This window comes from Endoryza foliicola, assembly GCF_050589245.1.
GTDB lineage: Bacteria > Bacteroidota > Bacteroidia > Chitinophagales > Chitinophagaceae > Endoryza > Endoryza foliicola.
Genome location: NZ_JBOBEW010000006.1, coordinates 57,672 through 115,342, shown reverse-complemented (window position 1 = coordinate 115,342; position 57,671 = coordinate 57,672). Strand labels below are relative to the sequence as shown.

Here is a 57,671-nt window from a genome sequence, read left to right as displayed (position 1 = left end):
TGAAGGTTACAAAGTAACGGCGGTTAATACCTACGCAGATAAATATGTTGGATTGCTAAGAATAGTTCATGGCACTTCCGACGACAACGTACACATGCAGAACAGCATTCAATTCATCAACAAATTGGAGGAATTGAGAAAGCATTTTGAATTCATGTTGTATCCGGGAGAACGCCACGGTATTGGTGGAAACAGCCAAAACAAAGCACAGCATATTAGAATGGAAACCTATTCTTTTATCTATCAGAACTTACTCGGCAAAACAATGCCGGCTCAGTTCACACAACGATAATGGAACTAAAGCAGAAAAAAACCGCCTGAAATTCAGGCGGTTTTTTTTCTTGAACTGTGTCTTGAAGTAGAATCAATTGAGAGCCCTGACCGGTAACGGCACCGCTGGTGCCAACTGCAATCAATGTATAGAATTTTCCAGCCGTAAGCGTAGCAGCAGAAAGCGTTGCTTCAGAGTTCAATACTCCGGAATTCTTCAAATCGAAATTTACTGTTCCTGCATTCACTTCTATAAAGCCTCCTCCAATGGTTTTGTAATCATTGAAAGTTCTGCCGGAGAACAGTGGATTACTTCCTAAATACAAGTCGTAGGCACCTCCGTTACTGATCAAATGAAAAAAGCGAAGTTTTGCCTTTCCGGCTGCGGGGGCTACATATTCATCGCTCACCAATCCGGCTTTGATCTTACTGGTAGAATCATCCATGATCAATGTATAATAAGCATTCTCGGAAGTAACAATGGAGCCCTTTACCAAATAGGCCGTTGTGCCTGTTGCATTCAATCTAAAATTGAAACCGCCTGCATCCACAGCGGTGTAGTTGCTATAGGCGCCGAATTGAGTGTTGGAATTCAGTTTTGTGCCCGTTTCAGTATACAAATCAACGGGAGGCGCATCCACTGATGCATTCAAAATTTTTACATAGCCCTTTGGTCCATCGCTGATGCCCGTATTAGAGTTCTTCAAGCAAGAAGAAATAAGCACCCCTGCAGAAACTATCAGTAGCAATCCAATGTTCTTTTTCATAGTAATTGATTGTATCGTTTGGTTTAAACCTAAAAATCCATTTTACACGCTTCAAAATTCAACCGGATCTTGTCCACTCAAAGTTATCATATCAACAATGCGAGTCAAGACCTCTGCATGTACGAAGATTCCCAGTTGAAAGTAAGGGTGTTACATAAAAAAGCCGGGGCACAGTGTTTGTGCTCCGGCTGGTTATTTGACTTCTGGAACTATTTGTTCATCATTTGCTTTGCTTCAATGCTCAAAGTAGCATGAGGCACAGCTCTTAAACGTGCTTTGTCGATCAACTTTCCGGTAACGCGGCAGATACCGTAGGTTTTATTCTCGATGCGCATCAATGCTTTTTCGAGGTGATCGATGTAAGTGATTTGGCGACTGGCCATTTGAGCCAATTGTTCGCGCTCCATGCTCATACTTCCGTCTTCCATGGTCATGTAACGATTTTCAGTTTCGTCACCACCCATTTCATCTTTACGGGTAATCAAGCCTTGGAGGTAAGCCAATTCTTTCTTTGCTTGATCCAATTTCTTTTGGATCAATTCACGGAATTCTTGTAAATCACTATCACTGTATCTCATGGTGGGTCCGGTTTGCACGTTTTCAGGTTGATCTAATACGGATTTGGTAAAATTAGGCTCGTATTTTCTAGCACTTTTGGTGCTTAGTTCAGGAATCACCACATTCACCGGTTTAGAAGGCTCGGGCTTCTTTTTGCTAGGCGGTGGTGGTGGAACGGACACTAATTTTTGTTCCGGAGTTTTTTCCGGTGCTTTAGGTTCAGGTTTAACTTCTGCAGCCTTGGCAACGGGCTTTTTGGGCTCTGGCTTTTTCGGCTCAGGCTTCTTCACCTCTACTTTCTTAGGAGCGGGGGCTGCTTTTGCAATCGGTTTAGCAGGAGCTGCAGGCTTTGCTTTGGCTGGAGCTGCTTTCGCAGGTGCTGCCTTAACAGGTGCCGGTTTTGCTTTCGCCGCAGGCGCCGCTTTTTTCGGAGCTGCCTTCTTAGGGGCTGCTTTTTTTGCAGGTGCCGCACTCTTCGCCGGTTTAGCTGCTGCTTTTTTCTTGGTGGCCATATATTAGGCTTTTTTAGTAACGAATACTTTTAATGGAATCTCATTTACTTCAATTTCAGTGCCATCGGGTAATTCGGATACTATTTCCAGCGAATCTGCCAGAATTTCGGCGCAAATATAGGCATTAAATTGAGCTACGGATGATCGTAAATTTTCGTTGTCAGTAACTTTTACTAAGATCCTGTCTGTCAATTCAAAACCCGAATCTTTACGGATTTTCTGTATACGGTTCACCAATTCTCTGGCATTACCCTCTTGCTCTAATTCCGGGGTTACTGTAACGTCCAAAGCAACTGTCAGTCTGTCTTTGGTGGCTACCATCCAGCCCGGAATATCTTCGCTACTGATCTCTACCTCATGGATTTGTAATATTAAGGGTTCGTTATCAATTAACAATGAAACAGACCCCTCTTTTTCCAACCCCGAAATCTGCTCTTGTGTAAAACCTGTGAGTAATGAAGCAACTGCTTTCATCTTGGCCCCCAGTTTCTTACCCAAGGCAATATAATTAGGCTTGATCTTCTTTTTAATAAATCCTGTATCCTCCACCAAGTACTGAATCTCCTTCACATTTACTTCTGCTTTTACCAAATCTTCAATTTTCTCCAATTGCGACTTCATGGCAGGATCGAGCACCGGAATCAGCACTTTTTGAAGCGGTTGACGCACTTTAATGTTGACCTTCTTACGCAAACTCAATACCAAAGAAGAAGCATCTTGCGCCAATTGCATTCTTTCTTCCAAACTCTGATCAATTACCGCCTCATTTACTTTCGGATAATCGGCATGATGCACCGATTCTACCGTAAAGCGACCGGTAACGGCATTCAATTGACGGAATACCATATCACTGAAGAATGGAGCAATGGGTGCCATCAAACGAGTGATGGTTTCTACACATTCGTACAAAGTTTGATAAGCACAGATCTTATCGTGCTCATATTCTCCTTTCCAAAAACGACGACGGCACAAACGCACATACCAGTTACTCAAATGCTCGTCGAGGAAATCTTCGATAACACGTCCGGCCTGAGTAGGCTCGTAGTCATCCATAAAAGCTGTTGCCTTCTTGATCACCGTATTTAAAGAAGATAAGATCCAACGGTCAATTTCAGGGCGCTGTTCTAATGGAACATAGGCTTCTTTGAAAGCAAACTTGTCTACGTTCGCATAGAGTGAAAAGAACTGATACGTATTATAGAGCGTACCAAAGAACTTACGTTGTACTTCTTTGATTCCTTCGATGTCGAATTTCAAGTTATCCCAAGGAGAAGCATTGGTGATCAAATACCAACGAGTAGCATCTGCACCATAAGTTTCAATGGTTTTGAATGGATCCACCACATTGCCCAAACGCTTACTCATTTTATTGCCGTTCTTATCGAGTACCAATCCATTCGATACTACCGTTTTATAGGCTACATCCTCATATACCAAAGAGGCTATGGCATGTAAAGTATAGAACCAACCGCGTGTTTGGTCTACCCCTTCCGCAATGAAATCGGCAGGGAAATTCACACCAAAAGGAGCTTTGAATGGACGAGGATCGCCGGCTTTTACCTTCTCATAATCCAATCCCCACTGCGCATATGGCATGGCCCCACTGTCGAACCAAACGTCGATCAAATCGGGAACACGACGCATTGGTCTGCCTTTCTCATCTACCAAGATGATTTCGTCTACATATGGTTTGTGCAAATCCAAAATTCCTTCATGGAGGTAGTGTTTGTTTACATCACCACCCAAAACTTGATTGGCCTTTCTGATTTGCTCATTCAATTCTTCTATGGTTCCGATACAGAGTATAGACCCACCCTCTTTCTCATCTACGTATTTGTTGTTGGCATCTACCGTTTTCCAAATTGGAAGCGGCGTACCCCAGAAACGGCTTCTGCTCAAGTTCCAATCCACCATGTTCTCCAGCCAGTTTCCGAATCTTCCTTCTCCGGTAGACTTAGGTTTCCAGTTGATGGTTTTATTAAGCGTTACCATTTTATCTCTCAAGGCGGTGGTTCTAATAAACCACGCGTCGAGTGGATAATACAGAATGGGTTTATCGGTTCTCCAACAATGCGGATAATTGTGTTCGTATTTCTCTACTTTGAAAGCTCTGTTTTCTTTTTTGAGTTTTACAGAAATATCTACGTTCACATCTACATAAGCCTGTTCGTCTTTGTAGTTCTTCACGTATCTGCCGCTGAATTCACCCAAACCATTTACAAACTTTCCTTCACGGTCAACCAATGTAAGAATACCAATATTGAATTTCTTACCTACTTTGTAGTCATCGGCACCAAATGCAGGAGCTGTATGAACAATACCGGTACCGTCTTCTGTGGTAACGAAGTCGCCACCAATTACCTTAAATGGATCTGCACCGGGAGTGATGTTTTGAATCGCCTCTAAGCTATTGGCTTCAAAAGGAAGCAATTGCTCATAATAAGCGCCTTCGATCATTGATCCTTTGAACGCCGTTTTCACGGTCCAAGGAATAATTTTATCTCCACCCTTGTACTCTTCAAAAGAAGCATCTCTTCCTTCTTGTTTGAAATACTTACCTAATAAGGCTTCTGCCAATACCACGTGAACAGGTAAGTAAGTATAAGGATTGAAGGTTTTCACCAATACATAATCGATGTTTGGACCAACCGTTAAACCGAGGTTGGAGGGAAGGGTCCAAGGAGTAGTGGTCCAAGCCATAAAAAACAACTCCTCATCGCCTGCTGCCTCAAAAAGGAAATTGGTTTTTTCTCCTTTTACGGCTTTGAACATGGCCACTGCACTGGTATCCTTTACATCTTTGTAGGTTCCGGGCTGATTCAATTCGTGAGAACTTAATCCGGTACCTGCTGCAGGTGAATAGGGCTGAATGCTAACACTTTCGTACAACAAGCCTTTTTTATAGAGTTGTTGCAACAACCACCATAGGGTTTCAATGTAAGAATTTTCGAAAGTGATGTAGGGATCATCGAGGTCTACCCAATAACCCATTTTACGAGTGAGGTCATCCCACTTGTCTTTATAGCGAAGTACTGCCTCTCTACATTTTTGGTTGTATTCTTCTACAGTGATCTTTACTCCAATATCTTCTTTAGTGATCCCCAATTCTTTTTCTACACCCAGTTCAATTGGTAAACCGTGTGTATCCCAACCGCCTTTTCTGTTCACTTGAAAACCTTGCATGGTTTTATAGCGACAAACCATGTCCTTCAACGTACGGGAAATAACGTGGTGAATACCGGGCATACCGTTGGCACTTGGAGGTCCTTCGAAAAACACGAAGTGGGGGGCTCCTTCTCGTAAACTCACACTTTTTTCAAAAGCTTGGTGTTCCTGCCATTTAGCAAGAATTTCCTGCTCCATGGCAGGCAAATTGAGCTGCGAAAACTCACGATAACTTGAAGTCATATTGATGATCCTTTCCGGATTTTAATAAGGACCGCGAAGGTACTGAAAAAGCCTCGTAAAAGCCGCCACGGATGGGCATTTATTAGGAGGTGCGGGGCCAAAAATGTATCTTTAAGGCGCTGTTATGAGAATTTTCCGCCTTTTATCCATGATTTTGGCTTTATCAGGCGCCCCCTTCTTGGGTTTTGGAGCGGTCTTCACGGTCACCAACACCAATAATGCGGGCCCCGGATCACTTCGGGATGCGATCGAACAAGCAAATGCCAATGGCACTTTAACCACCGATTTTATCAATTTTAACCTCCCTTCCAATAGAGGTCCAGCCCAAATTACGGTTCCTTTTGCCCAACCCTTGCCCATTGTGAGTTCCAATATAGTAATCGACGGAACTTCAAACCCCGGAGCAGCCCTCGGCGTAACAGGCGCAAAAGTGATCATTGCATTCGAAGGACTTTATGGTGGAGGCGGCACCCTTACACTACTCGATCTTTCCGGAGCTTCCAATGTGAGCATTTTCGGAATCTATTTTAAAGCAGCAGTGCTCGACCGCGTCACCAATCTCCCCTACTCCCCCATTCAAGGACTGTACATTTCACAGTCTTCAAACATCGTTATAGGTGAAGCCTTTAAAGGAAATGTTTTCACCGGATTTACCCGCGCCGTTTTTAGCGAAATCAATGCACGATTTAGTTATTCTCAAAACGTGAAAGTGCAGGCCAACTTTTTTGGAATTGATACCGATGGAAAGAGCATTCAATCTACCGGACGCGTGGCAGTTCCAACTGCAAATGGATTGGGTGTGATCCTTGATCAAACCCAAGGTGTAGTAGTGGGGGGACCAAACCGCGAAGACAAAAACTATTTCAACTCCAACATTACCGATATTCAAGTAAGCGGTGAATTCGTATCGGGTATAGATGGAGGCGTTACTATCGACAATAACTACTTCGGTGTCGACTATTTTGATCAATACCTCGACATTGCAACCGGCACCGCAATAAACATCAGCAAAGTGAATTCATGGAGAAGAGGATTCCCGCCGGTGAAAATCACGAATAATTATATCGGAGGTCGGCAACGTGCATTTGGAATTGTCCTCAATTCCCTTCTCACCAAGTTCTTCATACAAAACAATCAAATAGGATTCGATGATAATGGAGTGGCTCCAAGAAACAGCAATTATGGAACGGCCATTCTCTTGTACGATTGTAAAACGGGATTGATTGGTGATCCTACCGATTTGAAACTGGGCAATTCAATCCGTCATTGGAATGAAGGAGCCATAACAAGCAATTCCTGCGGCGATATTGCGATTCAACACAACAGCACTTTTTGTAATTCGAAGCGCGCCATCAAAATCCTCAATTGGAATGTTCTCAACAATGGCTTGAAACAACCTTTTGTTACCATCAACCAATTGAATGTATTGTTTGGAATTGTATCAGGCACTTCACTACCCAATGCAACCATAGAATTGTTTTACGATGATGAGTGCCCCGGCTGCGAAGGCAAAACTTATTTTGCAACGGTTCAAGCAAACGCGCTGGGACAATGGCGTTACAATGGACCCCTTGCCAGAGAAAATGTAATTGCAACAGCTACTTCAACAGGCATCAGCACATCAGAATATTCTATGCCGGAAGTGAACGGAGCCGGAGTGGTGATAAACCCTATTCGTTGTTTGGGTGATCTAGGAAGCATCTGTGGGTTGAACATCATCAGCGGCACCCGTTGGCGCTGGGAAGATCAATCAGGTGCAATTGTGGGAACAGATACTTGCTTGAAAAATGTTGGTCCGGGCGATTATTATTTGAAGCTCTCGATAGGAAATGAAACTTGCGAAGAGTCTTTCAAATTCACCATTGCCGACCAAACACTTTCCATTGACTCAACCACCAATGGCGTTCGATTAACGCATACCCGTTGTGCGAAACCTACGGGTCGCATTACCGGTATGGTTCCCAAAAATGCTACACAAATTATCTGGGAAAATACGGCAGGCCAGGTAGTGGGTTCCGGTTCAGATTTAAACAATGTTGCAGCAGGTTCTTATAGAATGAGAATCAGCAATGGATTTTGTGAAGTTCGCTCCGATTACTACACTTTGTACGATGTGAGTCCGAAATTGGATACCTCCAAAATTGTGATCAATCCGGCGAGTTGTGATTTGAACAACGGAAGTATTCGAAACATTACAGCAACCGGAATGGACTTCTCTCAGATCAATTGGTTGGATGCAAACCGGGTTATAGTGGCCAATAGTTTCAATTTAAACAACCGTGCACCCGGCAGCTACAAACTAATTGTGTACGACCCTCAGTTGGGTTGCGCCGATTCTACTTTCACTTACACCATTACAAGCATTCCGAGCCCATTACTGATCACCACCAACGCAACCATTAAGAACAGTACATGCTCCAACTCCAATGGTTCTATTACAGGTGTGACCACTCAAAATACAATTGCGCCGGTCTATTACAGATGGGTAGATGCGAACAACCAAACGGTGGGCAATACCCTCGACCTTGTGAATGTAAAAGCAGGACGCTATTTCTTGAAAATGAAAGACGCGGGAAATTGCGATACGGTAGTTTCATTGGCATTCAATATTGCAGACCAAGGAAGTATTCAGTTAGACACGAGTGCTGTAAAGGTAAATCCAACCGGTTGTACTGTTATAAATGGAAGCATAACAGGCATTCAAATAACGGGGGCAGATAGCTATGTTTGGAAAGATCAAGCAGGCGTCGTGGTAGGCAATGCACTAGAGCTTGCAAACAAAGCAATTGGAACCTATACACTAACAGCCAGCAACAGTTTTGGATGCAGCATTCAAACAAACGCTTACAGCATCAAACAAAGCCTTCCCATTCCGGTTGCTGTTGCACAGCATGATTTCAAAAATGCAAGCTGCGGAAACAACAATGGAAGTATTGATGTAACACAACTTAGCGCTTCAAACAATCTCTTTAAGTTTAGTTGGTTAAGAGACAGTCTTACGAATATTGGTTCAACCCTATCGATTGCTAATCTCAGTCCTGCCAATTACTTTTTGATTGCGACGGATACAAACGGCTGTGTGCAATCCATTTTCAAGAAAACAATTGTTAATGCGCCGATGGCAATTGTAGATGAATCAAAAATCAAGATTGTAGACGACACTTGTAGCTTGGGAAAAGGGGCTATTACCGGTTTGGCTGCTTCCATTGATCAAGGAAGTCTTAGTTTCAATTGGTTCCAAGGAACAAACGCTGTGGGAAGTACTACCAATATTTCCAATCTATCACCCGGTGTTTATTTTGCAGTTATAACAGACAATAATGGCTGCAAATATCAAACCTCTAATTATACTGTGCTGGCTGCAACAAGAACCATTGCGGCTCCTGTGTATACTACCATAACCGTAGCTAGAAACAGCAAAGCAACCATCAGTGTGGTAAACTTTCAACAGAATGCCGTTTACGAATTACTGGATGCGAATAACAATGTATTGCAAAAAAACAATACGGGGATCTTCACTATCAACAGTGTGCCGGAGAACATCACTTATAAAGTAAGAGTAACTGTAGGAACCTGCGATCCCGGCAATGGTTCTGCTACAATTAAAGTGGAAGACATTACGGCGCTAACAATACCTAATGCATTCAGTCCGAATGGTGATGGCATCAACGATAAGTTTGTGATTACTCTTGTTGGTTATTTTCGTCACCAAGGATTGAAAATCTTCAATCGCTATGGTCAATTGGTATTTGAATCTAGAGATATTACTTTGTCATGGGACGGTAATATTGGAGGAAAACCTGCTCCAATTGGAACCTACTATTGGGTGATTGAAGGCTATGATGTTCGTAATCAATTCTTAAGAAAATCGGGGGCCGTTACCCTCATTCGTTAACATTTTTTTAAAGGGTGTTAAGCTATTCCCATCTCCCCCATAGTTTTCCACATTACACTGCTTTGGCATAGTTTCTGAAACTATATCTGCCGTAAAACAATGAGAGATGAAGTGTTGATTAGGTAGGTTTTACGATAGGAAAACACGTATTATTTTTCGCAACAAATCCTTCGTGTTTTTACTTCTGAAATGAAGAAGCCGGGAATTAATTTAGTTAGGACTTAAAATAAGATTCAATCCAAATATCAACGAATTCCATGAAAACGATCCTATATATCATTCATGAAAAGCCTTTTCTACGGTTTAGGGTTTAGGGGTTAATAGGGGAGTAATCTTGCTCCCCTTCCTTTAAAACGTAGAGTAAAGTTTGCTCCCGTTTTTAGTCAATAGGCCTATTGAAAAACCAAACAGTTATAAAATCCAGTACCATGTGAAACCACAGTTGAAGGTTAAGTTTGCGAAAAACAATCGTAGGCCGATTCTTAAAAAGAATCGGCCTAACTTTTTGTAACTATCAACCAATCTATAACCTAAAGTTTTGCTGTGATGCTTAAGAAAACATTTCGTCCATCGGAAGGAAGTAAACCCGGACCCGGATACCCACCGGCTCTTCTGGTAAAATAACGAGCATCGGTAGCATTGTTCACTCCTGCTTTCAGATTCAAACTATTATTCCATTTGATTACTGCGGTGATATCAACCACTGTATAGGAAGGAATGTATCCGGCTTGTCCATTTGCTGTTGGCGTAACGGTATTGTTCGCATCGGCAAAAGATCCTGAAACATGGCTCCATTGAGTAGTAAGCGAAAACTTGGTGTATTGAAGTGTAACACCTGCTCTTACGATATGCTGAGGAGCATTTTCTACAAATTTGTCTTTCAAGTTGGTTTCCACCAATTGGTTCGCGCTGTTTTTGGTAACTACTTTGAAATTACCGTAACGCGCTTCTGTGAATCCATAAGATACAAATAAACTCGCGTCAAACTTTCTTGCTTTAGCAGAAAAGGTTTTGAATGGATTCCATTCTACCAAGCTCTCAATACCTTTACTCACACTGTTTCCAACATTGGTTCTGTAGTTGTAGAACGTTCCATCTGTTCTTTGTTGTGTGATCGAACCAACTCTATTGTTGTATTGCAAGTAATAAGCACTTACATCAAAGAAGATAGCATCATGCCACTTACCACGGTATCCTAAATCAATATTGTAGCCACTGGCATCTTTCATATTCGGATCCACTACATCGGTAGTTGGTGCTGCAGTTAAATCTGCAAACTGAATGGGTCGATAGCTTTGAGTGATGTTTCCATAGATTTCGCTAAAACTGTTCACATGATACTCTGCTCCAATTCCGGCCAAGAAAAAGCTTCTTCCTTTTTCTAAATTCTGCAAGTAAACAGGATCTCCCGCACTTGTGTAGGAAGTAATACCTGAAGCTTTGGCCCAAAGATATTCGTATCGAATACCGGGGATGATCAATAGATTTTTTACTGGTGAAAAAGACTGCTCAACAAACAGGGCCGCGTTCTTGCTCAGAAAATCCAAATCTCTGGGCCATTTGCCATCAACGCGTGTGAGGTCATAGTTTGTACCTGTTGTTCCAACCCCGTCTCTAAAACGATCTGTTTTTCCTTCGTATGCGCGCAAACCGGCACTAAAGGCAGCTTGGCGACCAAACAAAGTATACAAATTCAAATACCTCGCTTCTAATCCTAGGTTTCTATATTGATCAATGTCTACGGTTCTGCTGTTGTACTGTTTTGTTGATGCAACTATGGTATCCATGATGGTGATCGCACGAACAAAGCCTACACTGTTGCGATCTCCGGCCACACCAAATAGTTTCACATTCAGCTTCTGCTTATCAGTAATTTGATAGTTGGCAATCAATGCAGCTGTATTCCATTTAATATCTATCCAGTTTCTTGAACGAAAACTTTGACGCGCATTTGCAGTGAATTGCGCATCAGTTAATCCACCGGGCTGCTGACTGCGAATATGACTCTGCATGAACTCTGCTGTCAATGAAAACTTAGAGGTGAATTTATAAGTAACTGTTCCAAATCCGGCATTGGTATAATAAGCACTGTTCTCTCTCCAACCATTAGCATTGCGATGATCGAAGAAAGCGTAGTAATGTACTTTCCCTTGCTGACCGCCAATGGCATTGTATGAATTGATCAGCCCGAAAGAACCCACAGTTTGCTGTGTTTCAAATTCAAATGGTTTTTTGATCTCACTTCCATTTCTTAGAATATAGTTCACCATGCCACCGAATTGGGGACCGTATTGGAGCGCTCCCTGTCCGCGAATGATTTCTACGCGTTGCACAGCCTGTAATTGCGGATTGTAGTATGCTTCCGGATACCCAAAAGGATCGGCTGCAATATCATAACCGTTCTGACGCACATTGAACTCCCAACTTCTATTCGGACTTAAACCACGGGCACTGATTCCAATTTGAATACCGCTACCATCACTCTCCCATACATGTATACCCGGAACTTTTGCAATGATTTGACGCATGGTATTGGTAGCTACATTACCTTTTACATTATCCATCACCACCAAGCTCGATTTCTTACCTGCATAAATTGAAGTACCTACAATTTCGGGCATTTGGTGAATATCACTGGTACTGTTTCTGCCCACTACAGTTACCTCGGGCATCACTGTATTAAATCGATCTACTGTATCTTTTTTAATAGGATCTTTTTGTTGAGCCGTTACATACAATGCAGTGGACATCACACTCAACAACACTAAAACTCGTTTCATGAAATTAATTTTGATTAAGCTACGCAAAGGTGAATCAGAACGATTTCACTTCGCTTACGCAATCGGAAACGAGGTTTACGCTATCAGGAAAATGAATCTGACAGTAGCATGACAAAACTGTTTTTCCACTGATTAATGTAACAGTAACTCACAGGGCTTCAAGCCTGTATGCTTTTTAAAAGCAGTAGAGAAGTGAGAAATAGAAGAATAGCCCAACATCATAGACACTTCTGTTACGCTTAATCCTTTTTCATAAAGGAGGTAACGAGCATGCTCCATGCGCTGACTTTGATAGAAGTCGAAAATTGTAGTACCAAACAATTCTTTGAAACCTTTCTTCAAGTAACATTCATTGATGGCTACTTTTCTGCTCAATTCTTTGATAGTGAGAGGCTCACCAATATGTTGCAAAAGGATTTCTCTCGCTTTAATGATCTTTTCGCGATCAGCTTCATTCGCTAAAAACTTACACTGAAACTGTTCTACATCTTTATCGCCCAGCATACATTCCATGCTGTACAATAATAACATTTGCGTTTGCGCATTGATGAAGATGTTTTCCAAAGTATCGGTATAGGTATGATTCAGTAAAGACTCTAATACCATTCTTGTTCTACCGCAAATAGACAAAACCTTTGTAAACTCAGACGCATAATTGAAGCTAAGCAAGTCGTCAACCAACTGACTCTTCAATTTACCCGGCTTTACAAATTGCGATAAATGAACAGGATAGAAACGGAAGCTAACAATATCCAAACTATCTACTCGCTCTGCACAAGATCTGGAAGCATTGAATTTACACATATCGCACTCCACTTCTTTTTGGCGACAGTATACATTCCCCGATACACAGAAACGGAGTTCGAGGTATTGTTGTTTGGGTTCGTCTTTTTTGTAGTGGTACACAATCATGCCGGTATCATCAACATTCCATTGCGGTTGTTTGCGGTATCTTTTTATTTGATACTGCACCGATCCGGGGATATGTTGTTCTTTCTCTTGCAACAACTGCAGATCTTCCTGCATTACAGGCTGTTGATTCGAAAGCGACCATATTTCGTGAAACTGTTGCATAATTGAACTGTAAAATTACAGTTCCAAGGCTAAACTTCCTACAAGTAACGTTTTGGTTAGCTTTTGAAATAGGGAATTTTAACAGAAGTGTGACAGAAGGAAGGGAGGAGAGAAGTAGCGAGGATGCGAGGAAGCGAGGAAACGAGGATAAGTGGAAGCGAGGAAATACAGAGAAAGAACAGGTGCAGGGGGAGGGAGAAAAGACGAGGGGAAGAAGACTTTGCGAATTCTTTGTGGTCGTTGCGTCCATTGCGGTAAAACTAAGATAAACACGCACCACAATCATCATTCAATTCCGGCAAAACCCAATACCGGAGGGCCTTTCATTATTAATTATTAATTCTTCATTATTAATTAATCAAAGCTTTGGTTCGCGGAAGCGGCCATTTTCAGCAAGCGGTTGAATTGCTCGGGAGATAGATCGTTGTAGAAGAAGTAAACGGGATCGAGGGGGCGGCCGTTTTTATGAACCTCATAATGGCAGTGCGGACCGGTTGATTTTCCGGTACTCCCAACCCAACCAATGATTTCGCCTCGTCGCACCACTTGGCCTCCTTTCACTTTTAGGCGATACATATGTCCGTAAAGGGTTTCATAGCCATATCCGTGGTTGAGTACTACGTGGTTGCCGTATCCATTTCCAATATTACCCGCTACTTTAACAACACCATTCGCAGTAGCGTAAATGGGAGTTCCTTGAGGAGCGGTAAAATCAAGCCCGGCATGGAATTTCACTGTTTTATACACCGGGTCAATGCGATATCCATAACCGGAAGCTACCCTTTTCAAATCGGCATTGCTTACAGGTTGAATAGCAGGGGTAGCGGCCAATAATTTTTCCTTATTCTTTAAAAATCCGGAGATTTCATTGAAGCTTTTGTCTTGGTAAGCCATTCGAAGTGCCAATCGATTGATAGTACCTGTCACAGAATTCTCTAACTGATTGGAAGTCAAACTCATAACTAAGTCGATTTCCTTTTGCTGCTCCATTTCCTTTAATCGCACACTATCGGGAATAGGGGTGGCTTCGAAAATGGTACGATACACTTCATTATCGCGCTTTTCCAATTCCATCATTTTCTGATTCAATTGGCGCGTTTTTTCGTCCAAAACCAAGAACTGCTGCTTCAGTTTATCGTTCTCGGTTCTGAGAATTTCTTCGTTGGCAGAAGGGAAATTGCGGAACAATAACCAGGCAATGATCAAACTGGTTACCAAAGAGGCTGAAATAAAACCTATAACACGCAAAAGGGTTACCCGAAGTGGGGTTTCCAGCTTTTCATACCGTAGCGTATTGGTGTTATAGAAATATTTGACTTTTTTCATACTTCAGTCTCGCTCTTCGGGGCATTTCCGACTTAACTAGTTGAACTTTATTTACCTTTGCACACCGCTTCAGGTTCTACAAAGATAGCCACTTGAGGCGGCAATAGAGCACAAAGATTGTTCCGAAAACACAGATACTCTGTAATTTATAAAAACTTGGTCAGATGACGCATATGACTGCTGCTGAGATAAGACAGGCATTTTTAGATTTTTTTCGTTCGAAAGGGCATGAAATTGTTCCTTCTGCACCCATCGTGCTCAAGAACGACCCTACCCTCCTTTTCACCAATGCAGGGATGAATCAATTCAAAGATTATTTCCTCGGTAACAAAACAGCCCCTTGGAAAAGAGTGGCCGATACTCAAAAATGCTTGCGCGTTAGCGGAAAGCACAACGACTTAGAAGAAGTGGGGGTAGATACCTATCACCATACGATGTTTGAAATGTTGGGTAACTGGAGCTTCGGCGACTACTTCAAAAAAGAAGCCATTGAATGGAGCTGGGAATTACTCACTGAAGTTTATAAAATTCCAAAAGATCGATTATATGCTACCGTTTTCGAAGGCGATGCCAGTGAAAACATTCCGGCCTCTACCATCGCTTTGGCAAAATGGAAAGAGTTGATTGCAGAAGACCACATTGTATTCGGTAATAAAAAAGATAATTTCTGGGAAATGGGGGAAACAGGACCTTGTGGGCCTTGTACTGAAATTCACGTGGATTGTCGTCCGGATAGTGAAAGAGCATTGATACCCGGTCGTGATTTAGTAAACAAAGACCATCCCCAAGTAATTGAAATTTGGAACAACGTATTCATTCAATTCAATCGTAAGAAAGACAGATCATTGGAACCCTTGCCTGCTACTCACGTAGATACTGGTATGGGATTGGAGCGTTTGGTGCGTGTTTTACAAGGCAAGAGTTCGAACTACGATACTGATATATTTAGTGGAACCATTTCAAAAGTGGCGGATATTACCGGAAAAAAATACGACGGCTCCGACACTAAAGAAGCAGTTGCTTTCAGAGTTTTGGCAGACCATATTCGTGCCATCGCTTTCACAATTGCCGACGGTCAACTCCCTTCGAATACTGGTGCAGGTTATGTGATCCGCAGAATTCTGAGAAGAGCCGTACGTTATTATTATACTTACCTCGATTATCAACAACCTTTGTTGCATCAACTCATGCCGGGTTTGGCGAAGCAATTCGAATATGTGTTTCCCGAATTGCAACAACAAATCGACTTTGTAACGAAAGTAGTTCATAAAGAAGAAGAAGATTTCTTAAGAACGATTGACAAAGGATTGAAGCGTATTGATACATTGATCAAAGACAATCAAGGTTCTGTAATTCCCGGTAAAGAAGTGTTTGAATTGTATGATACCTATGGATTCCCGGTTGACTTAACCACCCTAATTGCGAGTGAGCAAGGGTTGAAAGTTGATGAAGAAGCTTTCAAAGCGGAGATGCAAAAGCAAAAAGACAGAGCGAAAGCGGCTTCCAAAGTAGATGCAGAAGATTGGGTTGTTTTAAGCGAGAATGGACCGGTAAAGTTCGTTGGCTATACTGAATTAGAATCAACCACTGAAGTACTTCGCTACCGCAAAGTGAAAGCGAAAGGGAAAGAAGGATATCAAGTTGTTTTGAAAGAAACACCGTTCTATGCAGAAAGCGGTGGTCAAGTTGGCGATAGAGGTTGGATCGATTTTGATGGCAATACAGTAGAGGTAATTGACACCAAGAAAGAAAATGATTTGATCATTCAATTCACCGAACAATTACCCGATGAGATTCCTACAACCGTAAAAGCAACTGTTAACTCAGATCTGAGAGCAAAAACTACTGTGCACCACTCAGTAACCCATTTGCTCCACGCAGCACTACGAAATATACTAGGCACCCATGTGGCACAAAAAGGTTCATTGGTGAATGAGCATTATTTAAGATTCGACTTCTCTCATATTGCAAAAGTTACCGATGAAGAGATTGCGCAAATAGAAGCCATTGTAAACAATAAGATTCGTGAAAATGTTCCGGTGGTAATCAAAGAGCTTCCCAAAGAAGAAGCGCTGAAATTAGGCGCTATGGCCTTGTTTGGAGAGAAGTACGGCGATGTGGTTCGAGTAGTGATCATGGATCCGAATTATTCTGTTGAACTCTGCGGTGGAACCCATGTAGGGCGCACCGGTGAATTAGGATTCTTTAAAATCACTTCAGAAGCGGCCGTTGCAGCCGGTGTTCGTCGTGTAGAAGCGGTAAGCGGAAAAGCAGCTGCCGATTTCGTTCAAGACGAACTCAAGCAACTTAAAACAATCAAGGAACAATTCAAGAATCCAAAAGACTTGGTAAAAGCTATTGAGGCAGTTCAGCAAGAAAGTGCAGATCTAAAGAAAAAACTGGAACATCTTGAAAACCGCATGTTGGTGGGAATCAGAAATGAGTTGTTGAAAAAAGACGAGATCATCAATGGCATCACCTTTATTGGAGATATTGTAGAAGTAAGCAGTGCCGATGCATTGAAGAAACTTTGCTTCGATATGAAAAACAACTTGAATGACTATGTGATTGTATTGGCTGCAAACATTGGAGGCAAACCCGCTGTAGCTATCGGAATTGCCGACACCGTTGTAGCAGCGAAACAATTCGATGCAGGCAAATGGATCAAAGAATTGGTAGCACCCATTGTAAAAGGTGGTGGCGGTGGCCAGAAGAATTTGGCAACTGCAGGCGGACAAGACGCCAGCAATCTGCCAAAACTGATTGAGCTTATAAAACAACAGTTATAAAGAAAAAGGCCGCAACTAAAAATTGCGGCCTTTTTTTATTTCAATACCTCTTGAAGTTTTTTCGTTAGCTCCTCTCCTCTTAACCCTTCTCCAATAACAGTTCCATCAGGAGCAATCAACACGTTGAACGGTATCCCTTCGAATTTAAAAGCTGCAACAGCAGCACTGTTCCAGTAAGCAAGATCACTGATCTGAGTCCAATTCAAATGATCTTTTTGAATGGCTCCAATCCAATCTTCTTTTGTTTTATCGAGCGATACTCCGAGGATCGTAAAGTTCTTGTCTTTAAACTGTTGGTAGGCAGCCACAACATTCGGGTTCTCTTCTCTGCAAGGACCACACCAACTCGCCCAAAAATCAACCAACACAAATTTGCCTTTGAAGCTGGAAACAGAGATATTCTTTCCATTCACATCGGGTAAACTTAGCTCAGGCGCTTTCTTACCAACCCAACTATTAGCCTTTCTTCGAGCCTCCATTTCAGCATTCGCCTTTTTGAACTTATCGTATTCTTGCTTGATACTTGCCAGAGAAACATCCGTAGGATATTTCGCGAGCGATTTATTCAACAATTCATCGTATTCTGTTGAACTCAACGATTGTGCGGCTCTGGCCAAAGCGAATGAAACAACCGGTCCTGCAACGGCTTGATCTATAAATTTCTTATAATAATTATTTAAGCCATCAATCAATTTGTTTTTTTCAGTAGTGGCAACAATTACGAGACTATCAGTAGCACTCAACTTTTTTAAACTGTCAATATAATAGTAGGCTTTATTGATCTTGGTGCTTCTATTGCTGTATTCAAAAACAAAATCATGTAATTGTTGACTGGCGGGAGAGCCTTTCACTGAGTAGAATTGGTTCCGATCGGTGAAGTCTGTTTCTACTTGCAAACTGTTCACATCATTTACTAATGGAATAACGGGTCCGCCACCTGCTACCATAATATCATAGATTCCCTGATATTTCGTAATTGCTGATAATTTAAAATCGGGTTTGCTCAGGCTTACCACTACTGAGTCGAGTTGTACAGGAGCAGCATCGGCCCCAATTGGGAGCTCCATGAGCAAAAGAGTGATCTGATCATTTTTTACCAAAGCAGGGTACTCAGCTTTGAACTTCGCAAGATTTTTCACAGTACCCGTCACTTCAAAACTTTGTTTCTCAGATCTGTTGCAACTCATCAACAATAGAAACATACCTACAAATAAAAGAATACGCATTATTGTAATTTTTTCAATAAAATATCATTGGTAACTTTTGGATCTGCTTTGCCTTTCGAAAGTTTCTTCACTTCGCCAACAAACAAGCCAATGAGGCCTTTCTTCCCTTTTTTAAATTCCGCAACTTTATCAGGCATGGCATTCAAAACAGATTCCACCCATTGTTCAATACTGTCTTCATTCGAGTCTTGAATCAATTGCAATTGTTTTGCCAATTCCAAAGGCTCTGTGTGTGGCGCTTCCAATAGTCCCTGAAACAGTTTGGAAGAAGCAGATGAAAAATTAAGCAAACCTTGTTCAATCAATACAATAACACCGGCAATTGCCTTTGGTGAAATGCTCACTTGCGATGCTTCGATACCCGCGTCGTTCAAATAGCTTTTGATGGGACCCATCATCCAGTTAGATGCTTGCTTATATCTTAATTGTAATTGATCGGAGGATCCGCCTTCCAATTCGCGAATGATGGATTCAAAATATTCGCTAAATGCCTTATCGTCGGCCAATACGCGTGCATCGTATTCGGGCAATCCCATTTCACTCACATAACGCATCACTTTCGCTTCCGGTAATTCGGGCATTTGTGATTTTATTTCTTCCAGAAGCGTATCGGTTACTACAAATGGTGTGAGATCGGGATCAGGAAAATATCGGTAGTCATTCGCTTCTTCTTTGGTTCGAAGGGCGAAGGTTGTTCCGTTATTGGCATCGAAACTTCTGGTTTGTTGAATAATGGGTTCGCCGGCTTCAACCAAGTTCACCAGTCGCTTGAATTCATATTCAATAGCACGCTTTACGTTTCGAATAGAGTTGAGGTTCTTTACTTCCACTTTTGTTCCAAGCTTACTGTCTCCTTTTTTACGAATAGAAATATTTGCGTCGCATCGCATGCTTCCTTCCTCCATGTTTCCATCGCAAACACCTAAATAGCGAACAATTTTTCGCACTTCCGTAAGATAAGCATAGGCATCATCGGCACTGTGAATACAAGGCTCGGTTACCATTTCAATAAGAGCTACACCTGCTCGGTTTAAGTCTACACAGGTATAATCAGGATCAATATCATGAGAGCTTTTACCGGCATCTTCTTCAATATGAATTCGGTTGAGTTCAACATTGATGTTTCCCTCACCCGATTTGATGGCAACATATCCACCCACACAAATGGGAGTGGTATGTTGAGAAATCTGATATCCTTTGGGTAGATCCGGATAGAAATAATTCTTCCGAGCGAAATAGTTCAGCTCAGTAATAGCACAATGACAGGCAAGCCCCATTTTGATGGCCGCACGTACCGCTTCCTTGTTCAACATAGGCAAGGTTCCCGGATGAGCCATTGTAATTGGAGAAATATGCGTATTGGGCGCTGCACCAAAACTGGAGCTATCGCCACAAAAAAGTTTAGAAGCCGTAAGTAATTGGGCATGGACTTCGAGTCCAACCACTAGTTCATAAGAATCGAATGCGTTCATTGTTGCAAAAATACCTCTAAAAAACATACGGAACTAACCCTTGCTCCGATCCCTAAAAAGTGAAACCCCCACCAAACTAACAAAGGTGAGGGTTTTCATGGCTATACTTGCTAGCGTACAGTTACAAGTTCGCTGTTTTCAAGCGTTTAGGTGTTTTAATCTCTATAGTTTGAGCCTTACCATCTCTCTTCAATTGTACTTTTACAGAGGGTTTTTCGGCACTTTTTCTAGCCGCTTCAGCTAATTCATCGGCGTTTTTAATGGCTGTGCCATCAAAATCGGTAATGATATCACCTTGTTTGATTCCGGCTTTGGCTGCAGGAGACTCGGGATTCACTTCCAGCACTTTCACGCCATCACCTTCTTCTAAATCTTGAGCTTTGATTCCCAGTTTTGGTCGGCGAAGGTCTAACAGTAAGTTTTGACCACGCATACCATTTCTACTATCAAATTCAAATTCGCGCATTCCATCTTCAAATTCTCTCATATCAGGCATTGCGGGCATTTGAGGTGTTCTATAAACTTGGCCACGGGGACCGGTAAAATTATAAGAGCGAGCAATGGCAATTGACTTGTTCTTACCCAATTTTGCTTTTGCTTCAGCAGCCTTCCCGTCTCTTTTGTAAGAAATGGTCACTTCATCTTCCGGCTTAAACTTACCGATAGCAGCCGCAAGGTCTTCCTGATTTTCAATAGGAATGTCGTTTACTTTACTGATGATATCGCCTGTTTTCAAACCTGCTTTTTCAGCAGCGCTGTTTTCTGATACAGTGATGATTTTTGCGCCTCCTTCCGTAGGCTCACTTGAAACACCTAAAAAGGCTTTGTTTCCAGTTGCCTGTAGATTTGCGAGTCCTTCTTCATCGGCCAAATCGAACTCGAAAAACTCTCCCGGACCATCTTCAGAACGAAAACGTGGGCTGGCAGGTCCTCCCATTACAATTCTCGGAGCAGTGTGCTTTCGAATGATTACATCCACGTCTTTTAATTCATCAAGTGGTTTTCCATTAACCGTAACTTTCTCCCCCTCTACAATAATGGTGTATTTCTGATCGTCTTTTCCTTTCTTGCGAATAATGATCTCTTGTTCTTCTTTTTTCTTTTCGCCCTCTTCTTTCGCTTTCTTCTTTTCAATCACCTTTTTTTCAACTTCTTCCTTGGTTTGAGCAAGGGTTGGAGTAGCTGCTGCTAGAAGAAATGCAGCGCATCCAATGGCTATAACTTGTTTCTTCATATATCTACGTTTTTTTTCGTAGATCAAATATAGCACTCTTGCTGAAATACGAAAATATTCGGAGATCTTTTTTTGTTAAAATTCTCCCAACAAAAAATCCCGCCTCAAAGAGGCGGGATTATGATAAATCAAGGACTGCTCCTTATTAGTTCTGAGCGATTTGGATACCCAAACGCTTGTAGTTTTCACTTGGAAGAACGGTACCGTTACCTTCCAATTCAATTACAAAAGCTCTCGGAGTAGTGCTAGAAACACCCGGATTGATCACGGTAATTTCAACTTCACCGAAGCTTTTGTTAGCAGGAATTGTTACGTTTCCTGTAATTGAATAATGCGTACCGGCATCAGCTTGAGCCGCAGTAGTTGGAATGGTTGCACCACTTACTGCTTTAAACTTGATCACTTGATCAGTGCTTTGCTGAGCTCCTACCAAGTTTACACGAAACTTAATAGTACCAGACGTACGAGTAATTGATGGATTTGCAGTAGTAACCGCGGCACCATATGTTGGGACACGTGTTAACATGGGATATGCTTGACCAGTTAACGGTGTGTTGAGTACTGTAGCGTCGAACTCAACGTACAGTTTATCTTTGAAAACCACCCCTTCATTCTTAATACAAGAAGTGAAAAAGAACGATAGAGCGATTACAAACAGATATAAATGATTTCTTTTCATACTAATCTTGTTTTAAGAATTAATAACCGGGATTCTGTTTCATGTTAGGGTTACCATCGATATCACGTTGTGGAATACCGGGAAGGATACGAGTATCAGTGAAAGGAATGGTTGCAGGAGATTTTACTACATCCAAACCGTTACGCTTCAAGTCGAACCATCTGTGACCTTCGAAAGCGAACTCCAACATACGTTGACGCATGATTTCGTTGAACAAAGCAGCACCCGTTAAAGTAACAGCAGTTAAACCACGGTTTGTGATAACTGAGTTAAGATCTGCTAATGCAAGTGCTTCGTCGCCGGCGCCAGCACGCTTATAATAAGCTTCCGCACGGTTCAACAACAGTTCTGGGAAACGAATCACAGGAACGTTATCGAGGTTAGGGAAACCACTTTTTCCGAAGAACTTAGTACACTCGATGAAACGTGTACCGCGACCTGCAGTACCCCACTCATACAAGTTTGCACGAACGTCGGCTCCACGGCTGATATTAGGGAAACCAGTAGTACCCACACCAACTTGTCCTAAGAAGAAGTTGTTTGGAACCAAGTCACCGAAACCACCCGTTGAACTGGTATTTCCAAGTGTGTTCAAAGTAGTGTAGCTAGTTTGCAATGATACGTTCACACCCAAGTTTTCGTTTTGGATATTGAATCGTACTTCGTAAATGCTTTCAGGATTGCGCAAAGCTCTCCATCCGGCAAGATAGTTTGCACTGCTCGACAATGCTGCACCAACCCCTGCTGCTTGAGCAATGGCTGTAGTTGCTTCTGTTACGGCTCTAGAATAATCGCCATAATACAATGCAACACGGCTAAATAAAGCATGAGCGGAAGCTTTTGTCGCATAATAAACACCTCTTGTGTTGCCCAACTTAGTAGTAGCAACAGTTAAGTCGGCATAAATTGACTCATATACTTCTTTCGTGCTGTTACGAGCCGGTCTGTAATCTAAGGCAGTAGTACCATCTCTGAAAGCTTTCAAAGCCAGTACAATGTTTCCTCTATAGTTAGCACCGATCACAGCAGTAGTGTCGTAAGCATAGCTACGAGCAAGGTCATGATGCAACAAAGCTCTCACGAACTTCATTTCACCTTCCCACTGATCTTTCTGGGCAGTAGTTGCGTCTGCGATATTTGGCAATGCTTCCAAAATCAAGTTGATTTCATTCAACAAGGCATAAGCGGTACCCCAAGATGCGATGTGAGAACCTTGTGTGTTTCTGTTTTCAGGTTGTAAACGACCTGATTTACCGGTAGCAGTAGTAAGATCCGCCAAAGCGTCTGTTACCGCCAGGTAATCACGTCCATATAATAATTGGTTACGCAAACCACCGTAAACAGAGTTTACAGCCGCATTCACGTTACCTGCACTTGTTAATGCAGATTCAAAGCTGATGGATTGTCTGGGATCTACAGTCAATTTTTTGTTACAAGCTGTAACTAAAACTGCTCCAAGTACCAGTACAATCGATAATTTTCTCGTTATCTTTTTCATTTGTTCTGTTTTATTAGTTGAAAGAAGCTAACTCACTTTTCTTTTCACGCATCTTTCAAATTAAAAATTAAAGACCTAACTGAATACCAAAGGTGAAGTTTTTAGATTGAGGAACGATACCTGTAGCAGTACCACCGAATTCCACATCATATCCGGGGAAATCGCTGTATGTCCACAAGTTTACTCCTTGAATGTAGAACTTACCATTTGTGATTTTCAAACGCTTCGTAATTGATGAAGGCAAATTGTATCCGAGTGTCAATTGTTTCAAACGGATGTAGTCGGCTTTCAAAATTGTACGGCTACCGGTGAAGTTACCTGAAGCACGTGTTTCAGCGTTACCATTGATTGGTCTTGGAACACTTGTTAAATCACCAGGCTTAGTCCAACGAGCATCGTATACACTTTGCAAAGCGTTGAATGCACGTCCGCCAATTTCACTTAAGAAATTGTACTGACCATCGGTGATCTGACGACCGTATTCGTAGTTGAAGAACACTTCCAATTCAAAGTTTTTATACTCGAAATTGTTGCTGAAACCACCGAAATAATCGTTCAAAGTATTACCTAAGAACTGACGATCAGCAGCCAAAGCAGTGTAAGTTAAGTTACCTGCCAAGTCGTACCACATTGGGCGACCGGTTGCAGGGTTAACACCCGCATATTTGTTGGTAAAGAATGAACCCAAGCTCTTACCAATTTTGATTGAAGGATCAGAAGGTAAAGAAGTTAAGGTATCATACAAACCGGTTACACGGTTGTCATTATAAGAAATGTTGAAGCTGGTAGTCCATTTGAAGGCACCATCCAAAACTTTATAACGGAAGGCGAATTCAACCCCTTGGTTTTGAACAGAACCTGTGTTACGAGTAATTGAAGAGAAACCGGTTGTAGTGTAAATAGGTACACTCAACAACAAGTCTTTGTTTTCTCTTCTGTAGAAATCCAAGCTACCGGTTAAGCGGTTATTGAAGAATCCGAAATCGATACCGAAGTTCGTTTCAGTACGACGCTCCCATTTCAAATCAGGGTTTGCCAACTGCGTTGGTCCAATACCTGCACTACCATTATATGTACGAGTAGCACCGTATAAACCTCTGCTTAAGAAGTTACCGATTTGGTCGTTACCTGTTTGACCGTAAGACACACGCACTTTCAAATCAGAAATTGCTTTCGCTTTTTCCATGAATCGCTCAGAAGCAAGATTCCAACCGGCACTGATCGCTGGGAAAATAGCGTATAAATTGTTAGCACCGAAACGTGAAGAACCATCACGACGTACAGTCAATGACAACAAGTATTTCTTGTCGTAATCGTAGTTCACTTTAGCGAACTGAGAGAAAGTTGCAGAACCAGTCCAGAAACCAGTTACGCTTTCAGGAGTTGCTGACGCATCCAATGTACGGAACTGACTGGTTGGGAAACCGATACCTGTTGCAGCAATCTGTTCGTTGATATCTTTTCTATATTCGATACCGGCAATAGCATTGAAGTTGTGAACATCGTTGAATGTTTTTACATAGTTCAATGTATGAGTGGTAAGGAAGTTGGTGTTCCAGTTGCTCACTTCAGTTAAACGACCTACCACTGCGAAACCATCATTGGTACGAGGGTCGGTGTAACGTGTAGCTTGAACCAAACGGTAATCTAAGCCATAAGTACCCTTATAACGAAGACCTTTTGCAATTTCATAAGTAGTAGACAAGCTACCTACCATTTGATTGGTACGCTGACGTGAAGTGTTGTATTTTACTACACCAATTACGTTCTGGTTCAACAAACCATTTACAGCATTTGGCGGTAAGCCATAGAAGGTACCGTCTGCATTGTAAATTGGGTTATGAGGAAGGATCAAAGAAGCAGAGAAGGCAGGGTTACCCAAGAATGAACCATCTTGAGCAAATGGACCTGTTTGCAAAATCGTACTCAAACTGATTTGCGCTTCAATTGATAATTTCTTATTGATTTTATGACCGATGTTGGTTAATAAGGTTCCTCTTTCAAAGTCGGCAGGCAATACAATCGCATCTTGCTTAGTATAACCACCACTCAAGTAGAAGCTTGTTTTCTCTGAACCAGCAGAAATACTTACTTCAGCGTTCTTGATCTGACCTTGACGGAAAGCTTGTCTTTGCCAATCATAAGTAGGCAAAGTATCAATTTGACCTTTTGTTAATAAAGGATTCAATCCCATATCACTCAATGTACGTTGAACAGAAGTGATAGGGTTACCGCTAATGGTACCTAAACTAGCACTTGGTGTGTTTACATCAGCCAAGTTCAAAGCATTGGTGTATGCTTCTGCGCGAGCTTGAATGTATTCCTGTGTGTTTAAGATATCCAAATATTTCAATGGACTTGTAGTACCAAAGTATCCATTAACAGTGATGTTTGTTTTACCACCTTTACCTTTTTTGGTAGTGATAATTACAACCCCGTTACCGGCACGCGCACCATAGATAGAAGCCGCGGCAGCGTCTTTCAAAATCTCGATGCTCTCAATGTCGTTAGGATTCAAATAAGCCAATGGGTTGGTTTGTGTGAAGGTTTGACCCAAGCTCACAGTACCGGAGTTTACTTGTACTCCATCTACGATGTACAAAGGATCGTTACCCGCAGCAATTGAACCTACCCCACGAATACGAACGTTTACCGCACCACCGGGCAAACCGTTGTTGGAACGAATGTCTACACCGGCTGCACGACCTTGGATCGCACGGTCAAAGCTCTGCATCGGAAGGTTGCGGATTTCTTCACCACCTACACGTGCAATGGCTGCAGTTACCTCACGCTTTTTCAAGGTTTGATAACCCACTACCACTACTTCAGTCAGGTTTTTGTCTTCTGACTGCAAAGTAACGTCTACACTTGTGCGGTTAGAAACGTTAATCTCTTGCTCAACCAAACCTACGGCTGAGATCACTAACGCTTTAGTACTTGCAGGAACTGTGATGGTGAATGTACCATCTGTTTTTGTTGTTGTACCAACACTGGTACCTTTTACAACGATCGACGCATTCGGTACTGGCGCACCACTAGCATCTTTCACCTTACCGGAGATCGTCTTACTTTGTGCCACTACTTGTGCAGCAAAGAAGAGAACCCCTGCAAGGAGCAGGAGGAATTTTCTCATGTGAAACAGTTTTTGTTTGATAAAACAATGGATTCCGTCTAAATGTTCAGACGGACATTAAAAGACAGCGAATTTATTCCAACGGCTGCTTTCTTGAACTGAAAAACACCTTAGAATTTGATTAAAATCACACCATTCATCATATTATTGATTCAACTCAAGCATCACAATTGTTAATAAATTGCAAATGAATAAATAATGGATATTAATATTTTTAATATCTTATTTATGTTTTCGGGAATTTTTTCACAAACACCAATAAGAGGGCTGGCAAAAGGATTAAATTGGTCAAAGTGGCTAAAACTAAGGTGAGCGAAGTGAGCCAACCGAGGGCCTTTGTACCACCGAATTCACTGAAAACGAAGATGATAAACCCGGCTATCAAAACCAAAGAAGTATAGATAATGCTGATCCCTGTTTTGTGAATGGTATCGATCACCACTTTCTCGGGATTCGCGCCCGATTTCAATTCCTGCTTATAATTCACTAAAAAGCGAATCGTAATATCAATTGCAATTCCTAGCGCTACAGAAAAAACCAACACCGTAGAGGGTTTGATAGCCACTCCTACCCATCCCATTACACCGGCCGTAATTACCAGCGGAATAATATTCGGAATCAATGAGCAAATTAGAATCTTAAACGATCTAAAAAGATACAACATACACACTGCTATTAAGGCAAAAGCCCAAACTACACTTTCTTTTAATCCGTTGATAATGAATGTACTACCTTCCAAAAAGGTAACAGATGTTCCCGTGAATTCAACATGATACTTGCTGGAATCAAACAAGCTCCCCGTAACTGCACTTACAGTATCAATGATCTCTGGGAGTCTCTTGCTACCCACATCCGCCATATTTACGCTCACTCGAATCTGTTGCTTGTTACTATCTATAAAGGAACGCAACAACTTGTTCAAACTCTCGCCCGACTTCTCTCCTTCCTTCGGCGTTAAATATTGCGCCAAGAACGCAATATCAAAGGAAGACGGCAATCCATACGCACTGCTGTCGCCATCATAATAGGCTTGACGAACAAACTTGAGTCCCTCTACCAACGACAATGGTCGAGCCATTTCAGGCCTATTCGAAATGAAAGCCGAAAGCGAATCGATTTTAGATAACAACACCAATGTGTTTTTCCGAAAGCCATTTTTTTGCTTGGTATCAATCACAATTTCTAAAGGCATCACACCTTTAAAATTCTTTTCGAAGAACTTCAAATCTGTGTAAACTTTATCAGTTTTTGGCAAATCGTCTACAATAAATCCTTGTGACTGCAATTGTAAAATTCCTGCTACCGCTCCAATCAAAAACAAAGCACTCATTCCATAAATAAGTTTCTGATGATGCAAGCTCCAAAGTTCCAATCGATCCAAGAACTTCAACATCCACTTGTTATCGAGGTATTGCATGTGTCGCTTCTTAGGATTTGGAAGCACACTCAATGTAACGGGAATGAGTATCAGAGAAATGAAGAACAGTGCCATAATATTGATGCCCGCAACCGCTCCAAACTCTTTCAGCAATGCACTTCTCGTTAATGCAAATACTGCAAATCCAATAGCAGCAGCAATATTGCAAAACAAGGTTACAATACCCATTCGTCTCACCATCTCTACCAAAGCGTGATTTTTATCTCCGGTATCGCGGTAGCTGGTATGATATTTATTCAAAAAATAGATGCAATTGGGCACCCCAATTACAACCACCAAAGGTGGGATCAATGCAGTTAAAAGGGAGATCTTATAACCAAACAAATGAAGCGTTCCTAAACTCCATACCACTCCAATAATTACAACAGCCAATGAAAGACCTGTAGCACTAAAGCTTCTAAAAAAGATAAAAAGAATCAATGCACTCAACAAAATTGAACCCACCAAAAAATACCGCATCTCTTTGGCAATTTTATCGGCCACAATGGTTCTGATCAAAGGAAGACCACTATAGTGCAATTCTATATTGTGTGTTTTCTCAAACTTAGCCGCAATTTCCAGGACGGAAGCAACCACTCCGGTTCTTGCTTTGGAGTTGATGATCTTTTTATCCAACCGAACCCCCATTAAGTAAGCATTGGTTTCCGGATTGTACAACAAGGTCTTATAAAAAGGAAGACTATAAAAAACAGCAGCGGCGCTATCCAATTGTATTTGTGTAATTTTTCCTTTTCCAAAAATTGGAGTAGAGAGGAGTTTTTCTGCAGCAGTGTCTTTATACAATTGAACAGTGCCCGGAATGGCGAGGATATCTTCTACCGCAGGGACCTTCTTTAGCTCTTCAATCAACTTCACATAATCATTGAAAAAGCCTTCTTCAAAGAATTTATTCGTTTGCACACCAATTACCATCAAGCCCGCATCTTCACCAAATTTTTGACGAAAGTTTTGATACGCAATATACTTGGGATTGTCGGTGGGAATCGCCCGCGTAAATTCATAACTCAATTCCACTTTCGAAGCATGGTAACCCATAAAAGCGGTTACAGCCAACAAGATGGTCAATAAGACCCATCTGAATTTCAAAATGAAACGGCCTAGAGATGCCCACATATGTTATTGGATGTTTTAGGTGTACAAAGAAACTCATTTTAGCTCGCTTACTCAACTTAAATTTTCGTTACAAAGTGGCTACCTTTGAAGCATGCGCTGTAAAGCACCCTTTTTGTGGACTTTGCTCCTTTTCGTGCTCCATTCTTCCTATGGTCAAGTACCGGCCCTAAACGAATGGCGTCTGCATCTTCCTTGGAATGAAACTACGGTGCTTCAAACCAATGATCAATCCGTCTGGTGCGCTACCCCTTATGGCATTTTCGAATACAATGCTACAAGTGGAGAATACACACAGCTCACCAAACAAAACCGACTCTCAGAAACCGGAATCGAAACCTTCCAATTGATTCCATCTTCCAATAATCTAGTAGTGGCTTATAATAACGGACTTATAGATGTGCTAACTGAAAATGAAACCACTTCTCTTACCAGCTTCCGAGATCTTAATACGCTGTCAAGTAAACAGATCTATGAAATTTTCAATACCGCGAACACATCCTATATTTCAACCGGACTGGGCATCTTAGTTATTGACCTAAACAAACAAGAATTTAAAGGAAACTATTCAATTGGAGATAATGGCGGGCCTGTTCAAGTATTCAGTACCGTTATCTACAACAACAGTATATATGCTGCTACCTCGGAGGGTTTAAAGAAAGCTGCACTAAACGGTGTAAATCTTGCCGATTATCGCAATTGGTCGCTCGATGCCGGCCTCCCAAACAATTCGAGCCCCGTTACAAAACTGAGCGTTGTAAATAATCAACTTATTGCACTACGAAAAGACAGTTTGTTTAGTTTTAGTTCAAACTGGCAATTCTTATATGCCGATGGCTGGGCTGTTACAAATATGCGCACTAGCAACAATCAACTATTTCTTATTGAACGTTTAGGTTCCAATGCAAGAGTTGCTCAACTTTCAACATCCGGTTCCCTAGTAAATGCTATTCAAAATTCGCTGATCCAGTTCCCCAACGATGTACTTTCGTTAAACAACACCATTTATATTGCTGATCGAAGAAAAGGAATGGGATTGTTTGCCAATAGCGGTTTCTCTTCACTGATTCCGAATGGACCTATCGGAAAAAATACCGGTCAACATTTCGCTACCAATAACGGGCTTTGGGCTGCCTCAAGATCAAATTGGGAACCTAGTTCCGGCAATTCAAATGGACTGAGTCTTTTAACAGAAACAGGATGGACAAGTTTCTCTTCTTTTAATAATTCCTTACCCGATTCATTAGGCAACGTGTTGGTTACAATAACCGACGAAACAAAAGATATTGTTTGGGCCGGTTCCGATCAGAGAGGCCTTCTTCGGAAAGAAGGGAATACTTGGTCGGTTTATGCGCTGAATTCACTCATTGGCAGTTCAAGCATTTCGCCTCAGCGATACATAGTGAGCGGGCTGGGCCTCGATTCAAAAAACAATCTTTGGATCGCCAACAGTCAAGCCGGCAATCCCTTGAAGGTGGTGAAACCTGATGGCAGCAGTAAATCCTTCTCCATTCCATTCCCAGTTTCCAATAATAGTCTTGCGCAAATTTTGGTAGACGATTACGATCATATTTGGATTTGTAGTGGAGAGAATCAAGGAATTTTTGTATTCAATTACGGTGCTGATATCAACAATACCGCTGATGACCAATGGAAATGGATTCGTTCAGTTAGTCAAGCAGGAAACTTGCCTTCCCCGGCTATTCGTTCGATCACTAAAGATAGAAACGGCTTTGTATGGGTAGGCACCACTAATGGGGCCGCAGTATTTCAATGCGTGAACGATCTTTTTGCAAGCAATAAAATTTGTGACGCCATTTGGCCTATAGTGAAGCAGGGAAACTTTGCCGGCTATCTTTTAGCGAATGAGGCGGTATATAGTATTGCCACAGATGGAGCCAATAGAAAATGGATGGGTACTAACAATGGAGTGTTTTTAGTTAATGAAGAAGGTGAGGAAACATTGCAACAATTTAACAAGAGCAATAGCCTGCTTTTGTCAGACACAGTTTACTCTATTGCAATAGCAAAAGCAACCGGAGAAGTATTTTTTGGAACATCAAATGGGATGGCCTCCTATCGGTCAACCGCAACCGATCCAACAGTTGAAAAAGGCAAGGTGCTTGTATTTCCGAATCCGGTACCACCGGACTATACCGGATTGATCGGCATTAAAGGACTTCCGGAAAATGCAACTGTAAAAATTACGGAGTTGAACGGCAGATTGATTTATGAAACAAAAGCATTGGGTGGACAGGCCACTTGGAACGGACGCGATTTGAAAGGCAGGAATATCAATTCGGGCGTGTATTTGGTGATTGTAAAAGAACCTATATCCGCAGAAAAAGCAGTTTCCAAAATTGTATTTATCGGGAAATAATGAGTGGAGAAGTATTACATAGAACGAAAGGGATTGTATTAAAATCGGTTGCTTACGGCGATACGAGTTTGATTGTAACGGTATTCACGGAGTTATTTGGAACGCAGTCGTACTTGATGCAAGGTGTGCGCACCAGCAAACAGAAAGGCACTAATAAAGCAAGTTATTTTCAGATCGGAAGCATGTTGGAATTAGTGGTATACCACAAAGAATTCAAAAACCTTCAACGCGTTAAAGAATATCGATGGAGCTATTTGTACAAGAATATCTTCTTCGATGTAATTAAAAATTGTGTAGCGCAGTATATGGTTGAACTTTTGCAAAAACTCTTAAAGCAACCCGAACCCAATCCCGAACTGTTTTATTTTATAGAAGACGCATTCATCCATTTAGATGAGGCAGATTCTACAACATTAGCGAACTACCCTATTTTCTTTGCCACGCACTTGCCGTTCTTTTTTGGATTTCGTATCAATGATAGTTATACTCAATTACGCTGTGTTTTGGATTTGAAAGAAGGTTCTTTCGAAACTGAGATCCCCCATCACCCTTCCTATATTACAGAACCCTACAGTAATTTAATTTCTCAATTCTTAAAAGTTCAGCATCCGAAAGAACTGGAAGAATTAAAAATGAATGTAGAAAAGAGAAGAATGCTTTTAGCGGCATTGGAAGAATTCTATCAACACCACTTGCATGAATTTGGCACTTTGAAAAGCTTGAGCGTACTCAAGCAATTACTCTGAGCAAGGAAAAATCCTCGGCAATCAAATTCACACCGGGTTTCCGGTTCTTTTTAAATGCACCGAATTGCTCATCTAATTTTAAAGCTTGGGCACCATTGCTAGTAGCAGCTTCTACTAAATACTCGGAAGGAAGATTTGGATACATTTCCTTGAGCTTTTGCAGTTCCTTTCGAATCGACAAGTGATGATTGGAAGCCAAGCTATCCGTTCCAATTGTAATAGGTATGGCGGCGTTTCTAAGCAAGTTGATATCGGGAACTTGATTACCGATGAATTCATTGGCATTGGGGCAAAGGCAACAGTAACGAGGACCTTGAGAATGGTGACTCTTCAATTCATCGATATCTTCTTTGGTAATCGTTCCATTGTGTACTAAAATCAGGGGTTCGTTGGTGAAAAAAGGAAGGGAATATTGGAGAGAGGAACGGCCTGTTCCTTTGAAAAAATCAACGTCAACTTTTAGAAATTCAAACAGTCCTTTAAAATCGCCTACTCCATTTTTGATCCACTCTTCTTCCGCACTGCTTTCTTGAGAATGCATGGTTTGAATCGGATGTGCGTTTGTTTGCTGAATCATTTTAAACAATTCGGCCGAAACAGAATAGGGTGCATGTGGTACCAGAGATACCCGTTCTTCACTAAGACCTGCTGCTATGAATTGTTGTAATACTTCTAAACCAGCCTCGTAGCGTGATTTGGCACCGGCGGGCACAAATCCACTGATTTCAATAAAATTATGGAAAACGATACCTGCATTAGACTTTACAGAAGCAGAAACACTAGTATTGCAGATGTCACCAACAGCCACAATTCCCTCAGCCTTCAATTCAACAATAGCCGCATTCATGGCATTGATTTGTTCATCAACTGAGGCGGCCCTTTTGGTCATTACATCTTTTATGAAACCAACCATCCCTGTTTTTTGGGGAAGCTTCCCTTTTAAATGGCTTAATTCTAAATGACAATGGGTATTGATGAATCCCGGACAAAGAATTCCCTCCAAAACAGGAATTACCGTTTCTTCAGGTTGAAGGTCCTCCACACCAAGAACGACTCCCTCACTATTAAGAATCAACACTTTCTCGGAACCATACCAGTTCAAACCGTCAAATAACTTCTGTGCACGATACTTTCTATATTCCATATGAAGGGGGAATGAATTAACTTTGCAAACTTAATCAGGAAAAACGCCTTTAAAAAATAAGAGGACCAATGTTAGATAAATTAGATGCAATACGAGCTCGATTTGAGGATTTAGGGGTAGCCCTAACCAACCCGGAGATCGTTAGCGACAATAAGAAGTTCAGTGCGCTCAGTAAAGAATACCGTAGTCTAGAGAAAATTGTGGTAAAGGCGAACAGCTACAAGAGCACATTGGACGATTTGGAGATGTACAAAGAGGCGCTGAACGGCAGTGACGAAGAATTGCGTGAATTGGCCAAATTAGAGTTGCCCGACTTGGAAGCAAAAAAAGATGTTTTAGAGGCTGAAATCCGCAAATTGCTCATTCCAAAAGACCCTCAAGACGATAAAAACGCCATCATTGAAATTCGTGCCGGTACCGGAGGCGATGAGGCAAGTTTATTTGCCGGCAACCTCTTAGACATGTACCTGAGATATTGCGCCAATAAAGGTTGGAAAACAGCCGTATTGAGTGAGAATGAAGGAACAGTGGGTGGATACAAGGAAGTACAATTAGAAGTAGTGGGCGATGAAGTATATGGAACATTGAAATTTGAGAGTGGTGTTCACCGCGTGCAGCGTGTTCCGGACACTGAAACCAGTGGTCGTGTACACACATCTGCCGCTACTGTGGCAGTAATGCCTGAGGCGGAAGAAATTGATTTTGAATTGAGAGAGGCGGATGTGAAAATGGAAACCTCGCGAAGCGGGGGTGCCGGTGGACAGAACGTAAACAAAGTAGAAACCAAGGTAATGTTAACCCATATTCCAACCGGAACCGTTATCATTTGCCAAACAGAACGTACGCAGTTAGGCAACCGTGAGAAAGCGATGCAAATGTTGCGTACCAAATTGTACGAAGAACAAGTAAGAAAGCAGGAAGAAGAAATTGCGCGTCAACGTAAGAGCTTGGTAAGTACCGGAGACCGTTCAGCAAAGATCAGAACTTATAACTATCCTCAAGGTCGTGTAACCGATCACCGCATTGGCTTAACGGTTTACAACTTGAATGATGTAATGAATGGACAATTGCAAGAATTCATCGATGCCTTACAATTTGCCGAGAATGCTGAGAAGCTTGGAAAGCAAGGGGAGTAAAAGAGGAATAATAATTAAGAATTAAGAGTTAAGAATTAAGAATTGAACAGCCAGATAACAGGAACGAGGATGCGGGGAGACGTGAAACGAGAAAATACAGTGATCTTGATATCAGTTGTAAAACGCGAAATAATTGCAACAACGACAAACTCTTTAAGGCCCCGACCCCAGCGGGGTCGCACATCAGTAGCAAAAAAATAACACGATAATAAATCGACCGTGGAAGGGTCGAATGTTGGTAGAAATAGAATTGGGCGACCTTGCGTTCGACCTCGGAGAGGTCGCATCTGATCTAAACAAAACCATAAACAGCTCGATTCAAAAAGCATTATCACCACCTTATAATTAGAACGGCTTAGTTCGCTACAAGCTTGATTTCAAAATGCGGATATTGGTACCTAAAAATCATTACACATATTTGCCTTCACTACAACAAACTCATCCGGCGCCACCGACCCCAGCGGGGTCGCACATCGGTAGCAAAAAAATAGCACGATGATAAATCGACCCTGGAAGGGTCGCATGTTCGTAGATAACAATCAATGTGAGCGCGTTCGACCTCGGAGAGGTCGCATCTGATCTAAACAAAGCAATAAACATCTTAAAAAAAAGCTATTTCCATCCAATCACCTATGCGGCGCTAAATCGCGATAGGCATGATTTCAACTGCAGATATTGGCACCGAAAAATCACTACATATTTGCCTTCATTAAATTAATCCCTTCAAGTGCCACCGCCCCCAGTGGGGTCGCACATCAGTAGCAAAAAAATAGCACGATGATAAATCGACCCTGTAGGGGTCGCACGGCTTAGAACATCAACAACTGTTCGATTCGCGCAGTTGCTATTCCACGTCATTAATTAGAATTGAAAAACTTCATTTGTAAACTACAATTCAAAAGCCTTACTGCTCTTGTTCAAAAATGAAACTAAGTTTAGCTTTGTATCGTAAATGAAGAAAAGATAAAAAAAGGTATTCATCACTGTTACCATCAAATTATCTAAGGGTTTACCTAGTAGTTCGAGTACCCATTAATACTGAATTCGAAATATTATAATAGGTACTCCGTTCTACAATTGTTAATAGATTGAAAACTTTGATAGAAGCAACAACATTTCAAAAAAACCACTGTTACTTTGTAATAGAAAACGCAGTCAAAGTGTAGCTCTTAACAGAAAAAATTGTTTTAAACCTTCTTTAACGGTTTAAGTCACACTACTGGCACTGGATTTGCGTTATACTAGTTAAAGAACAACAATTTGAACTTATTATAAAAGCAGTCAATTTTCTCATAAGCAGTTAGTTTTGGTTACGGCCCCCGTTTCTACGGGGGCCTACTCTTTTAATAAGGTATTGTAAAACAGATTCTTACAATTTATTCCACCAGTAAAAAAAAGCTGCTCCAAATGCCACTCCGGCACTATCGGCAATAATATCTATCCCATCAAAACTGCGATTCGGAATAAAATACAATTGAACAAATTCAAGGGCAATCCCTAAAAAAAGGCCCAAAATTCCAAAAATGATCAAAAATTTTTTTGGGGAAGATTCCTTTGATCTTAAAAAGAAATAAGCTGTCCACAAAAAGGCAAATCCGGCAAATAGCCCGAAATGGACAATTTTATCAAAATAAGGAGGGAGAAACGATGAGGTGTCGGGAATATCATCGCCCGGAATACAAAGCAAAAAAATGATTAAGGCCGTCCAGGCAATGGGAAATACGATATAGCCCGTGACCAAACGAAGTAAAAAACGCATACTAGCAAGTTAACCAATATGCGTTTATATATATTAAGAAACTTTACCCAGAACGTAGAGCTGCTCTAAGTGTGGGGTTGGACTACCCCCTCTTTTTTCAAGCGTTACAGCGAAGGCCTGAGCCTTAGGTATATTTTTCATTTTCAATACAGCAACGCCATTTTGAATATCAAATACTCCGGCGTCTACAGGAACCCCGTCAACCAAAGCCCACAACTGATATTGTTCTTCGGTGGTTTTCGGTGCCGGCATTTTATTGACCATTAAATACACATCTTTGGTCGCCGCATCCCAGTAAATAGTGGCCAAGCTAGAAGGATCCGGACTGGTTGCCACTTCAGACCCAGCCATTTTCACCACCACCATATTTGGATTCTGCAATACCTTCATTGATTCAACTGCTTCAGAATATTTTGCTTCAATTTTCTTGTAATTAGAAGCCACTTCCGTATTCTCTTTTACCAAATTATCATATAAGGCGGTGGCAGACTTGTATTGATTGAAGTAATAAAAATTCAAACCAGAGCTGATCAAAAATAGTACTACTGCGGCAGCTGCCACAAAGCGTAAACGTTTGTTGGGGTCCATTACCACCACGTTTGCGGGTGGAACGGCCGGCATTTTAACCACTTTTGTTTCCTCTTTCGCTTCAATACTCAGAGCTTCCATAACCAGACCCTTAAGCTGAGGCGGTGGTGCTACCGCTGTTGCCAGAGCTTGGTTCTCGAGTGCAATCTCGAATGCTTCGCGAGCCGCTTTCACTTCCGGATAGGAAGCACAAGCCTGCTCGAACTCGAGACGCTCTTCTTCCGAAGTCATCCCCAGCACGTAGCTTTCAATAATTCCACTTTCTATGTACTCTTTTGTGTTCACGATAGTAAGGATCGCATTTGAGTTAATGCACTTCGGATCCGCGTTTTCACGGTACCCAAAGGCGTTTTCGTTATTTCGGCAATTTCTTCATGGGTGTATCCCTTGAAGTAGGCCAAATCTATTAAAATTCGGTGTTCTTCCTTTAATTGTTGAACAGCCTTTTTTAATCCAATATTATTTGCATCCGGCTGAAAGGCAGTACCTAGGGTTCCATCGTCCACATTTTCAGGGATCGAGGCGTTCTTTTTACTGTTTTGAAAACCTTTTGATCGAAGCAAATCGATCGATGCATTTCGGGCGATGTTCAACATCCAGGTGTACAGTCGACCTTTGGCTGCATCATAGGTTTCTATCCTACGCCATATATTAACAAACACTTCTTGTAACACATCGTTTGCAAGTTCTTGCTGGTCAACAATTTGTACTATACTGCTGTACAAAGCACCGGAATAGCGCTCGTACAAATAGCCAAAAGCATTCTGGTCTTTATTTTTCAATAAAGCCACCAGCTCTTGCTCCGTATATGTAATCGCTGTACCCAATGTGTTATCCCAAAAGCGTTACTTGTTAATGATTTGGAGCCGTATACAAGAAATATACGGCATACAATAAAGTTTAGATTTTGTTTTATGCGCCTACGAGACTTTTATAGGCTTCTGCGTCCATAAGTGCTTCAACATCAGCAGGATTGTCAACTGTCATTTTGATCATCCAGCCTTCTCCATATGGATCATTGTTTACCAATTCAGGGGCGCCATTTAATGCAGCGTTGAATTCAGTGATGGTTCCTGCAACCGGCAAAAACAAGTCGGATACGGTTTTAACCGCTTCCACGGTTCCGAATACAGCTTCTGCTGCCAAGCTTTTACCTACTGTTTCAATTTCTACATATACGATATCTCCCAATTCACCTTGAGCAAACTGTGTGATACCAACAGTAGCAACATTACCTTCCAATGAAATCCATTCGTGATCTTTTGTGTACTTTAAATTCGCAGGATAACTCATAAAATTTTGTTTTAGAACAATGCAAAGATTAGGATTTCAATTCACATTCTGTTCTTCCTCAGTTCTTTATTTGTTGAATATATTACACTGAATTTCCACATGTATTACAACAGTAGAAGAAAAAGGTTTAATTCCTTTTTTTTCTTCTTACCAATCGCATCGATAGAATTCGTTGATCCGTTGCAGGGCGGTCTTTATCCAAACCTTTACTAGTAGGAGTTGCAGCAATAGTATCTATTACTGCCATTCCGGAAACCACTTCGCCAAAAATCGAATATGATTGATCTAAATGTGGAGCACCTCCCTCTGTTTTATACACTTCTCTATGCGCCAAAGGAATAGCTCTTCCTTTCAATCTGAATTGAACTACAGAATCCAATCCGGCATCTGTAAACTTCTTTCCTTGAACAATGTAAAATTGACTGGCACTCGACGCTTTCGTTGGATTGGAAGCATCTCCCTCTCTTGCAGCCGCCAGCACCCCTTTTCGGTGAAACAAAGAAGGAACAAATTCGGCAGGAATGGTATAATCAGGACCGCCATTTCCAAGCGGTTTACCGGCAGGCGCTTGTTTACTATTAGGATCTCCCGCCTGAACCATGAATCCTTTGATCACCCGATGAAACAATATACTATCATAATAGTGTACCTTAACCATTCTCAAGAAATTATCTCGATGCAAAGGAGTACTGTCTGATAAACGCAAATAAAACACCCCTGCGGTGGTCACCACTTCAATGTCTTTTTTCCGATCTCTCTTTCTGATCTTGACTTCTTTTTGAGAAAAGCCGGACAAACCGACTGCCAAAAACAAAAGCAACAATCCGCATTTTTTCATTTAAATAAAACCTTGAGTGGTGAAATAAAGTAATATATGATCGCGCAAGAACGCTTCTTGTTCGGGCATATTCATCACAGGTAATGGTTTGAGTTGCTTGAAATGAGGCCAATTGTCGGTATCAAATCCTTCGATTTCGTAATAACCACTTTGCATAAACAAGGTACAAACAGCCACGTGCATCAAGTCTTGCTTTTGCTCTTTGCTGAATTTTTCTGCTGTTCCACCGTATTCTTGCAATCCTATTAAAAAGAGAATACTTTCCATATCGGGCTTTTTCCCGAATCGCTCTACCAATTTGGCCTCTAACTGCCACCACCTTACCTGTATATCGTCGTTGTTCATAGAACGCAAAGATACTGCCTAAAAGGCTCCCTTGCAGGTCTGCCGCTCAAATTGTAACTTTGCCGCAAATTTCACTGTATGTTACAAGTGCCCTTTATTAGGCAGAATACCGATTTGGTAAAGAAACGATTGACCACAAAACGCTTCAAGCAATTGGAGTTGGTAGATGAATTGATTTTGTGGGACGATAAGAGAAAGCAATATCAGTTTGAATTCGATGAATTGCAATCTAAAATAAATGCTGCTTCGAAAGAAATCGGTCAATTGATGGCCAAAGGTGACAAAGAAGGTGCTGAAAACAAAAAGCAAGAAGTGGCACAATGGAAAGCTCAACTTTCTACCGATAAATTGCAGGATGCCGAGAAAAATATCCAAGCCATCTTACACTTATTACCTAACCTCCCTTCAGAACAAGTTCCGGAAGGTGCAGGCCCCGATGATAATATTACTGTAAGAAGCGGTGGAGCAATTCCGACCCTTCCGGCAGGTGCGGTTCCACATTGGGACCTCACAAAAAAATATTCATTGATCGATTTTGAGCTCGGTAACAAAATTACCGGAAGCGGGTTTCCCGTTTACACCGGACAAGGCGCCAAACTCCAACGTTCATTGATTCAATACTTTTTGAACTTTAATACTGATAAAGGTTACACTGAAATTCATCCGCCCTTTATGGTGAATGAAGCATCGGCCTACGGTACGGGTCAGTTACCCGACAAAGAGGGTCAAATGTATCATGCAACAGAAGACAATTTCTATTTGATTCCAACTTCTGAAGTGCCGGTAACTAATATTTACCGTGATACATTGGTGAAGCATACTGATTTACCGATCAAAATGACCGCCTATTCTCCCTGTTTCAGAAGAGAGGCGGGAAGTTATGGTAAAGATGTGCGTGGATTGAACCGATTGCATCAATTCGAAAAAGTTGAAATCGTACAATTAGTGCACCCATCCACTAGTTATGAGGTACTAGACGAAATGGTGGCACATGTAGAAGAATTAGTAAAGTCGCTTGAATTGCCTTACCGCATCCTTCGTTTGTGCGGTGGTGATATGGGATTTGCCTCTGCTATTACTTACGATTTTGAAGTGTACAGTGCGGCGCAAGAAAAATGGTTGGAAGTAAGCTCCGTATCAAATTTCGAAGCGTATCAAACCAACCGAATGAAAGCTCGTTTTAAAGACGAGAACGGAAAAAATCAATTGGTACACTCCTTGAACGGAAGTTCTCTAGCATTGCCACGAATAATGGCATGCTTACTCGAAAACAATCAAACATCCGATGGCATCAACATTCCAAAAGTGTTGCAGCCCTATTTCGGAAAAGATAAGATCAGCTAAAAAACAAAAACTCCCCAAATGGGGAGTTTTTTATTAATAGTCATTTGCAAATTATCTAAAGCTTGCTCTTGGACCACCTACTGCATATGTAGCTTGCATACGTGCTTTCTGACCTGCAGAGAACATATACATACAAGCATCATCAGTATAATCCATATAGTTCATGGTCATTTCAACCGGAGTACCGGTACAAGTGCTGCGGTGACCTGCAGCTGGACAACCATAATTCGCTGTATTGTGCAAAGGAGTATCACCCACTTGGTCGTTTCCGCAAGTAGCATCACCCCAAATATGACGAAGATTCAACCAGTGACCTACTTCGTGTGTAGCGGTTCTTCCTTTATTGAAAGGAGCAACTACAGTACCTACTCTACCAAAGGCAGTATTTAAGATTACAACCCCATCGGTAGCGGCAGCACCACCAGGGAACTGGGCATATCCTAATATTCCATTCGCTAATGTACAAGACCAGATGTTAAGCTTAGTGGTAGGGCTTGTAGGCGCCACACCACCACCTGAAGCCTTCTTAACGGCATCGTTGGTACCAAAACTTCTTTTAGAAGTAGCTACGCGAATAACTTGATCTAATACAAATCGGATTTTTGTATCTCCCGATTTTACGCCATCGAACGGAGTCACATTCGCATAATCTGCATTTGTTGCCGCAAAATCTTCATTCAATACATCAATTTGAGATTGAATTTGAGCCAAAGAGATATTTTCAGCAGCAGTGCGGTAAACCACATTCACCACAACAGGAATTTCCATTGTACCATCAGGAAGTAAGCGATTGCTTGAAGGGCTTTCCACAAATCGCTTTGTGAATGATTCGATGGCATTCATACGATCGGCCAATGTAGGATCTTCCGTTAACTGGCGTTGCAAAACTTCATAAGAAGCACAAGCACGTGACGTTGGTGCCATTACTCTTTCTTCTCCATCGCCGCTAACTGCATCTGAAGACGACTTTTTACAAGCACTTGCGAATACTAAACCGAGGGCTAGGATTCCGAATAGTTTTCTCATAATAAAAATGGTTTTTGTTTGATGATGCCATAAGTTAAAAAACTAATGAATGTTAACGTTTTCTTAATGAGGTTTTTTTTGCAACTATAGTGCATTTGCAGCCAATTGTTAATATCTTACCCAAAGTCCTTAGATGAAAATCGGAGATTTTCGAATTAAACGTTCGGAGTTTTACGGAGTCTATTGATTCTAACTTATTCCATGAAAATTACCCAGCAACAAAAAAATCAGCACCTTTTATGGCGCTTTGGCTTTGGTCCTCTATTCAAGGACTTTACTAATTCAATTTCTCCTCAACAAGTTTGGCAACAATTAAAAGCGGATTCTCAAACCGCACCGGTTCTATTTGACAAAGCGGGATCACTTGCGAAAGAGTTTATTGATGCTTACAAAACTTACGGACCGAAAGCCATCAAGAATTTGAGTCCGGAGCAAAAGAAAGAACTACGCCGCATCTCGAGAGATGGAATCAAAGAACTGAATTTGAATTGGCTGTCTGAGATGGTGAAGAGCCCGATGCAGTTAAGAGAAAAGATGGCCTTTTTCTGGCACGGTCATTTTGCCAATAGAACAATCAACATCCTTTATCAGGAACAACATATCAATATTATGCGCAGTAACGCACTGGGTAGCTTTCGAGATTTATTGTTTGCGAGTGCGAAAAGTGCGGCATTGCTCGATTTTCTAAACAACAATCAAAACAAGGTTGATCATCCCAATGAGAACTTTGCCCGTGAGTTATTGGAATTATTTACTATGGGCAGAGGACATTATACAGAGCAAGACGTAAAAGAAGCAGCCAGAGCCTTTACTGGATGGACACACGACGAGGTCGGCAATTTCCTACAACGACCCGGTATTCACGACAAGGGCATCAAAACCTTTCTTGGCAAATCCGGAAATTTCGATGGTGCCGATATACTCAACATAATATTGGAACAACCACAAACAGCTAGGTACATCACTACCAAGATCTATAAATTCATTGTCTCCGATCAGGTTGACGAAAAAAGAATCGACAAACTCAGTAAACGCTTTTTCCAAAGCGACTATTCTATTATAGCACTCTTAGACGAAATCGCCGGCTCCGATTGGTTTTATGAAGAAGCCATTGTTGGAACAAAAATAAAATCACCCGTAGAATTACTCGCCGGCATTCAACGACAGATGCCGGTTACCATTTTAGACAACGATGGCTTGATTCAAATTCAAAGAGCTTTAGGCCAAGTACTGTGTTTGCCGCCCAATGTGGCAGGTTGGCCGGGCGGACAAGATTGGATCGATAGCTCCACTTTAATGATTCGATTGGGCCTAGCCGGCTGGGTCTTAAATGCAGCCGAAATAATCGCCGAAGGAAAAGACGATGATGATACTGATATGGGTATGCGAAAAAGAAGAGTTGCTAACAATAAAATGAAAAAAATTCAGGCGAATTGTGACTGGAACGCATGGGAGAGTAAGTTCAAATTGTTGAGTAAAGATTCCCTCTGCGGATACCTGCTTCAAACTCCTGAGGTTAATGTAAACAGATTTGATTTTAGCTCGCTGTCAAAAGCTACTTTCCAATTGATCAAATCTCCGGAATACCAACTCTGTTAACGAAAAATTTAGTTATGACTACCAGAAGAAACTTTATCATAAATAGCGGACTCGCCACCACCAGCCTACTCATTCCAGGTTTTCTAAAAGCCACGGAACAAAGAAATTCACTTCAAAGTTCTAACAAAGTTCTGATTGTACTGCAACTGAGTGGCGGCAATGATGGACTCAACACTGTTATACCGGTTCGAAACGATTTGTATTATAAATCACGCCCTAAAATTGGAATCGACCGCGGGGCAGCTTTGGGCTTAACTGATGAAATAAGCATTCATCCGGAATTAAAAGTATTCAAAAGCTTATACGATGAAGGCGCGCTTACCATTCTAAATGGCGTTGGATATCCCAACCCGGATCGATCGCATTTTAGAAGCATGGACATTTGGCATACCGGAAGCGAGAGTTCTATATACTGGAATACCGGGTGGTTAGGACGTTACCTCGATGCTCAATGCCAATCGTGCAGTAATAGTACTGCAGTTCTTGAAATAGACGATGTGCTGAGTTTAGCATTGAAGGGAGAGAAAATGAAGGGACTTGCCTTTAAAGATCCAAAGCGCCTTTATGCAACTTCCTTGGATCCTCTGTATCAGCAATACGCTAAACAAGACCTCAATACCGTTCACAATACTTCATTGCACTATTTATATAAAACGCTTTCTGAAACAGTGAGCAGTACCAAATACATCTACGATCAAAGCAATGTACATCCGAGTAAATCGGTTTATCCTTCCACCGAAATTGGCAAAAGTTTGAAAGAAATTGCAGGCCTTGTTGCATCGCCCATTGACACAAAAGTGTACTATGTTTCTCATGGAAGCTTTGATACACATGCAGGTCAGGTTGGTCAGCAACAACGCTTGTTCAAGGAACTCAACGAAGCGCTGAGTGTTTTTGTGAAAGACCTGAAAGATCAAAATCGGTTTAATGATGTGCTGATCATGAGTTTCTCTGAATTTGGAAGAAGAGTAGCAGAAAACGCCAGTGGTGGCACCGATCATGGTACAGCCAATAATTTATTCTTGATTGGTGGCGGATTGAAACAAAAAGGAATTTACAATTCAATTCCCGACCTATCGAATTTAGATGAAGGAGATCTAAAATATTCGATAGATTTCAGGAATGTGTATGCTACAATTCTAAACAAGTGGTTGAATGCCGATGATCGAGCTATTCTTAAACGAAAAAATGATTACTTAAACTTCCTATAAAAAAAGAAGCTGCCCTATGAGGCAGCTTCTTTTTTATGATTTGAATGTTAAATATCGAGTTTCGCGTATTTCGCGTGGCTCTCGATGAATTCACGACGAGGCGCTACTTCATCACCCATAAGCATGCTGAACACTCGGTCTGCCTCAGCTGCACTTTCAATAGTTACCTGCTTCAAGGTTCTGGTTTCAGGATTCATGGTTGTTTCCCATAATTGCTCACTGTTCATCTCTCCCAAACCTTTGTATCGTTGAATATTCACTGAATCTTCTTTACCTCCGCCGAATTTCACTGCCAAAGCTTTACGCTGCTCTTCGTTCCAAGCATATGCCTGTTCCTTTCCTTTTTTCACTAAATACAAAGGAGGCTGCGCAATGTACACATATCCTTGTTCTACCAATTCCTTCATATATCGGTAGATAAAAGTTAGAATCAATGTTGCGATGTGGCTTCCGTCCACATCGGCATCGGTCATGATGATCAGCTTATGGTAGCGCAGTTTAGCGAGGTTCAATGCTTTGGGATCTTCCGGCGTTCCAACTGTTACACCCAATGCCGTATACATGTTTCTGATCTCCTCGTTTTCGTAGATCTTATGCTCCATGGCTTTTTCTACGTTCAAGATCTTACCGCGCAAAGGTAGGATGGCTTGATAGCCCCTATCACGACCTTGTTTGGCAGTACCGCCCGCACTATCACCCTCAACCAAGTACAATTCGCATTTTTCCGGATTGCGTTCGCTACAATCGGCCAATTTACCAGGCAAACCGCCTCCACTCAATACCGTTTTACGTTGCACCAATTCGCGGGCTTTACGAGCAGCTGCGCGGGCTTGCGCTGCTAATATTACTTTTTGAATAATATTCTTAGCATCGCGTGGATTTTCTTCCAAAAAGTTCTCCAACACTTTTGACACGGTAGAATCTACCACACCCATTACATCACTATTACCCAGTTTAGTTTTGGTTTGACCCTCAAACTGAGGTTCAGGAACTTTTACAGAAATAATTGAGCTCAATCCTTCACGAAAATCATCGCCTTCAATTTCAACTTTTGCCTTTTCAAAAAGGTTTTCTCTCTCACCGTAGGCCTTGAACACACGGGTAAGAGCTCTTCTAAAGCCTGATACGTGTGTGCCGCCCTCAATAGTATTGATATTGTTTACATACGAATAGATGTGTTCGCTGTAACTATCGTTATAGGTTAATGCAACCTCAACGGCCACATTTGAATTCTCGTCTCTCCCTTCTACATAAATAACTCGAGGGATCAAATTGTTACGACCGGCGTTTTTATCGAGCATCTCAACAAACTCAATAATACCGCCTTCACTAAAATAGGTTTTAGAAAAAGGTGCTCCATTTTCGTCGAGCTCACGGAAATCAGTAAGCGTAATGGAGATGCCTCTATTAAGGTACGCCAATTCGCGCAAACGTGCTTCTAGTGTTTCTTTTTTGTAAACTGTTGCGCTGAAAATAGACGTGTCGGGCCAGAAATGCACTCTGGTGCCGGTTATATCGCTGGTTCCAATTTCGCGCACGGCGTATTGAGGAACACCAATAGCGTATTCTTGCTCAAATATCTTACCCTCACGTTGTACAGTAACGATCAGTTTTGTACTTAGTGCGTTCACGCAACTTACCCCTACCCCGTGCAAACCACCGGATACTTTATAGGTATTCTTGTCAAACTTACCACCCGCGTGCAGTACGGTCATTACCACTTCCAATGCGCTCTTCTTTTCTTTTGGGTGCATTCCTGTAGGAATACCGCGACCATCATCTTGTACACTGATGGAATTATCTTCGTGAATATTAACGGAAATATTTTTGCAATAACCAGCCAATGCTTCGTCGATAGAGTTGTCCACCACTTCGTATACTAGGTGATGCAATCCTTTCTCACCAATATCGCCGATATACATCGCAGGGCGTTTACGCACTGCCTCCAATCCTTCCAGGACTTGTATACTATCTGCACCGTACCCGGGGTTTTGTGCGGGTAATTGTTCATTTTTTTCCTGTTCCATATTTATTTTTTGTGCGCCGATTTTTGTGATAAGGCTATTCTTGCAAATGTACTAAAATAGCGGCTAAGCGCCGATTTTGAAGGGCCAATGTTACCCACTTTTTTCGGTTCTAAAAAGCTCACTAACAGGCAGTTCTTCACCAACTTTTCCACATCAGTTAGAAGGGAGGTATTCCAATAGGTCGCTTGCTTATCTTTACCCCTGATTATGGCAAACACTAGTACAAAATTCACGCAAATCGCTTTCTCATTCGACGATTTTGGAGCAGCCGAAGAAGCGATCAACCATGAAGTGCAAGAACCAGTAGCGAAACCGATGAGCGAAGAGCCACCCGTGAACGTAGGTGTGCGCCTCAAGGCATTGAAAACTGTTGTTCCCGTTCAAGAAACGGTTGAAACAGTAGAAGAAGAGACCCCGGTAGCGCTTCCCGAAGTGATTGAGGTTTCTGCCATTGAAGCTACTGAATTGGAAAGCATCGTAGCCAAACCCGTTATCAATAGCACCAATAACAATAGCGCCCTTCGTACAAAATCTACCCGCGGTAGAAAATCGCTGAAAGCGATTGCAGCCGAGGCCGATTTAATTAATATTCCCGATGATGAAGTACTGTTCCAAAAACAATACTATCCTATTGGGGAAGTGGCAGAAATGTTTCATGTAAATACTTCATTGATTCGCTTTTGGACCAATGAGTTCGATATGATTCAGCCTAGAACCAACCGCAAAGGCGACCGCCTCTTCCGTCCGGTCGACATTAAGAACCTCCAATTGATCCACGATCTGCTTCGCAGACGCAAATTGACCATTGAAGGCGCAAAAGACTTCCTGAAAAAGAACAAAAAGGCACAAGAACGCCATGAAATGATTGAATCTCTCAGAAAGATGAAATCGTTTTTCTTAGAAGTGAAAGCCAGTCTTTAATTATTCGGGGTCTTTTACAGAAAGCTTAATTCCCAATTCTTTCAATTGCTGAATGATGGCAAGATTGATTTCTTGTCTGCCTGCATTGAACTGCGCAATTGGTACGGTTGGTGTAAAAAATTCTACTTGTACAATATAGCCGGTGCGTGTAATATCCGAAAGAAATACACTGTAGTTTTCTACAAACTCCTTTTTGCGCTTTAGAATCGCTTCTATGCTCAAAAGCAATTGCTGAACGGCATCAGCCGGTGTATTGGCTTGCAAGTCTAATTGAATAAACCCTCTACGCTGCGTGCGCAATGTTAGGTTATCCATGATACTATCTACCATTTGCTTATTAGGCATGGTTAGAAAGGTTTTCTGATCGGTCCGAATCCGTGTACTCCTCAATCCAATTTTCTCCACCGTTCCGGTAATGTTCTGAACTTTTACCAAATCGCCGGTAGTAAAAGGCTTATCAAAGAAGATAATAAAAGAGGCAATAAAGTTTTCCAAGCTTTCGCGGAACGCCAAGGCAAAAGCAGCACTGGCGATACTAAGACCGGTAAGAAAACTTCCAATATTAAGATGGAATCCAAATTTTAGGCACAACAATACTCCGTTAATAACCAATACAACTTTGAAGAAATCTTTAAAGAAAACAATCAGTTGGTTATCGGTTTGATCAGCCGTTAAATTGGCTTTTTGCTCCAAGATCATTGCAATGAAATCGATCACTCGTCTCAATAACCAAATAAAGGAAATGATCAATACTATAATGCTGATACTGTCAACAATGGTTCTAAAACTAACTTTATAAATGGTGAAATTGGGCTCAATCTCAACTCCCAGTATTGAAAAAGGAGTAGTTGGGAAATGCAGTTTCTCAAAGGCAATAAGGGTGATCAGAATGAGTAAGAAGGTCTTTAAAGGAGCTACTACAAGGTTCACGAATGTGGTTTTGTCTACTCCTCTTGCCACTTTCTTCACAACACGAAACAGCAAGCCTGCAATGTATCTCGACAAGTAGTGCTTGAATAAGAAAACGATGAAAATGATGCCAATTACCCAGAGATAACTCTTAACAGGATTGTCTAATATCACCCGATTCAAAAACTCTTTCATAATCCTTCTTTATTGATACTTGTAAATACTGATCTTATCTTCAAATAATAGATATATGCGTTCAGGCGCAATGATAATTTTCTGAGCGGCTTTCCAAGAAGGGTCTATTTTATACTCTGATAAGCTGAATGACTGAGCATCGTAACGGTACAGGATATCTCCTTTTCTTCCAAATAGTAACCCATTAATAATTACCACATCAGACCAACCCGTATACGGAACTCTTCTTTTGAAACTTCCATAATAGTCAAAAACATAAAATCCCAGTTGCTGATCGTAGAGGTAAAGAAATTTATTCTGATCTACGATCAATTGTGGCGATGGCATGGAGTCGAAGAGTTGACGAAAGTCTGAAAATTGATCGGCAACTTTACCGGCATCATCAAGGTGTTTAATGGTTGCTGCTTGCTCATCATAAACCCAAATACCATTATCGTATGCTTGACCGATGGCTTTTACCTGTAGTAGGCCCAACTTTCTAAAATCGATCACATCCCTTCTATTCAAGAATCGATCGAGTACAACAAGGGTCCCAAAGTCTTTAAAATATAGAAGAACTTTCAATGGATTGCTGGCGTCTATCCGAAACAGTTTGCCATGTCGGCGCATCTCGTTAAAAACAGCCAAGGAATCACCGTTTGCAGTAAACTTCTTTAGTTGACCTTGTTTAGAAATGGTCAATACTTGTTGTAAAGGATCAACTGTGAAATCAGAAAAACTGCCTTCTAACGAACGTTCCAGCTTGAACTCCGTTTGAGCCTGTCCCCAAATTGGAGCCAACATAATCAAGTATAGTACTAGCTTCTTCATGAAACACGAACGATCCATTTTTCCTTTTCCGGATCAATACTATGAAGCGAAACAACGCTTCCGTCAAATACTGCATAGGTGTCGTATTTGATCCAATCGCCTAGATTGATGTACCGACTCTTTTTGTTCGATAACAAATAATCGATCGGTAAATGGCGATGTCCGAAAAGTAAGTATTCGTAACTCTTTTGTTTAATTTGATCTTCACTGAATTGCACCAGCCATTCTTTATCGGATCCGAGAAACGTACCATCATTCGTACCCGTAACGGCTCTGCTTCTGCCACTGGAAAAGTTTGCCAAACCCATGCCAAAAGCAGGCGGCAGTATTCCAAACAACCACTGACAAACAGGATTTCGGAAAATTTTCTTGAGCATCTTATATCCATGATCGCCGGGTCCTAGTCCGTCGCCATGTCCAATTAAAAAAGGAATGCCATTGAATTCATATTCTTGAGGTTGATGATAGACTGGGATGTTAAGCTCTTGTTCGAAATATCCTTTCATCCACATATCATGGTTTCCTACAAAGAAATGAATGGGAATGCCTTCATCGGTCCATTGTGCAAGTGTTCCCATGAGACGAACAAAGCCTTTCGGAACAACGGTTCTGTATTCATACCAGAAATCAAACATGTCGCCAACAATGAACAACATGGCGGTTTCATGTTTAACAGATTCTAAAAAAGAAATGATTTTTTTTTCTCGGGCGATGCTGCTGGCATGATCAGGTACTCCCAAATGGAAGTCGGAAATAAAGTAGATTTTTTTACCTGCGGGTAACTGCATGCGCACAGAATATTGAGCTTTTAAGGAAAGTTTCTATTTTGAATTGCGATACGCGAGTACATCGCCCGATTCAATAATGGGATGATCACTCACATTTCCATTGTACCAATACACCCAAGCTTCGGTAGTATAACCGTTTGAGAAAATGGTAGCCAAATCTCTTCTATACAAAGGAATTTCTCCGATTTCTGCATTTACTCCTTCATAATCGTCAAGCTGCGCGAAAGCCCAGCCATATTCATCTTTCTGGTTCAACTCATAAAGCTCGCCTACTATGTAATGATCGGAATGAACAGGAATGGCTGCGGGGTAATCTCCCATGTCGTAGAGCAAGCCTTTTACTTTTGCCGGCCCTACAAAACGAAAATAATTGCTGATGTATTGATAAGCAGGATGATGGAACCCTTGACGAAGAGATCCATACACAAATAATTTTAAGGATTTTGGCTCCATACCATAAAGATACGAAACCCTGACTATCCTTGATCCAGTAAAAAGCAATAGACTTCTTTGGGACCGTGCACCCCTACAACGAGGGTTTTTTCGATGTCGGCTGTACGGCTTGGGCCTGTCGCAAAGCTGATCAAAGATGGGAGTTGCTGGTTGTATTGATCGCGGATCAACTGCAATCCATCTTTAATATCATACACTAGTTGCTTGGTAGTGGCAATGCAAATATGTATGGGAGCGTACACGCTGGTTGTTCTTCCACTCGCTTCAACTGAAGAAAGTACAATAGTGCCGGTTCTGGCAATCAAGTAATCGCAGCGGGTAATACTTGCATCACAAGTGGCCAAATTATCGTGGGGTGTAATCTGATCTTTCAGTAATTGGCTAAGCGCTGCATCTTCGGTTCTAAAATGAATCTTACCCCAACCTTTTTGATCTGCCAATTGCTTCAAGGTTCCAATAAGTTCTGCAACATCGGCACAGTATACAAACTTACCTTGAAGCTTGGTGAACTGTTCAGCAAACTGAATTTCCAATTCTTGTGAAGAAGGCTGGAATACTGAAGCAGTAGCATCCGATTGAGGAAAAGGTACAGGCGTTGAGTGAGTCAACGCCTGTCTTATTTTTTTTAGAATCGATTCTTTTGCTGCTGAGATCTGCATGATTGATTGAATTAAGCAGGGTTTTCAGTACCTGAAGTTCCGGTTGCTGAAGGGCCAAGATGAGTTTCATCTCCTACCTGTAAGGTTTTCTTTTCTTCAAAAGGACGCTTTCCAATCAATGCTTCCACATCACTTTGGAATAATACTTCTTTATCCAGCAAAGCTTCCGCCAATTTTTCAACTTGAGCTTTCTTTTCTGTAAGCAATTGCTTGGTTTTTTCATAAGCGTCATCAATCAACTTACGAACTTCCTCATCGATCAATTTCGAAGTTTCTTCGGAATAAGGCTTTGTAAACGAATTCTCTGATTGAGGATCATAGAAACTTACATTTCCAACTTTATCATTCATACCATAAACCGTTACCATTGAGTAAGCGATTCTGGTAATTTGCTGCAAGTCGTTTTGAGCACCTGTAGAAATTTTATGGAAGAAGATATCTTCACTGGCTCTACCACCCAAGGTCATGCAAATTTGATCCAATAATTGATCTGTATTGTACAAATATTGTTCTTTGGGCGTGTACTGCGCGTACCCTAAAGCCGCGGTACCTCTTGGTACGATTGTTACTTTCAATAACGGATAGGCATGTTCTAAATACCAACCACAAATAGCATGTCCTGCTTCGTGATAAGCGATGATTTTTTTCTCATCGGAAGAAATGATCTTGTTCTTTTTCTCCAAACCACCAATTACACGGTCTACCGCATCTTGGAAGTCTTCCATATCTACTGCTTCTTTTCCTTTACGTGCTGCGATCAAAGCGGCTTCGTTACAAACATTGGAGATGTCGGCACCGGCAAAACCGGGTGTTTGTTCGGCAAGTTTGTGTATATCGAGTGTTTGAGAAATTTTGATTGGTTTCAAGTGCACTTTAAAAATTGCTTCACGGCCTTTTAAATCCGGTTTGTCAATTGTTATTTGACGATCGAAACGACCCGGACGCAACAAGGCACTGTCCAATACATCCGGACGGTTAGTGGCCGCCAGTACAATGATACCCGATTCACCACTAAAGCCATCCATTTCCACCAATAATTGGTTAAGGGTGCTTTCGCGTTCATCGTTACTCATGATGGCGTTCTTCCCACGTGCTCTACCAATTGCGTCAATTTCATCGATGAATATGATACATGGTGCTTTCTCACGAGCTTGCTTGAATAGGTCGCGTACACGGCTAGCACCGACTCCCACAAACATTTCCACGAAATCAGAACCACTTAAGCTAAAGAAAGGCACTTGTGCTTCTCCCGCCATAGCTTTAGCCAGCAATGTTTTACCGGTACCTGGAGGCCCAATCAATAAAGCACCTTTTGGAATTTTACCTCCTAGTGAGGTGTATTTTTTAGGGCTCTTCAAGAAGTCAACAATTTCCATCACTTCTACCTTTGCTTCGTCGAGTCCGGCAACATCAGCAAACGTAATGTTCACCTTAGTTCCTTTATCGAAAAGGGTAGCTCTAGATTTACCGATATTGAAAATTCCGCCGGGACCTGCACTGCCATTGCCACCACCACTCATTTTTCGCATGAGCATGATCCAAATTAAAACAATCAATAACAACGGTAAAATGAAGCTAACAATGGGTTGAAACCATTCTCCTTCGGGAACCGGGTTGTTGTTGATGGGTTGAACAGTAGGATTGTCTTGAAAGAATTTGTTCAATTCTTTATCGAATTCATTGGGGTCAACAATTCTGAATTCGAAAATGGGTCCTTTGTATTTTTTTACCGCTTCAAAAGTTTTTTCAAACATATTGCGGTAGTAGGGTTTATCGAGACTGTCTTTTTTGATGTAAACACGAACAACGTTCTTGTTCGTAACCATATCTGTTTTTTCTACATCGCCTGCTTTCAGCATTTTATCGTAGAATTCCAGTTTGGTAGTTTGTTTAGCATCCGGAGTGAAAGAACCAAAGATTTGGAATCCGATCAATCCAACAAAAATGATGGCCCACACCCAATAAATATTGAATTTGGGACCTTTTCTCTGCCCGTCGTCTTTCAGATTGTTTCTATTGCCACTATTGGGTAACATAAGTTTAAGGTCTTCTGTTTGTTTCTTTTAATGATTTTTGGGGTATAATTGTTCGAAAAGGAAGCAGATTATAGCTCCTCAGCTTCTGCATCGCTCCACATTTCTTCCAGCTTATAAAATTTTCGAGTTTCGGTGTGCATTACATGCACAACAATATTAACATAGTCTACTAGCACCCATTGTGCGCCACTCATGCCCTCGTGCTTGTAGGGTGCTTCACCTAGTACCTCTTTCACATAATCTTCCACATAACCGGAAATGGCTTTTACTTGCACATGGCTGGAAGCTTCACAAATGATGAAAAAATCGGCAACTGCTTCGGGAATTTTTCTGAGGTCAAGAGATACGATATGCTCTCCCTTTTTCTCTTGTATAGCGTGAACAATGGCTTTGTAGATCTTTGAGCTTTTATTGAGCCTCGTTACGGTAGTTCTTTTACGACGGGCTGCTAACTTAGACACTGGTTCCAATAATCAATTCTTTTAAAGTTTACCGATCCGGAAGCTTTGCTTCCAAAAAGAGATCAGCTATAAAACGTTACTATCTAAATACTATTTTCGTGCTTACCAAAAATAGTAATTTGTTGGCACATACACCTATCTTACCTTCTCTCGGACAACCTTTTATTGTATTGCCGTTGGTTGACAGCACCAACAACTATGCCATGGCAAAAATACAGGCCGGAGAGGCCACGCATGGCAGCACTTATTGGGCCATGGAGCAAGTAGCCGGGAAAGGTCAAAGAGGTAAAACATGGTATACAGAGCCCGGATCCAACATTATTATGTCGGTCGTAATCAGTACCGAACAACTCGAAATAAGCCACCAGTGGGCTTTGTCGATGGCTGTTGCGCTGGCATGTTACGATTTTTATAAAAATTACGGGTCTGCCGATGATACGCGCATAAAATGGCCCAATGATCTTTATTGGCAGGACAGAAAGGCAGGGGGAATCTTAATTGAGAATCAAATTTCCATGGATTTGGGCCTACCTATATGGAAATGGGCCGTTGTAGGAATCGGTATCAATGTAAATCAAACCAGTTTTCCGGGGGTAGAAAAGAAAGCAGTTAGCTTACGGCAAATAACCGGGAAGCAATTCGATCCCATTCAATTGAGCCAAGAATTGCTGTCATTTCTCACCTTAAGGTTTGATCAATTGAACGCAGGAGAACTGAGTCAATTACTTACAGATTACAACAACTGTTTATATAAAAAGGGAGCTTTCGTGAAATTGAAGAAAGGCCCGATTATTTTTGAAACAATTGTTCAAGGAGTAAATAGTCGGGGACAACTGATAACCGGGGAGAAAGGTACAGAAGCCCATGATTGGGGATCGATAGAATGGGTACTATAAAATAGTGAACGCCTGCGGGTGAGCACAGGCGTTCGGGATAGAATCAGAGCCTCTCACCTATTTTCGATACATTTTTGGTTTTACAATGGTAAACACCCTCGATAAGTTAAATCCAAAGCGAATTTCCGACTTCAGAAAATCGGCCGTTGTTCCTGTGATATAGGCCTTTTCATTCATTCCCGTTGCATTTGAAAAATGCAATTGGAATACGTGACCGCCTGTTTCAATATCAAAGCCTACACCGTAAGAGTCTTTCGCGCCGGTTGGCCTACCGGACACAATTGGATGGGCATCTATCATAAACGAAATCCGCTGACTCAGTTTAATTCTCGCTCCAATTTCTACCGCATACGTATCGTGCGGATTGGCAACAGAGTCTACTAAATTTCTGTGAACCATAATAGGTGCTACCTGCATAGAAAACCCATTACTGAATTTTCTTCCAATGATGATCTGATTGTAAAATCCCATACGTGAAGTATAGAAATTTTTTCTGGAAGGATCGGTCCAAGGAACCGATGTATAAGTCATACCTGAAACAATAACAACTGAAACAGGCCAACCACCTGTTGCCTGCCAAATAGGACGCATCTTAATAAAGGCATCCATTTCTTTATTTATATTACTTCTGCCGAAACCAACCATGATTCTTTTGGAGATACCATAATCCAAGCCCATTCTCATATTGGCTTGATCTAAACCAAACAAGTTTTTAACGCCGGTATTTAAGTACCCAAAACGGTGAAGAATGCGGAAGTCGAGGGTTCCATTGGCCAGGAACTCGATGGATTGTCCATGTATTACACGCGTTGATTTAAACGCGTTTTTCTGAAATTCTTTTTTGGGCTTCTCTTCTCCTACGAGACTGAGAAGGTCTGGCTGCTGTGCTTTCACCCCATACGAAGTAAGTAGCACGGCAAACAGGAATGTTAGTTTGCGCATACAGCTTTTTTTATGACTTTAGGGGATCGAGTTGACAATCAACAGTGATAGTTACTTTGTTATTGATCTTATCTTTTACAACGCTAGGAATGGCTACTTTAAAATCGGATAACAAAATATTGAAGTCGGCTGCCGCTACCACTACACCTTTCTTAACAGTTACTTTGCCTATAGCTTCTACATCTTTTGTTTCACCATGCATGGTAAGTTTTCCTTTTACTTTTGCTGTGTACACGCCGTCTTTAGCATAATTGATTTCACTGTTATTGGTAATAGTACCCGCGAATGTTGCTTTGGGAAATTTATCGCTCTCTACATAGTTTTCGTTGAAATGCTCTTCCATCAAGGCTTTCTCGAACTCAAATCCTTTGAGAAGTACACTGAACTGTATCAAGCCTGCCTTCGAATCTAACACACAAGTGGTTGACTTATTAGTGGCTTCAATTTTTTCTATGCCGCCGGTGCAATCAAAATATATTTTTCCTGTTTTTGTAAAAAATTTGTCTTGAGCCTGAGCGCTACTAGTTATAAATAATAAAGCTACCAGTAGGTTTTTCATTGTTGTTTGCATACGATTACTTTTAGTTTTAGAGATGGGTTTTATTGGTTTTTATCGATTACGAGTACACATAAATTGAGCTTTACATCTGAGCCGAGCAATCCGGTATCATCTGAATTAAAACCGGTAAACACCCCTTTAATGGTTGCTTTTTGTTGCGGTTTCAGATCTTTCAAATCGGCAGTATAAAGGGTATCCATTGAGCATTGTACGGTAGACATGGATTCTTGCGTACCCAGCATCACTGTGTAATACCCTTTCTCGTCCTGCTTAATGTCTTTCACTTCTCCGCTAACCTGGATGATGCTATTGGCGGCAAGGTATTTTTTTGTTGCCGCGGCCTCATTCGTTTCAAATTCTTTGATTATGTCTACAGCAGTAACTGTAAACTTAGGTGTAACTGATTTTGAATCGGGGCGAGTTCTCATAAACTCCTTTACTCCATACCCTACACCAATTAATACCAGAACCACCACTACGATTAGTATTTTCTTTTTCATGTTTAGTTGTTTTGAGATCCATTATCAACCCAACAGCTGATGATCTTAATTTGGTCGGCTGTTAAGGTTAGTCCTTTGGGCATGGATCCATTTAATACAGAAGTTTTACAAGGAGCTGCTTTGGCCTTTATTTCAGTATAGTTCGTAAGTGCTCCACCGGTATTGGTAGCGCCGGTGTTGTGACAACCACTAAGGGAGCATTTGCTTTGAAAAATCGGCTGTACATCTTTGGAAAAAGAGGGAGCTACACCACTGCAGCTCACTCCTCCCGGATATAGTAATTCTTCTGTATCGTAGTAACAACCAGTCATAACCGCTACTGAGAGGGTTAGTATAGAAATGATCAGTAACTTTTTCATGTTTTGATTTTTAGTTGTTCAGGGCGCCTGCGTCTACCCATTTCTGTAACTGCTTGATTTCACAATCGGGTAGTTTAGAGCCACCGAGCGGCATGGCAACAAATCCGGCTTTCATATTTACCGAACCCATTAATTTACCATTCAGGGCAACCGCTTTTACACCGGCGTGTGTAGACAAATCGATGCCACCACCGGGGCTAGCTGCATTGTGACAACCCACGCATTTGTTGGTCATCACAACCTTTACCACTGCATTGTAAGTGAAGCTGGCCGTGTCGCATCCATTACATGAATTGTTCTTAGCTCCTTGATTGATCCATTTTTTGATGGCATCAATTTGAGAGGTCGACAACTTCGCCATTGGGGGCGGAGGCATTACTTTTCCGGGGTCGTTGGAAATGATCACAGAAACTAGGGAACTTCCTGCTGCGTTACCCGGCTTCACTATTTTCATAATGCCGGTGTAATTATTGAGAATGAGCCCCTCTTTCTTACTCGTTACGTCGTGGCAGCCTGCCATCGCACAATTAGAAGTAAGGATCGGTAAAATAGTGTTGTTAAAGTACACGGTATCAGGA

Annotated in this window: 46 protein-coding genes (2 of these 46 cut by a window edge); 12 read left to right on the top strand and 34 right to left on the bottom strand. The window is 41.6% G+C overall.

The annotated features are described in order from the left end of the window. Window positions 1-292 carry the end of a S9 family peptidase gene (locus ACQ2HE_RS14580; protein WP_430900161.1) on the top strand. Its footprint begins 1,826 nt before the window's first position, so the window shows 292 of its 2,118 coding nt (coding positions 1,827-2,118); the start codon falls outside the window, past its left edge; it ends in the stop codon at window positions 290-292. Here ACQ2HE_RS14580 and ACQ2HE_RS14575 read toward each other — a convergent pair. The 3 genes from ACQ2HE_RS14575 to ileS form a co-directional block, all read right to left on the bottom strand. Beyond that, the gene (locus ACQ2HE_RS14575) at window positions 279-1,037 is read right to left on the bottom strand and encodes a DUF4397 domain-containing protein (protein WP_430900163.1); all 759 of its coding nucleotides are present in this window, start codon (window positions 1,035-1,037) and stop codon (window positions 279-281) included. The two genes, ACQ2HE_RS14580 and ACQ2HE_RS14575, sit on opposite strands and share 14 nt — an antisense overlap. 209 nt (window positions 1,038-1,246) lie before the next feature. Next, window positions 1,247-2,107 (bottom strand): TraR/DksA family transcriptional regulator, encoded by an 861-nt coding sequence (locus ACQ2HE_RS14570; RefSeq protein WP_430900165.1) that lies wholly within the window; start codon window positions 2,105-2,107, stop codon window positions 1,247-1,249. A gap of 3 nt (window positions 2,108-2,110) precedes the next feature. Next, window positions 2,111-5,515 (bottom strand): isoleucine--tRNA ligase, encoded by a 3,405-nt coding sequence (gene ileS / locus ACQ2HE_RS14565; RefSeq protein WP_430900167.1) that lies wholly within the window; start codon window positions 5,513-5,515, stop codon window positions 2,111-2,113. A gap of 124 nt (window positions 5,516-5,639) precedes the next feature. On the opposite strand from ileS, the gene ACQ2HE_RS14560 reads away from it, so the two are divergent. Further along, window positions 5,640-9,410, top strand: a complete 3,771-nt coding sequence (locus tag ACQ2HE_RS14560; RefSeq protein WP_430900169.1) for a gliding motility-associated C-terminal domain-containing protein — start codon at window positions 5,640-5,642, stop codon at window positions 9,408-9,410. Window positions 9,411-9,940: 530 nt separating this feature from the next. Here ACQ2HE_RS14560 and ACQ2HE_RS14555 read toward each other — a convergent pair. Then, window positions 9,941-12,190 carry a TonB-dependent receptor family protein gene (locus tag ACQ2HE_RS14555; RefSeq protein WP_430900171.1) on the bottom strand — a complete coding sequence of 750 codons (2,250 nt, stop codon included), beginning with the start codon at window positions 12,188-12,190 and terminating at the stop codon, window positions 9,941-9,943. A 132-nt stretch (window positions 12,191-12,322) separates the two neighbouring features. Continuing rightward, entirely contained in the window at window positions 12,323-13,264 is a 942-nt protein-coding gene (locus tag ACQ2HE_RS14550) for a helix-turn-helix domain-containing protein (RefSeq protein ID WP_430900173.1), read from the bottom strand. A 2-nt stretch (window positions 13,265-13,266) separates the two neighbouring features. Here ACQ2HE_RS14550 and ACQ2HE_RS14545 point away from each other — a divergent pair, with 2 nt between their 5' ends. Continuing rightward, complete coding sequence (locus tag ACQ2HE_RS14545; protein WP_430902462.1) at window positions 13,267-13,533, top strand: hypothetical protein; 267 nt, start codon at window positions 13,267-13,269, stop codon at window positions 13,531-13,533. 85 nt (window positions 13,534-13,618) lie between these two features. Here the strand turns inward: ACQ2HE_RS14545 and ACQ2HE_RS14540 are convergent, their stop codons facing one another. Continuing rightward, a complete protein-coding gene (locus ACQ2HE_RS14540; RefSeq protein WP_430900175.1) occupies window positions 13,619-14,590 on the bottom strand; it encodes a M23 family metallopeptidase in 972 nt (323 codons plus the stop codon). A gap of 164 nt (window positions 14,591-14,754) precedes the next feature. On the opposite strand from ACQ2HE_RS14540, the gene alaS reads away from it, so the two are divergent. After that, a complete protein-coding gene (gene alaS / locus ACQ2HE_RS14535) occupies window positions 14,755-17,379 on the top strand; it encodes an alanine--tRNA ligase (RefSeq protein ID WP_430900177.1) in 2,625 nt (874 codons plus the stop codon). 35 nt (window positions 17,380-17,414) lie between these two features. Here alaS and ACQ2HE_RS14530 read toward each other — a convergent pair whose 3' ends face one another. From ACQ2HE_RS14530 to ACQ2HE_RS14500, 7 genes are all read right to left on the bottom strand, one after another. After that, on the bottom strand, window positions 17,415-18,605 hold the full coding sequence (locus tag ACQ2HE_RS14530; RefSeq protein ID WP_430900179.1) for a TlpA family protein disulfide reductase: 1,191 nt from the start codon (window positions 18,603-18,605) through the stop codon (window positions 17,415-17,417). Further along, window positions 18,605-20,077 (bottom strand): Asp-tRNA(Asn)/Glu-tRNA(Gln) amidotransferase subunit GatB, encoded by a 1,473-nt coding sequence (gene gatB, locus ACQ2HE_RS14525; protein ID WP_430900181.1) that lies wholly within the window; start codon window positions 20,075-20,077, stop codon window positions 18,605-18,607. The genes ACQ2HE_RS14530 and gatB overlap by 1 nt, the downstream gene beginning before the upstream one ends. Window positions 20,078-20,198: 121 nt before the next feature. Next, window positions 20,199-21,311, bottom strand: coding sequence for a PDZ domain-containing protein (locus tag ACQ2HE_RS14520; protein WP_430900183.1), 1,113 nt, complete (start codon window positions 21,309-21,311; stop codon window positions 20,199-20,201). Window positions 21,312-21,456: 145 nt separating this feature from the next. Continuing rightward, window positions 21,457-21,990 (bottom strand): hypothetical protein, encoded by a 534-nt coding sequence (locus ACQ2HE_RS14515; protein WP_430900185.1) that lies wholly within the window; start codon window positions 21,988-21,990, stop codon window positions 21,457-21,459. A gap of 19 nt (window positions 21,991-22,009) precedes the next feature. Continuing rightward, a complete protein-coding gene (locus ACQ2HE_RS14510; RefSeq protein ID WP_430900187.1) occupies window positions 22,010-23,488 on the bottom strand; it encodes a RagB/SusD family nutrient uptake outer membrane protein in 1,479 nt (492 codons plus the stop codon). A gap of 67 nt (window positions 23,489-23,555) precedes the next feature. Then, window positions 23,556-26,621 (bottom strand): SusC/RagA family TonB-linked outer membrane protein, encoded by a 3,066-nt coding sequence (locus ACQ2HE_RS14505; protein ID WP_430900189.1) that lies wholly within the window; start codon window positions 26,619-26,621, stop codon window positions 23,556-23,558. Between the two features lie 226 nt (window positions 26,622-26,847). Beyond that, on the bottom strand, window positions 26,848-29,172 hold the full coding sequence (locus tag ACQ2HE_RS14500) for an efflux RND transporter permease subunit (protein WP_430900191.1): 2,325 nt from the start codon (window positions 29,170-29,172) through the stop codon (window positions 26,848-26,850). Window positions 29,173-29,263: 91 nt separating this feature from the next. Between ACQ2HE_RS14500 and porZ the strand changes: the two genes are divergently transcribed. Continuing rightward, on the top strand, window positions 29,264-31,549 hold the full coding sequence (gene porZ, locus ACQ2HE_RS14495) for a type IX secretion system anionic LPS delivery protein PorZ (protein WP_430900193.1): 2,286 nt from the start codon (window positions 29,264-29,266) through the stop codon (window positions 31,547-31,549). Further along, window positions 31,549-32,295, top strand: a complete 747-nt coding sequence (gene recO / locus ACQ2HE_RS14490) for a DNA repair protein RecO (protein WP_430900195.1) — start codon at window positions 31,549-31,551, stop codon at window positions 32,293-32,295. Before porZ ends, recO begins: the two co-directional genes overlap by 1 nt. Here the strand turns inward: recO and ACQ2HE_RS14485 are convergent. Next, complete coding sequence (locus ACQ2HE_RS14485) at window positions 32,279-33,439, bottom strand: amidohydrolase family protein (RefSeq protein WP_430900197.1); 1,161 nt, start codon at window positions 33,437-33,439, stop codon at window positions 32,279-32,281. The two genes, recO and ACQ2HE_RS14485, sit on opposite strands and share 17 nt — an antisense overlap. A gap of 68 nt (window positions 33,440-33,507) precedes the next feature. Between ACQ2HE_RS14485 and prfA the strand changes: the two genes are divergently transcribed. Further along, complete coding sequence (gene prfA, locus ACQ2HE_RS14480) at window positions 33,508-34,575, top strand: peptide chain release factor 1 (protein ID WP_430900199.1); 1,068 nt, start codon at window positions 33,508-33,510, stop codon at window positions 34,573-34,575. A gap of 1,369 nt (window positions 34,576-35,944) precedes the next feature. Here prfA and ACQ2HE_RS14475 read toward each other — a convergent pair. The 6 genes from ACQ2HE_RS14475 to ACQ2HE_RS14450 form a co-directional block, all read right to left on the bottom strand. Then, window positions 35,945-36,334, bottom strand: coding sequence for a VanZ family protein (locus tag ACQ2HE_RS14475; protein ID WP_430900201.1), 390 nt, complete (start codon window positions 36,332-36,334; stop codon window positions 35,945-35,947). Window positions 36,335-36,367: 33 nt separating this feature from the next. Beyond that, entirely contained in the window at window positions 36,368-37,207 is an 840-nt protein-coding gene (locus ACQ2HE_RS14470; RefSeq protein ID WP_430900203.1) for an anti-sigma factor, read from the bottom strand. Beyond that, window positions 37,204-37,749: an RNA polymerase sigma factor gene (locus ACQ2HE_RS14465; RefSeq protein WP_430900205.1), complete on the bottom strand. Its 546-nt coding sequence runs from the start codon at window positions 37,747-37,749 to the stop codon at window positions 37,204-37,206. Before ACQ2HE_RS14465 ends, ACQ2HE_RS14470 begins: the two co-directional genes overlap by 4 nt. 85 nt (window positions 37,750-37,834) lie before the next feature. Further along, entirely contained in the window at window positions 37,835-38,215 is a 381-nt protein-coding gene (gene gcvH, locus ACQ2HE_RS14460) for a glycine cleavage system protein GcvH (RefSeq protein WP_430900207.1), read from the bottom strand. A 127-nt stretch (window positions 38,216-38,342) separates the two neighbouring features. Further along, on the bottom strand, window positions 38,343-39,053 hold the full coding sequence (locus ACQ2HE_RS14455) for a peptidylprolyl isomerase (protein ID WP_430900209.1): 711 nt from the start codon (window positions 39,051-39,053) through the stop codon (window positions 38,343-38,345). Next, entirely contained in the window at window positions 39,054-39,398 is a 345-nt protein-coding gene (locus tag ACQ2HE_RS14450) for a hypothetical protein (protein WP_430900211.1), read from the bottom strand. A gap of 78 nt (window positions 39,399-39,476) precedes the next feature. Here ACQ2HE_RS14450 and serS point away from each other — a divergent pair, with 78 nt between their 5' ends. Beyond that, window positions 39,477-40,742 (top strand): serine--tRNA ligase, encoded by a 1,266-nt coding sequence (gene serS / locus ACQ2HE_RS14445; RefSeq protein ID WP_430900213.1) that lies wholly within the window; start codon window positions 39,477-39,479, stop codon window positions 40,740-40,742. Window positions 40,743-40,793: 51 nt separating this feature from the next. Here serS and ACQ2HE_RS14440 read toward each other — a convergent pair whose 3' ends face one another. Beyond that, entirely contained in the window at window positions 40,794-41,768 is a 975-nt protein-coding gene (locus ACQ2HE_RS14440) for a zinc metalloprotease (protein ID WP_430900215.1), read from the bottom strand. Between the two features lie 201 nt (window positions 41,769-41,969). Here ACQ2HE_RS14440 and ACQ2HE_RS14435 point away from each other — a divergent pair, with 201 nt between their 5' ends. Together ACQ2HE_RS14435 and ACQ2HE_RS14430 are read left to right on the top strand one after the other, a co-directional pair. Then, a complete protein-coding gene (locus ACQ2HE_RS14435; protein WP_430900217.1) occupies window positions 41,970-43,367 on the top strand; it encodes a DUF1800 domain-containing protein in 1,398 nt (465 codons plus the stop codon). A 14-nt stretch (window positions 43,368-43,381) separates the two neighbouring features. Next, entirely contained in the window at window positions 43,382-44,578 is a 1,197-nt protein-coding gene (locus ACQ2HE_RS14430; protein WP_430900219.1) for a DUF1501 domain-containing protein, read from the top strand. Window positions 44,579-44,625: 47 nt separating this feature from the next. Here ACQ2HE_RS14430 and gyrB read toward each other — a convergent pair whose 3' ends face one another. Next, entirely contained in the window at window positions 44,626-46,605 is a 1,980-nt protein-coding gene (gene gyrB, locus ACQ2HE_RS14425) for a DNA topoisomerase (ATP-hydrolyzing) subunit B (RefSeq protein ID WP_430900221.1), read from the bottom strand. Window positions 46,606-46,812: 207 nt separating this feature from the next. Here gyrB and ACQ2HE_RS14420 point away from each other — a divergent pair, with 207 nt between their 5' ends. Beyond that, a complete protein-coding gene (locus ACQ2HE_RS14420) occupies window positions 46,813-47,526 on the top strand; it encodes a MerR family transcriptional regulator (RefSeq protein WP_430900223.1) in 714 nt (237 codons plus the stop codon). Here the strand turns inward: ACQ2HE_RS14420 and ACQ2HE_RS14415 are convergent, their stop codons facing one another. From ACQ2HE_RS14415 to rsfS, 7 genes are all read right to left on the bottom strand, one after another. Next, window positions 47,527-48,630 (bottom strand): mechanosensitive ion channel family protein, encoded by a 1,104-nt coding sequence (locus ACQ2HE_RS14415; protein WP_430900225.1) that lies wholly within the window; start codon window positions 48,628-48,630, stop codon window positions 47,527-47,529. It abuts the gene before it with no gap. A gap of 9 nt (window positions 48,631-48,639) precedes the next feature. Continuing rightward, window positions 48,640-49,440 carry a hypothetical protein gene (locus ACQ2HE_RS14410; RefSeq protein ID WP_430900227.1) on the bottom strand — a complete coding sequence of 267 codons (801 nt, stop codon included), beginning with the start codon at window positions 49,438-49,440 and terminating at the stop codon, window positions 48,640-48,642. After that, on the bottom strand, window positions 49,437-50,228 hold the full coding sequence (locus tag ACQ2HE_RS14405; RefSeq protein WP_430900229.1) for a UDP-2,3-diacylglucosamine diphosphatase: 792 nt from the start codon (window positions 50,226-50,228) through the stop codon (window positions 49,437-49,439). Before ACQ2HE_RS14405 ends, ACQ2HE_RS14410 begins: the two co-directional genes overlap by 4 nt. A 33-nt stretch (window positions 50,229-50,261) precedes the next feature. Beyond that, window positions 50,262-50,681 carry a gamma-glutamylcyclotransferase family protein gene (locus tag ACQ2HE_RS14400; RefSeq protein ID WP_430900231.1) on the bottom strand — a complete coding sequence of 140 codons (420 nt, stop codon included), beginning with the start codon at window positions 50,679-50,681 and terminating at the stop codon, window positions 50,262-50,264. Window positions 50,682-50,704: 23 nt separating this feature from the next. Then, the gene (locus ACQ2HE_RS14395; RefSeq protein WP_430900233.1) at window positions 50,705-51,340 is read right to left on the bottom strand and encodes a LutC/YkgG family protein; all 636 of its coding nucleotides are present in this window, start codon (window positions 51,338-51,340) and stop codon (window positions 50,705-50,707) included. 11 nt (window positions 51,341-51,351) lie between these two features. Beyond that, entirely contained in the window at window positions 51,352-53,376 is a 2,025-nt protein-coding gene (ftsH, locus tag ACQ2HE_RS14390; RefSeq protein WP_430900235.1) for an ATP-dependent zinc metalloprotease FtsH, read from the bottom strand. 68 nt (window positions 53,377-53,444) lie between these two features. Next, window positions 53,445-53,837, bottom strand: a complete 393-nt coding sequence (gene rsfS / locus ACQ2HE_RS14385; RefSeq protein ID WP_430900237.1) for a ribosome silencing factor — start codon at window positions 53,835-53,837, stop codon at window positions 53,445-53,447. A gap of 98 nt (window positions 53,838-53,935) precedes the next feature. On the opposite strand from rsfS, the gene ACQ2HE_RS14380 reads away from it, so the two are divergent. After that, window positions 53,936-54,733 (top strand): biotin--[acetyl-CoA-carboxylase] ligase, encoded by a 798-nt coding sequence (locus ACQ2HE_RS14380; protein ID WP_430900239.1) that lies wholly within the window; start codon window positions 53,936-53,938, stop codon window positions 54,731-54,733. Window positions 54,734-54,790: 57 nt separating this feature from the next. On the opposite strand, the gene ACQ2HE_RS14375 is transcribed toward ACQ2HE_RS14380, so the two are convergent. The 5 genes in view from ACQ2HE_RS14375 to ACQ2HE_RS14355 are tightly spaced (at most 29 nt apart) and all read right to left on the bottom strand, a layout consistent with a single transcriptional unit that may run on beyond the window. After that, window positions 54,791-55,675, bottom strand: coding sequence for a DUF5777 family beta-barrel protein (locus ACQ2HE_RS14375; RefSeq protein WP_430900241.1), 885 nt, complete (start codon window positions 55,673-55,675; stop codon window positions 54,791-54,793). 10 nt (window positions 55,676-55,685) lie between these two features. Continuing rightward, a complete protein-coding gene (locus ACQ2HE_RS14370; protein ID WP_430900243.1) occupies window positions 55,686-56,246 on the bottom strand; it encodes a YceI family protein in 561 nt (186 codons plus the stop codon). Between the two features lie 29 nt (window positions 56,247-56,275). After that, window positions 56,276-56,734, bottom strand: coding sequence for an OB-fold protein (locus ACQ2HE_RS14365; RefSeq protein ID WP_430900245.1), 459 nt, complete (start codon window positions 56,732-56,734; stop codon window positions 56,276-56,278). A 2-nt stretch (window positions 56,735-56,736) separates the two neighbouring features. Then, window positions 56,737-57,093, bottom strand: coding sequence for a hypothetical protein (locus tag ACQ2HE_RS14360; RefSeq protein ID WP_430900247.1), 357 nt, complete (start codon window positions 57,091-57,093; stop codon window positions 56,737-56,739). A gap of 10 nt (window positions 57,094-57,103) precedes the next feature. Further along, window positions 57,104-57,671, bottom strand: partial view of a c-type cytochrome domain-containing protein gene (locus ACQ2HE_RS14355; RefSeq protein WP_430900249.1) — the 3' portion only. Its footprint extends 146 nt past the window's final position; only the last 568 of its 714 coding nucleotides appear in the window; its start codon lies off the right edge, out of view; the stop codon is at window positions 57,104-57,106.

Excerpts from the sequence above, each read along its gene's own strand:
- ACQ2HE_RS14555 (WP_430900171.1), bottom strand. The coding sequence starts at position 12,190 with ATGAAACGAGTTTTAGTGTTGTTGAGTGTGATGTCCACTGCATTGTAT.
- ACQ2HE_RS14500 (WP_430900191.1), bottom strand. The coding sequence starts at position 29,172 with ATGTGGGCATCTCTAGGCCGTTTCATTTTGAAATTCAGATGGGTCTTA.
- ACQ2HE_RS14450 (WP_430900211.1), bottom strand. The coding sequence starts at position 39,398 with ATGAACAACGACGATATACAGGTAAGGTGGTGGCAGTTAGAGGCCAAA.
- ACQ2HE_RS14505 (WP_430900189.1), bottom strand. The coding sequence starts at position 26,621 with ATGAGAAAATTCCTCCTGCTCCTTGCAGGGGTTCTCTTCTTTGCTGCA.
- ACQ2HE_RS14365 (WP_430900245.1), bottom strand. The coding sequence starts at position 56,734 with ATGAAAAAGAAAATACTAATCGTAGTGGTGGTTCTGGTATTAATTGGT.
- ACQ2HE_RS14360 (WP_430900247.1), bottom strand. The coding sequence starts at position 57,093 with ATGAAAAAGTTACTGATCATTTCTATACTAACCCTCTCAGTAGCGGTT.
- ACQ2HE_RS14395 (WP_430900233.1), bottom strand. The coding sequence starts at position 51,340 with ATGCAGATCTCAGCAGCAAAAGAATCGATTCTAAAAAAAATAAGACAG.
- ACQ2HE_RS14575 (WP_430900163.1), bottom strand. The coding sequence starts at position 1,037 with ATGAAAAAGAACATTGGATTGCTACTGATAGTTTCTGCAGGGGTGCTT.
- ACQ2HE_RS14400 (WP_430900231.1), bottom strand. The coding sequence starts at position 50,681 with ATGGAGCCAAAATCCTTAAAATTATTTGTGTATGGATCTCTTCGTCAA.
- alaS (WP_430900177.1), top strand. The coding sequence starts at position 14,755 with ATGACGCATATGACTGCTGCTGAGATAAGACAGGCATTTTTAGATTTT.
- ACQ2HE_RS14415 (WP_430900225.1), bottom strand. The coding sequence starts at position 48,630 with ATGAAAGAGTTTTTGAATCGGGTGATATTAGACAATCCTGTTAAGAGT.
- serS (WP_430900213.1), top strand. The coding sequence starts at position 39,477 with ATGTTACAAGTGCCCTTTATTAGGCAGAATACCGATTTGGTAAAGAAA.
- ACQ2HE_RS14370 (WP_430900243.1), bottom strand. The coding sequence starts at position 56,246 with ATGCAAACAACAATGAAAAACCTACTGGTAGCTTTATTATTTATAACT.
- ACQ2HE_RS14420 (WP_430900223.1), top strand. The coding sequence starts at position 46,813 with ATGGCAAACACTAGTACAAAATTCACGCAAATCGCTTTCTCATTCGAC.
- ACQ2HE_RS14485 (WP_430900197.1), bottom strand. The coding sequence starts at position 33,439 with ATGGAATATAGAAAGTATCGTGCACAGAAGTTATTTGACGGTTTGAAC.
- ACQ2HE_RS14570 (WP_430900165.1), bottom strand. The coding sequence starts at position 2,107 with ATGGCCACCAAGAAAAAAGCAGCAGCTAAACCGGCGAAGAGTGCGGCA.
- ACQ2HE_RS14530 (WP_430900179.1), bottom strand. The coding sequence starts at position 18,605 with ATGCGTATTCTTTTATTTGTAGGTATGTTTCTATTGTTGATGAGTTGC.
- ACQ2HE_RS14375 (WP_430900241.1), bottom strand. The coding sequence starts at position 55,675 with ATGCGCAAACTAACATTCCTGTTTGCCGTGCTACTTACTTCGTATGGG.
- porZ (WP_430900193.1), top strand. The coding sequence starts at position 29,264 with ATGCGCTGTAAAGCACCCTTTTTGTGGACTTTGCTCCTTTTCGTGCTC.
- ACQ2HE_RS14410 (WP_430900227.1), bottom strand. The coding sequence starts at position 49,440 with ATGAAGAAGCTAGTACTATACTTGATTATGTTGGCTCCAATTTGGGGA.
- gatB (WP_430900181.1), bottom strand. The coding sequence starts at position 20,077 with ATGAACGCATTCGATTCTTATGAACTAGTGGTTGGACTCGAAGTCCAT.
- ACQ2HE_RS14550 (WP_430900173.1), bottom strand. The coding sequence starts at position 13,264 with ATGCAACAGTTTCACGAAATATGGTCGCTTTCGAATCAACAGCCTGTA.
- ACQ2HE_RS14475 (WP_430900201.1), bottom strand. The coding sequence starts at position 36,334 with ATGCGTTTTTTACTTCGTTTGGTCACGGGCTATATCGTATTTCCCATT.
- ACQ2HE_RS14560 (WP_430900169.1), top strand. The coding sequence starts at position 5,640 with ATGAGAATTTTCCGCCTTTTATCCATGATTTTGGCTTTATCAGGCGCC.
- ACQ2HE_RS14510 (WP_430900187.1), bottom strand. The coding sequence starts at position 23,488 with ATGAAAAAGATAACGAGAAAATTATCGATTGTACTGGTACTTGGAGCA.
- ACQ2HE_RS14440 (WP_430900215.1), bottom strand. The coding sequence starts at position 41,768 with ATGAGAAAACTATTCGGAATCCTAGCCCTCGGTTTAGTATTCGCAAGT.
- gcvH (WP_430900207.1), bottom strand. The coding sequence starts at position 38,215 with ATGAGTTATCCTGCGAATTTAAAGTACACAAAAGATCACGAATGGATT.
- ACQ2HE_RS14515 (WP_430900185.1), bottom strand. The coding sequence starts at position 21,990 with ATGAAAAGAAATCATTTATATCTGTTTGTAATCGCTCTATCGTTCTTT.
- ACQ2HE_RS14430 (WP_430900219.1), top strand. The coding sequence starts at position 43,382 with ATGACTACCAGAAGAAACTTTATCATAAATAGCGGACTCGCCACCACC.
- ACQ2HE_RS14405 (WP_430900229.1), bottom strand. The coding sequence starts at position 50,228 with ATGCAGTTACCCGCAGGTAAAAAAATCTACTTTATTTCCGACTTCCAT.
- ileS (WP_430900167.1), bottom strand. The coding sequence starts at position 5,515 with ATGACTTCAAGTTATCGTGAGTTTTCGCAGCTCAATTTGCCTGCCATG.
- ACQ2HE_RS14455 (WP_430900209.1), bottom strand. The coding sequence starts at position 39,053 with ATGAAAAAATGCGGATTGTTGCTTTTGTTTTTGGCAGTCGGTTTGTCC.
- prfA (WP_430900199.1), top strand. The coding sequence starts at position 33,508 with ATGTTAGATAAATTAGATGCAATACGAGCTCGATTTGAGGATTTAGGG.
- ACQ2HE_RS14520 (WP_430900183.1), bottom strand. The coding sequence starts at position 21,311 with ATGAAGAAACAAGTTATAGCCATTGGATGCGCTGCATTTCTTCTAGCA.
- recO (WP_430900195.1), top strand. The coding sequence starts at position 31,549 with ATGAGTGGAGAAGTATTACATAGAACGAAAGGGATTGTATTAAAATCG.
- ACQ2HE_RS14435 (WP_430900217.1), top strand. The coding sequence starts at position 41,970 with ATGAAAATTACCCAGCAACAAAAAAATCAGCACCTTTTATGGCGCTTT.
- ACQ2HE_RS14540 (WP_430900175.1), bottom strand. The coding sequence starts at position 14,590 with ATGAAAAAAGTCAAATATTTCTATAACACCAATACGCTACGGTATGAA.
- ftsH (WP_430900235.1), bottom strand. The coding sequence starts at position 53,376 with ATGTTACCCAATAGTGGCAATAGAAACAATCTGAAAGACGACGGGCAG.
- gyrB (WP_430900221.1), bottom strand. The coding sequence starts at position 46,605 with ATGGAACAGGAAAAAAATGAACAATTACCCGCACAAAACCCCGGGTAC.